Annotated in this window: 41 protein-coding genes; 17 read left to right on the plus strand and 24 right to left on the minus strand. The window is 50.3% G+C overall.

The features are described 5' to 3' along the window. Positions 1–398: 398 nt before the first annotated feature. The 4 genes from ybiO to glnH form a co-directional block, all read right to left on the minus strand. A complete protein-coding gene (ybiO, locus tag GEAM_RS04535) occupies positions 399–2558 on the minus strand; it encodes a mechanosensitive channel protein (RefSeq protein ID WP_051899408.1) in 2160 nt (719 codons plus the stop codon). Between the two features lie 246 nt (positions 2559–2804). Continuing rightward, positions 2805–3527, minus strand: coding sequence for a glutamine ABC transporter ATP-binding protein GlnQ (gene glnQ / locus GEAM_RS04540; protein WP_034788842.1), 723 nt, complete (start codon positions 3525–3527; stop codon positions 2805–2807). Next, entirely contained in the window at positions 3524–4183 is a 660-nt protein-coding gene (gene glnP / locus GEAM_RS04545; RefSeq protein ID WP_034788844.1) for a glutamine ABC transporter permease GlnP, read from the minus strand. The genes glnQ and glnP overlap by 4 nt, the downstream gene beginning before the upstream one ends. A gap of 113 nt (positions 4184–4296) precedes the next feature. Next, the gene (gene glnH / locus GEAM_RS04550) at positions 4297–5040 is read right to left on the minus strand and encodes a glutamine ABC transporter substrate-binding protein GlnH (protein WP_034788847.1); all 744 of its coding nucleotides are present in this window, start codon (positions 5038–5040) and stop codon (positions 4297–4299) included. A gap of 918 nt (positions 5041–5958) precedes the next feature. Here glnH and GEAM_RS04555 point away from each other — a divergent pair. The 5 genes from GEAM_RS04555 (at position 5959) to GEAM_RS04575 (ending at position 13237) form a co-directional block, all read left to right on the plus strand. Further along, complete coding sequence (locus GEAM_RS04555) at positions 5959–7119, plus strand: capsule biosynthesis protein (protein ID WP_034788850.1); 1161 nt, start codon at positions 5959–5961, stop codon at positions 7117–7119. Between the two features lie 63 nt (positions 7120–7182). Continuing rightward, on the plus strand, positions 7183–8859 hold the full coding sequence (locus GEAM_RS04560; protein ID WP_034788853.1) for a polysaccharide biosynthesis/export family protein: 1677 nt from the start codon (positions 7183–7185) through the stop codon (positions 8857–8859). Then, a complete protein-coding gene (locus GEAM_RS04565; RefSeq protein ID WP_034788855.1) occupies positions 8859–10895 on the plus strand; it encodes a capsular polysaccharide biosynthesis protein in 2037 nt (678 codons plus the stop codon). Before GEAM_RS04560 ends, GEAM_RS04565 begins: the two co-directional genes overlap by 1 nt. A gap of 39 nt (positions 10896–10934) precedes the next feature. Beyond that, complete coding sequence (locus tag GEAM_RS04570; RefSeq protein WP_084674050.1) at positions 10935–12191, plus strand: capsule biosynthesis protein; 1257 nt, start codon at positions 10935–10937, stop codon at positions 12189–12191. A 62-nt stretch (positions 12192–12253) separates the two neighbouring features. Continuing rightward, entirely contained in the window at positions 12254–13237 is a 984-nt protein-coding gene (locus GEAM_RS04575) for a right-handed parallel beta-helix repeat-containing protein (protein ID WP_034788857.1), read from the plus strand. Between the two features lie 87 nt (positions 13238–13324). Here the strand turns inward: GEAM_RS04575 and GEAM_RS22545 are convergent, their stop codons facing one another. From GEAM_RS22545 to GEAM_RS04640, 13 genes are all read right to left on the minus strand, one after another. Beyond that, the gene (locus tag GEAM_RS22545) at positions 13325–14056 is read right to left on the minus strand and encodes an acyltransferase (protein ID WP_072009863.1); all 732 of its coding nucleotides are present in this window, start codon (positions 14054–14056) and stop codon (positions 13325–13327) included. Between the two features lie 42 nt (positions 14057–14098). Beyond that, positions 14099–15745: a hypothetical protein gene (locus GEAM_RS22350; RefSeq protein WP_051899410.1), complete on the minus strand. Its 1647-nt coding sequence runs from the start codon at positions 15743–15745 to the stop codon at positions 14099–14101. Between the two features lie 24 nt (positions 15746–15769). Continuing rightward, complete coding sequence (locus tag GEAM_RS04590; protein ID WP_051899411.1) at positions 15770–19570, minus strand: CDP-glycerol glycerophosphotransferase family protein; 3801 nt, start codon at positions 19568–19570, stop codon at positions 15770–15772. A gap of 1 nt (position 19571) precedes the next feature. Further along, positions 19572–20669: a stealth family protein gene (locus GEAM_RS04595; protein ID WP_034788860.1), complete on the minus strand. Its 1098-nt coding sequence runs from the start codon at positions 20667–20669 to the stop codon at positions 19572–19574. A gap of 69 nt (positions 20670–20738) precedes the next feature. Beyond that, a complete protein-coding gene (locus GEAM_RS04600; protein ID WP_034788861.1) occupies positions 20739–21404 on the minus strand; it encodes an ABC transporter ATP-binding protein in 666 nt (221 codons plus the stop codon). Continuing rightward, complete coding sequence (locus GEAM_RS04605) at positions 21401–22177, minus strand: ABC transporter permease (protein WP_034788863.1); 777 nt, start codon at positions 22175–22177, stop codon at positions 21401–21403. The genes GEAM_RS04600 and GEAM_RS04605 overlap by 4 nt, the downstream gene beginning before the upstream one ends. A 662-nt stretch (positions 22178–22839) precedes the next feature. Then, positions 22840–23106 (minus strand): DksA/TraR family C4-type zinc finger protein, encoded by a 267-nt coding sequence (locus GEAM_RS04610; RefSeq protein ID WP_034788865.1) that lies wholly within the window; start codon positions 23104–23106, stop codon positions 22840–22842. A gap of 102 nt (positions 23107–23208) precedes the next feature. Next, entirely contained in the window at positions 23209–23712 is a 504-nt protein-coding gene (gene dps, locus GEAM_RS04615; protein WP_034788867.1) for a DNA starvation/stationary phase protection protein Dps, read from the minus strand. A gap of 559 nt (positions 23713–24271) precedes the next feature. Beyond that, entirely contained in the window at positions 24272–25054 is a 783-nt protein-coding gene (tam, locus tag GEAM_RS04620; protein WP_034788870.1) for a trans-aconitate 2-methyltransferase, read from the minus strand. 156 nt (positions 25055–25210) lie between these two features. Continuing rightward, the gene (locus GEAM_RS04625) at positions 25211–25903 is read right to left on the minus strand and encodes an anti-sigma factor (RefSeq protein ID WP_034788873.1); all 693 of its coding nucleotides are present in this window, start codon (positions 25901–25903) and stop codon (positions 25211–25213) included. After that, the gene (locus GEAM_RS04630) at positions 25900–26481 is read right to left on the minus strand and encodes an RNA polymerase sigma factor (RefSeq protein ID WP_034788876.1); all 582 of its coding nucleotides are present in this window, start codon (positions 26479–26481) and stop codon (positions 25900–25902) included. The genes GEAM_RS04625 and GEAM_RS04630 overlap by 4 nt, the downstream gene beginning before the upstream one ends. Before the next feature lie 65 nt (positions 26482–26546). Continuing rightward, positions 26547–27107, minus strand: a complete 561-nt coding sequence (locus tag GEAM_RS04635; RefSeq protein ID WP_034788878.1) for a fasciclin domain-containing protein — start codon at positions 27105–27107, stop codon at positions 26547–26549. 197 nt (positions 27108–27304) lie between these two features. Continuing rightward, positions 27305–28393, minus strand: coding sequence for a linear amide C-N hydrolase (locus GEAM_RS04640; RefSeq protein ID WP_034788881.1), 1089 nt, complete (start codon positions 28391–28393; stop codon positions 27305–27307). Positions 28394–28543: 150 nt separating this feature from the next. Between GEAM_RS04640 and GEAM_RS04645 the strand changes: the two genes are divergently transcribed. Next, positions 28544–29416: a LysR family transcriptional regulator gene (locus tag GEAM_RS04645; RefSeq protein WP_034788883.1), complete on the plus strand. Its 873-nt coding sequence runs from the start codon at positions 28544–28546 to the stop codon at positions 29414–29416. A gap of 16 nt (positions 29417–29432) precedes the next feature. Here the strand turns inward: GEAM_RS04645 and rhtA are convergent, their stop codons facing one another. Beyond that, on the minus strand, positions 29433–30419 hold the full coding sequence (rhtA, locus tag GEAM_RS04650; protein ID WP_034788885.1) for a threonine/homoserine exporter RhtA: 987 nt from the start codon (positions 30417–30419) through the stop codon (positions 29433–29435). Positions 30420–30821: 402 nt separating this feature from the next. Here rhtA and ompX point away from each other — a divergent pair, with 402 nt between their 5' ends. After that, on the plus strand, positions 30822–31349 hold the full coding sequence (gene ompX, locus GEAM_RS04655; protein WP_034788888.1) for an outer membrane protein OmpX: 528 nt from the start codon (positions 30822–30824) through the stop codon (positions 31347–31349). 112 nt (positions 31350–31461) lie between these two features. On the opposite strand, the gene GEAM_RS04660 is transcribed toward ompX, so the two are convergent. The 3 genes from GEAM_RS04660 to GEAM_RS04670 all read right to left on the minus strand — a co-directional run bounded on the left by GEAM_RS04660 (position 31462) and on the right by GEAM_RS04670 (position 33642). Further along, positions 31462–32226, minus strand: a complete 765-nt coding sequence (locus GEAM_RS04660; protein ID WP_034788891.1) for a molybdopterin-dependent oxidoreductase — start codon at positions 32224–32226, stop codon at positions 31462–31464. After that, the gene (locus tag GEAM_RS04665) at positions 32219–32884 is read right to left on the minus strand and encodes a cytochrome b/b6 domain-containing protein (RefSeq protein ID WP_419471217.1); all 666 of its coding nucleotides are present in this window, start codon (positions 32882–32884) and stop codon (positions 32219–32221) included. Before GEAM_RS04665 ends, GEAM_RS04660 begins: the two co-directional genes overlap by 8 nt. Before the next feature lie 143 nt (positions 32885–33027). Further along, positions 33028–33642 carry a hypothetical protein gene (locus GEAM_RS04670; RefSeq protein ID WP_034788893.1) on the minus strand — a complete coding sequence of 205 codons (615 nt, stop codon included), beginning with the start codon at positions 33640–33642 and terminating at the stop codon, positions 33028–33030. 188 nt (positions 33643–33830) lie between these two features. Here GEAM_RS04670 and GEAM_RS04675 point away from each other — a divergent pair, with 188 nt between their 5' ends. From GEAM_RS04675 to GEAM_RS04695, 5 genes are all read left to right on the plus strand, one after another. Next, the gene (locus tag GEAM_RS04675) at positions 33831–34502 is read left to right on the plus strand and encodes a heavy metal response regulator transcription factor (protein ID WP_034788895.1); all 672 of its coding nucleotides are present in this window, start codon (positions 33831–33833) and stop codon (positions 34500–34502) included. Further along, positions 34499–35947, plus strand: a complete 1449-nt coding sequence (locus tag GEAM_RS04680; RefSeq protein ID WP_034788897.1) for a heavy metal sensor histidine kinase — start codon at positions 34499–34501, stop codon at positions 35945–35947. Before GEAM_RS04675 ends, GEAM_RS04680 begins: the two co-directional genes overlap by 4 nt. Before the next feature lie 241 nt (positions 35948–36188). Then, entirely contained in the window at positions 36189–37856 is a 1668-nt protein-coding gene (gene eptB, locus GEAM_RS04685) for a kdo(2)-lipid A phosphoethanolamine 7''-transferase (protein ID WP_034788898.1), read from the plus strand. 6 nt (positions 37857–37862) lie between these two features. Then, entirely contained in the window at positions 37863–38990 is a 1128-nt protein-coding gene (locus tag GEAM_RS04690) for an endonuclease/exonuclease/phosphatase family protein (protein WP_051899412.1), read from the plus strand. After that, complete coding sequence (locus GEAM_RS04695) at positions 38987–39901, plus strand: LysR substrate-binding domain-containing protein (protein ID WP_034788900.1); 915 nt, start codon at positions 38987–38989, stop codon at positions 39899–39901. The genes GEAM_RS04690 and GEAM_RS04695 overlap by 4 nt, the downstream gene beginning before the upstream one ends. A gap of 78 nt (positions 39902–39979) precedes the next feature. Here the strand turns inward: GEAM_RS04695 and leuD are convergent, their stop codons facing one another. Then, the gene (leuD, locus tag GEAM_RS04700) at positions 39980–40588 is read right to left on the minus strand and encodes a 3-isopropylmalate dehydratase small subunit (protein ID WP_034788902.1); all 609 of its coding nucleotides are present in this window, start codon (positions 40586–40588) and stop codon (positions 39980–39982) included. 10 nt (positions 40589–40598) lie between these two features. After that, the gene (gene leuC / locus GEAM_RS04705; protein ID WP_034788905.1) at positions 40599–42008 is read right to left on the minus strand and encodes a 3-isopropylmalate dehydratase large subunit; all 1410 of its coding nucleotides are present in this window, start codon (positions 42006–42008) and stop codon (positions 40599–40601) included. 169 nt (positions 42009–42177) lie between these two features. Between leuC and GEAM_RS04710 the strand changes: the two genes are divergently transcribed. Next, the gene (locus GEAM_RS04710; protein ID WP_034788910.1) at positions 42178–43056 is read left to right on the plus strand and encodes an alpha/beta fold hydrolase; all 879 of its coding nucleotides are present in this window, start codon (positions 42178–42180) and stop codon (positions 43054–43056) included. Positions 43057–43133: 77 nt separating this feature from the next. On the opposite strand, the gene GEAM_RS04715 is transcribed toward GEAM_RS04710, so the two are convergent. Continuing rightward, positions 43134–45191: a choline transporter gene (locus tag GEAM_RS04715; protein ID WP_034788913.1), complete on the minus strand. Its 2058-nt coding sequence runs from the start codon at positions 45189–45191 to the stop codon at positions 43134–43136. Between the two features lie 236 nt (positions 45192–45427). On the opposite strand from GEAM_RS04715, the gene betI reads away from it, so the two are divergent. From betI to GEAM_RS04735, 4 genes are all read left to right on the plus strand, one after another. After that, positions 45428–46027, plus strand: coding sequence for a transcriptional regulator BetI (gene betI, locus GEAM_RS04720; protein ID WP_034788916.1), 600 nt, complete (start codon positions 45428–45430; stop codon positions 46025–46027). A 32-nt stretch (positions 46028–46059) separates the two neighbouring features. After that, positions 46060–47532, plus strand: coding sequence for a betaine-aldehyde dehydrogenase (gene betB, locus GEAM_RS04725; RefSeq protein WP_034788918.1), 1473 nt, complete (start codon positions 46060–46062; stop codon positions 47530–47532). Positions 47533–47556: 24 nt separating this feature from the next. Continuing rightward, positions 47557–49242 (plus strand): choline dehydrogenase, encoded by a 1686-nt coding sequence (betA, locus tag GEAM_RS04730; RefSeq protein WP_034788921.1) that lies wholly within the window; start codon positions 47557–47559, stop codon positions 49240–49242. A 104-nt stretch (positions 49243–49346) separates the two neighbouring features. After that, entirely contained in the window at positions 49347–49829 is a 483-nt protein-coding gene (locus GEAM_RS04735; protein WP_034788923.1) for a GNAT family N-acetyltransferase, read from the plus strand. Positions 49830–50028 lie beyond the last annotated feature (199 nt).

The following is a 50028-nucleotide window of genomic DNA, read 5'->3' on the forward strand; positions in this document are numbered from 1 at the left end:
CCCAAATCATGAGCATGACAAACATCACTGAAACGGCACGGTCTAAATGCCTCAAAACCGCAGTCAAAAATGGCGCTGAGCGAATGGTTCGAGACCAAAGGCTCGAAGCCTGAAGCGAAGGCACCGCCTAAGCGGCGACATTTTGCGGTGGATAACGGAAGCCCCTGAAACACGTCCACCCAACGAGCGATAGCGCGCAGTATAGAGCCGGGGATTCTCAAGGGGCGCGGCGATAGGCGCCCCTTGAGGCCGGTGTGGCGGCAGCGCACGGTTTTGACCTAGACCTTAAAGGCCAGTTTGCGTGGCAACGCAAGGTTTTGACGGTGTGGCGGCAGCGCACGGTTTTGACCTTGAGGGTCAGTTTGCGCGGCAACGCAAAGTTTTGACCTTAAAAGTTTCTATGGCTTTTCAAAGCCATCCCCCACAGCTTTAGGAGGCTCCTCCGTAAACACCCGCATTGCCTGCTTCGGCATACTTATTCCCGCCTTCTGGAAGTGGATCTTCACCAGACGGTCCAGCGCATACTGCACGTTCCACTGCTCCAGCGCTTTGGTGCGGATCAGCACGCGGACGCTGAAGGACTGGTCGCCTAGCTCGACTACACCCTGATAGATTGGCTCGCCGAGCAGTGAGCCTTTGACACTCTCATCCTGCTTCAGGGCTTCCACGGCCTCGGCCAGCACGGCGTTGACCTGATCGATATCCTCGTCACGGCCTACGCGATAGCTGGCGCGGTAAACGCCGAACTCGCGCTCGTAGTTCGACAGCGTGGTTATCGAAGAGTAAGGAACGATGTGATACACGCCGTAAATGTCGCGCAGGCCGATGGAACGAATGGTCATGCGTTCTACCGTGCCGCTAATACCCATCACTGTGACGTATTCCCCGGTATTCATCCCATTCTCGAACTGAATGAATACGCCGGTGATCACGTCTTTTACCAGTGTCTGGGCACCGAAGCTGATGGCTAAGCCGAGAGCACCGGCACCGGCTAACAGCGGCGCGATGTTTAAGCCAATTTGCGACAGCATGATCATGATGGTGATGGTGCAAATCACGATGGCCAGCACATTACGGAATAGTGTCAGCAGGGTGCGTTCGCGGGCGCTGGGGCGGGTGCCGTTACTCAGCTCCAGCGCCAGACGGTGCTCGATAATACTGGCGAGTAGGGTCCATGAGACGATGGCGAAGAACAGAATAAACAGAATATGCGTCACGCCGCCGACCACTTGCTGCCCGGCCTCGGTGGTCAGCCATTGGTGCAGATTGAAAATCTGCCACGCGTCGAGCAGAGAGAGCGTGACGGACAGCACTACCAGAACGCGAAGGATTTTCAGCCCGCCTGGAATGTAAGAGTTAATGCGTTTTTGCAGCATCGGGTAGCGGCGGTTGATGTCGTCGGGCAGGGTGATGCGTTTCAAAATCCAGCGCGACAGCAGGCCGGAAATTAAGGCGCCCAGCGCGATGATCACCAGACTCTTCAGCGTGGCGCCCATCATAAAGGTCAGGCTGCCGGCGAAGTCGAACTGCGACAGGAAGAACAGCACGATGAAGTAGCTGACGGCCAAAATATGCCAAATATGGCCCAGCGTGCGCAGGATCACGCTGAAAAAGGCCATTGAGCGTTCTGCTAACAGATTGAATTCCTGATGAATGCTCTTGCGGTTATGCAGAATCAGCCAACTGGCGTAGAGAGTCAGAGCCAGCATCACCACAAAGTTCACCACGGCGGCGGCCGGGTAGTTAATCTGCGTGGCAACAATCGGCACGGCCACCATCAGCGCGTAACCAATCAGGCCGCTGACCCACGCCAGTCGGGTGTTCCAGTAGCTGGCGGTCTTGTCGCGCAGCGGGAAGGGGCGCAGATAGTCGAAGTTGGGCGCAAAGATTAAACGCAGCACCGCCTTGAAGAATTCAATCACCGCAAAGGCACTGAGGAACAGCGCCTGCTGGCGAGCAATCAACGCACTGCCGCCGTTCACATACTGGGTGAACAGGTTTCCGGCGGCGACGGTGAGCAGCAAAATGGCGATATCTATCGCGAAGGCGCTGAGAATACTGGCAGGCAGCTGATACCAGTGCGCCTCTTTCAGGCGAGCATGATGGCCCCAGCGGCCTAGCCTTTTATACAGCGGGCTGACCAGAAAACGGATCAGATGGAACAGGGCGAAGGTCACCGCCACGGTGATCAGAAAATAGGTCAAAGCATGGAAAAAGCGCTCGGGATTAAATACCCGCTTCGGCCCGGAATCTATGGTTTCCTTGAGCTGCTCGACGCGCTGCATCACCTGAGAGGCGTAGCGTTGGCTGGTATCCACCAGTCCATCAACCAGCGACACTTGCTCGGTTTTTGGCTCGGCGGCGGGCTGTTGCTGCTCGCCAGACTGCGGCTTGGCGGCGTCGCGCAGGTGAGCAATCAGCTCGGCGCGGGATTTATCGTCTTGCAGAATATCGGCCAGCGCAGCATAGGAGGCTTTCTGTTTATCGGCATCCGCGTTGGCGGCAGGCTGCGGGGCGGCGGCTTGTGTGACGCTGCTGAACAGCATCAACATCAGCATTAAGAAGGGCAAGACAAGCAATAAAGGGTTTTTATGTCTCTCGGATAATGGTCGTTGCGATAACGCGTTCCAGTCGTTATTCGGCATTGTTCCTCACTTTTAAAGCTGCGATTTATCGATGGATCTCATACAAGGAGTCGTTGGTGTTACAACAGTGTAGGGAATTTATGTCGAAGTGGGGTAGAAATGGGGGCAAAAAAAACGGATATCCGAGGATATCCGTTTATTCATTGAGCTTTGGTTGAATCAGGAAACGTGTTGCAGGAACTCGCGCAGACGTTCGCTTGGCGGGTTATTCACCAAGTCAGCAGGTTTGCCATCTTCAGCAATGCGGCCTTTATCGATGAAGATCAGGCGCGATGCCACTTTCTCGGCAAAGCCCACTTCGTGGGTCACGATAACCATGGTCATGCCTTCTTCCGCCAGCTGCTTCATGACGGTCAAAACTTCATGACGCAGCTCCGGGTCCAGCGCCGAGGTTGGCTCATCAAACAGCATCAGCTTAGGTTTAACTGCCAGCGCACGGGCGATAGCCACGCGCTGCTGCTGTCCACCGGAAAGCTCTGACGGGTAGTGGTGAGCACGCTCGGACAAGCCAACCTTCGCCAACAGCTCTTTCGCCAACTTGTTAGCTTCTTCCTTCTTCGCGCCACGCACGCGGATCGGGCCAAAGGCCACGTTTTCCAGCGCGGTCATGTGCGGGAACAGGTAGAACTGTTGGAATACCATGCCCGCTTCTTGGCGGATCAGGCGCTCGTCGACTTTCGGATCATTGACTTTCAGGCCGTCGACAATCAGGTCGCCGGACGTTATCTCTTCCAGCTTGTTGATGCAGCGCAGCAGGGTGGATTTCCCGGAGCCAGACGGCCCGATGATCACGACCACTTCACCCTGAGAAATCTGTAGATCGATGTCGTGGAGCACCTGGGTCTTACCAAAGTGTTTTGAGACGTTCTTAAATTCAATCATATAATTTTCAGTTTGCGTTCGAGGCGGCGCAGAACAAAGCTCAGAGCCAGCGTGATAATCAGATAAATAATGGCAACCGCACTCCAGATTTCCATCGCGCGGAAGTTACCGGCAATGATCTCCTGGCCTTGACGGGTCAGCTCGGCCACGCCGATAACGATGAACAGCGAGGTATCCTTGATGCTGACGATCCACTGGTTGCCCAGCGGTGGCAGCATGCGGCGCAGCGCCAGAGGCATGATGATGTAACGCAGCGTGTCACGACGCGACAGACCCAGCGCCAGACCTGCTTCACGAAAGCCATTGTGAATCGACAACACGGCGCCACGAGTAATTTCAGCGATGTACGCACCGGAGTTGATGATGATAGTCACCACGGCGGCGGTAAAAGGATCGATACGTAAATCAGGAACCATCATTGGCAGGGCGAAGTAAATAAACATTACTTGCACGACAATCGGGGTACCGCGAATAAGCTCAATAAATACCAGTGCTACGTGGCTGCTGAACCAGCCGCCGAACGCGCGAGCGAAGCCCGCAATCACACCGATAATCAGACCGCCAACCAGACCGAGGACCGAAATCCACAGCGTCATCTTGGCGCCTTCGAGCAGGATTGGCAGAGCGGGCCAAATAACGCTCCAATCAAACTGCATGTAATCTCTCCAGATAAACCTATTACTTTTAACGCCTGCTCAGCGGGGTGCGCTGGCAGGCGTTAACTTCTCACTCACTGACGCACAACGTCAGTATCTACGCGGGGTAGATATTATTTTGGCTCGGTATCAAACCATTTTTTGTAGATCTTGGCGTAAGTGCCGTTCTCTTTGATGGTTTTCAGCGCGGCGTTGGCTTTTTCACGCAGGTCGCTGCCCTGTGGGAAAGCGATACCGTACTGTTGGCCAGCCAGCGAGTCGCCAACGGCTTTGAACTGGCCGTTGCCAGCAGTTTTGATGAAGTACAGGATGTTTGGCGTGTCGTGCATTACCGCGTCAGCGCGGCCAGTGCCGAGTTCCATATAGGCGCTGTCGATGTTAGGGAACTGACGCAGATCTTTGGTCTGTACGTTGGCTTTCATGTAGTCAACGGAGCTGGTGCCGCTCTTCACTGCAACCGTTTTGCCTTTCAGGTCAGCAACGCTTTTGATGCTGTCGTTGTCTTTCTTAACCATCACCATCAGGCCGCTGTTGTAGTAACCGTCAGAGAAGTCGATGGCTTTTTTACGTTCTGGAGTGATGGTGATACCCGCCAGCGCCAGATCGATGTTGTGAGTTTGCAGGGCAGGAATGATACCGCCAAAGTCCATTGGTTTGAGTTCGTAGGAGACTTTCATCTCTTTGGCGACGGCGTCCCACAGATCAATATCGAAACCGACATACTTATCGCCTTGTTTGAATTCAAAAGGAACGAATGCGGTGTCAGTAGCAACGATTAATTTTTTGTCTGCGGCGTGGGAGCTAACGGCAAAGGCCAGCGTCATCGCGGCCAGGGAAACTTTCAACAGTGACTTCATCAGTTAATTTCCTTTATACATATTATGGGAACGGCATTTGTTGCGTCGATTTAATGCAATTAGCGTGCCACAGAGCAAGTCGTTTAAAATTCAGTGATTTAAAAGCGTGCTGAACCGTTAAGGCTTGCTAAATAACGCAAATCGCACTTTTTTGGTGCGATGTTACAAATTGACATGGATCGTTATGGTGCAACGGCTCATCATTAACCAATTGGTGGCTGTTAAACAATCGCTAATTAACAGTTACGCTGCGTTATTGCTATCAAACTCTAACTTTTACAACTAAGTTCTGAAACAGTTGCCTAATAATGAAGCAATCGGTTGCTTGTTGGGAGCAAAATTTGCCATAGAGCGGGGAAGTGGTGAACCATTTTGGTGCAACAAAACGTTGAGGATAATTTTGAACTGCTAATTGTTCAAGATTGCTATCGTTTTGGAGAAATTTGACTTTAAAAAATTCAGGCGCAGTAAGGCTTGCAGGCCGTTTTTGTAACAATTCCCGAAATGATTGGTTACAATCTGTTCGTTTGTAAAGTGGCGTTAGTGTGGGAGAAGGCTGATAGCAAAGGAAAATATCCGTAGGATTTTTCTTAAAGAATTTGTGTTATTTTATTTCATATGTTAAAAAACGTATCCATTCAATGAATGAATATTTGCTAGCAATTGAACGCTGTTATGGTTCATAAGCGTTATTATTTGTGTGGCAACTATCACCTATCCTTCAAAGCATCTATTAAAGCTATTTATGTGCGCCAAACTGGTGCGCACGGCTATTGCTTGGGGTAAGTGGTCAAGGGATTGGCTCGGGTAATGCTTTTAATTTCGTCATGAGAATGGCGCTTGGATTAAGCAGGGAATGTTCCGTAACAGCATAAAAATGGTGTGCTGACCCGCCATATAAATAGCAAATAATTAAATATGTTTATTCAAAAAATGAAGTCGGCGCATTTTTACAATGCGCTGAATACGCTGCGTATTTCCTATATTAACCTGCAAAGCGTACAGCGTAATTTGGGTAAGTTGCTGATTCTTATCCCAATGATGGTTTTAATTGCCTATCTGGTTATTTTTAGCCACCCGCGTTATCTCAGCGAATCAAAAGTCGCCATTAAGCGATCCAGTGATATTGACGGCGGCAGCCTCAATGTCGGCTTGCTGCTGGGCGCGGCAAATCCAAGCTCGGCAGAAGATGCGCTTTATCTGAAGGAATATATTAATTCCCCGGATATGCTCGACACGCTCGATAAACAGCTCGATTTTCATAAAGCCTTTGGCGATAGCGGCTGGGACTTTTTCTATCATTTACCAGCCAATGCGACTCGCGAGCAATTCCTTAACTATTACCGCGACCGTATTGCCGTGGCTTATGACGATAAAACCGGCTTGCTGACTATTGGTACGCAGGGTTTTTCGCCTGAATTCGCTCAGCGCTTTAACCAGGCCGTGTTGAAAGAGTCCGAGCGTTTCATTAATGAACTCTCACACCGTATTGCTCGCGACCAGTTGCAGTTCGCCGAAAATGAAATGCAATCTGCCCGCACCCGCCTAAATGCCAGTAAAACAGAGATGCTGGCCTATCAGAACAGCAACAACGTGCTTGACCCTCAAGAGCAGGCCATGGCCGCGACCTCGCTGGTTAACACGCTGGTAGGACAAAAGATTCAGATGGAAGCCGAACTGCGTAATTTGCTGACCTATCTGCGTGAAGATGCTCCGCAGGTAGTGAGTGCGCAAAATGCGCTGAAATCGCTCTCTACTCAGATTGATAACGAAAAAAGCAAAATCACTGCGCCTGATGGACACAAGTTGAACCGCATGGCGATCGACTTCGAAGAGATCAAAGCCAAGGTGCAGTTCGATACCGATATTTACAAGCTGACTTTGACCTCTATTGAGAAAACCCGTGTTGAAGCGGCGAGAAAACTCAAAGTCTTGTCAGTGATCAGTTCTCCACAGCTGCCGCAGGAATCTCGCTTCCCGAGCACGCTGTACCTGATCGCCAGCTGGCTATTGGTCTGCTGTTTACTCTTCGGTACCGTCAAATTATTACTGGCCGTGATCGACGACCATAAAGACTGACGTGCTATTAACGCTATTTTTTGCCTGTTGGCGTTAACCTTCAGGCGTTTCACAGAGTATGTTATGAAACTTATTAAATCTGCCGTTTTGCTGGTTGCCCTTCAGGCTCTACAGGTTCATGCCGTGGGGCTGAATGCCGATCCGAATCTGACCGGAGCCGCGCCGCTGCCTTCGATTCTTACCGGAGAGAAGCAGGAAACTTACACTGACAGTCAATTCGACGATTCGCCGCGTCCTGCCACACCGTCCATTATGAGCCGGATGTTTGGCGCGCAGCTGTTTACCTCAGTTTCGGCATCAGATAGCGGCTCTAGCATTGGCTTCAACCCGAACTACGTGGTCAGTCTGGGCGACCAAATTCAGGTGCGCCTGTGGGGAGCTTTCAATTTCGAAGGTTCACTCAGCGTTGACCCGAAAGGCAACATCTTCTTGCCGAACGTGGGTCCGCTGAAGGTTGCAGGAATTGCCAATAGTCAGATTAATAGCGTGGTGACCGCCAAGGTCAAACAGGTTTATCAGTCTAACGTCAATGTTTACGCCTCCCTGTTGCAGGCTCAGCCGGTAAAAGTGTTTGTCACGGGCTATGTCACCAATCCGGGGTTATACGGCGGGGTGGCTTCTGACTCTCTGCTCTCTTATTTGAGCAAGGCAGGCGGGGTGGACACCGAGCGCGGCAGCTATGTGGATATCACAGTAAAACGCGGCAACCGCGTGCGTTCGCAGATCAACCTTTATGATTTCTTGCTCAACGGCAACTTGAGCCTTTCCCAGTTCTCCGATGGCGACACCATCGTGGTTGGCCCGCGTCAGCATACCTTCAGCGTCGAAGGTGAAGTGTTCAACAGCTACGATTTCGAATTCCGTAACAGCACTATCCCGGTTAGCGAAGCTTTGAGCTGGGCGCGTCCTAAGCCGGGTGCAACGCACATGACCATCATTCGCCAGCAGGGCACCATGAAGCGCAGCGAGTACTATCCGCTGAGTTCTGCGCCGGGTCGCTCCTTGCAGGATGGCGATAAACTGATTGTCAGCGCCGACCGCTATGCTGGCACCATTCAGGTGCGCATCGAAGGAGCGCACTCCGGCGAGCATGCCGTGGTACTGCCTTATGGCTCAACTATGAAGCAGGTATTGCAGCAGATCCGCACTAACAGCATGTCGCAGCTGAACGCGATTCAGCTTTATCGCCGCTCGGTGGCTCTGCGCCAAAAAGAGATGCTGGACCTCTCCTTGCAAAAACTGGAGGAAGCTTCGCTTTCTGCGCAATCTTCTACCTCTGAAGAGGCACGCCTGCGCATGCAGGAAGCCCAGCTGATCAGCCGTTTCGTGGCTAAAGCTCGCAACGTGGTGCCTAAAGGCGAAGTGGTGCTTAACGAAAGCAATCTTGATGAAGTGATCCTCGAAGATGGCGACGTGATCAATATTCCAGAGAAGACCTCGCTGGTGATGATCCACGGTGAAGTGCTGTTCCCGAACGCGGTGAGCTGGCAGAAGGGCCTCAGCCCGGATGACTACATTACTAAGGTTGGCGGCTACACCCAGAAAGCCAGTAACACCAAGGTCATTCTGGTGAAACAAAATGGTGAAGCACTGAATGCCGAAGATATCAAAACGCTGCAACCGGGCGATGAGCTGATGGTACTGCCGAAGTTTGAGTCGAAGAACATCGAAGTGACGCGCGGCATCTCAACCATTCTGTATCAACTGGCAGTTGCGGCCAAAGTGGTGTTGACCATCTGATGATTGGCATTTTTTCCGCAGGTATTCATCGTATCGCACATCTGGAAAGCTTTCTGGATGCGCCGTACCGCAAGCTTTCGCTGCTGCGCCCACTGCCTCCCGAAGTGACTTCGGTGGCGGTTTGGGGGCATCGGCCGACGGGCAAGAAAGCGGTGAAACTGGCTCAGACCGCGGGGCTGCCGGTGATCCGTCTGGAAGACGGCTTTATCCGTTCGCTGGGTCTTGGCGTAACGGGTAGCCCGCCGCTGTCGATGGTGGTCGATACCCAAGGTATCTATTACGACGCTAGCCAGCCGAGTACCTTGGAAAGCTTAATTTGCGACCGCACGGGTAATCAGGCGCTGTATGCCGATGCGCGCAGGGCCATGACTTTAATCGTCGATGCTGATTTGTCGAAATACAATTTGGCTCCGGCCTATAGCGGCCAGCCAGCGCAGGGCGAAGCTGTATTGGTGGTCGACCAGACCTATGGCGACATGGCGGTTAAATACGGCAATGCCGATACGGCAAGTTTCGAAGCCATGCTCAACGCCGCGTTGGCCGACAACCCGCAGGCTGACGTCTGGGTCAAGATCCACCCTGACGTGCTGTCGGGCAAAAAGAAAGGTTATTTCAGTCAGTCTTTAGCCTGGATGACAATGCATCCGCGCATCAGGCTGTTAGCTGACAATGCCAGCCCGCACTCGCTCCTTCGCCATGTCCAGCGGGTTTACGCCGTGACGTCGCAATATGGCTTTGAAGCTTTGATGGCGGGAAAAAAAGTCACGGTATTTGGTCAGCCTTGGTACGCCGGTTGGGGGCTGACGGATGACCGTCACCCCGAGTCGCAGGTTCTGGCACAGCGGCGTGGCAGCGCCAGCCTGCTGGATCTGTTCAGCGCCGCCTATCTGCGCTACAGCCGCTATATCAATCCGGGCAGCGGCGAACCGGGCACTCTGTTTGATGTGGTTTATGGCGTCCTGATGCAAAAAAATCATCAGTTACAACGTGCTGGTAATCTTTGGGCGCCGGGCCTGACGCTATGGAAACGCAGTATTTTGCAGCCTTTTTTAAAAGCCTCTGGCAACAAAGTTAATTTCAGCGAGCGGGGTGCAGACCACTCCGCCTGTGTTGTTTGGGGTATTAAAGGGGAACAGTGCTGGCAGCAGCGGGCATTGGCCCAGAGCTTGCCAATCTGGCGTATGGAAGACGGTTTTTTGCGTTCCTCTGGACTCGGTTCCGATCTCCATCCGCCGTTGTCACTGGTGCTGGATAAAAGCGGCATTTACTACGACGCCACTCGTCCAAGCGACCTTGAGACAATGCTCAACAACAGCAGCTTGACCGATTTAGAGCGAGCACGCGCATCAAGCCTGCGCCAGCGATTAGTCAGCAGTAAACTCAGCAAATATAACCTTGGGGCGGCTTTCAGCCTGCCGCCAGAGGCCGTGGGGAAACGCGTCTTGTTGGTACCGGGGCAAGTTGAAGATGATGCGTCGATCCTGACCGGCACGCTGAGCCTGCGCAACAATGGAGATTTGCTGCGCACCGTTCGTGAACGTAATCCCGAGGCTTACATCATTTATAAGCCGCATCCGGATGTGCTGGTGGGTAACCGCAAAGGCACTATCCCCGCCGAGGATGTGGCGCGCTGGGCCGACAGTCAGGCACTAGACGCAGATATTATTCAATGCATTCAGGCCGCCGATGAGCTGCATACGCTGACCTCGCTCTCCGGGTTCGAAGCCTTGATGCACGGTAAAAAAGTTTTTTGTTACGGCATGCCATTTTATGCCGGTTGGGGTGTAACAGAGGACGAGCACGTATCGCCACGCCGCCAGAGAGCTTTAATGCTCGATGACTTGGTATATCAGGCGCTTATTGCCTATCCCACTTACGTTGACCCATTAACCCGCGAAGCGATCACCGTCGAACGCGCGTTGGATGTACTGGCCGCCATGCCGCGAGCCGAGATGAGATTTACCAAAAGAAAAGCGGGAAGAATACTCCGTTATTACAGAAAGTTTCTCATGCTGATAAAAGTCAAAATAGGCTAATAAATCAGCGCGTTATTTGATGATGATATGTTGGTGTAAATGGACAGTCACGCCCTAAAAATTCTGCTTTCTGGTAAAAAATATCTGCTGCTGCAAGGCCCAATGGGGACTTTCTTCAGCGATACCGCCAAGTGGCTTGAGTCACTCGGCCGCCAGGCGGTCAATGTGGTGTTTAACGGTGGGGATAAATTCTACTGCCGCGACCGCGACTACCTGCAATTTACTGAAACGCCGAATGAATTTCCAACCTGGTTGAAACAGACTTGGCAGGAGTACGATTTCGACACCATCCTGTGCTTTGGTGATTGCCGCCCTTTGCATCAGGTGGCGAAACGCTGGGCGCAGGCCAAGGGCGTGCGTTTTCTGGCGTTTGAAGAGGGCTACCTGCGACCGCACTTCATTACTGTCGAAGAGGGCGGGGTGAATGCGTTTTCAGCATTGCCGCGTAACCCTGAGTTCTATCGACAGCTGCCTGATATTGATGCGCCGCAGATCAATAAACTCAAACCCTATTTCAATCTGCGGGTAGCCAGCTGCATCTCTTACTATATTGCTGGCTGGCGCTATCGCAGCGAGTTTCCCAAGTATCGTCACCACAAATCCTTCTCGCCGACCTATGAAGCGCGGTGTTGGATCAGGGCGGCATGGCGCAAGCAATGGTACCGATTCCTTCAGCGCAAGGTTTTGCCACAGTTACAGACCGAGCTGGACCAGCGTTACCATTTGGCGATTTTGCAGGTCTATAACGACAGCCAGATCCGCAATCATAGCCCCTACGCAGATGTGCGCGACTACATTAATGATGTGATGTACTCGTTTTCGAAGAAGGCGGCGGCGGATCAGCATCTGGTTATCAAGCATCACCCGATGGATCGTGGACATCGCCTGTACGCGCCGCTGATTCGCAAACTGGGCAAGCAGTACAACATTAGCGATCGCGTTAAGTATGTCCATGACCTGCCGATGCCTGAACTGCTAAATCACGCCAAGGCGGTGATCACGATTAATAGCACCGCGGGCATTTCAGCGCTGATCCACAATAAGCCGTTGAAAGTGATGGGTAACGCGATGTATGACATGAAAGGGCTGACTTTCCAGGGGCATCTGAATCAGTTCTGGCAGTCAGACTTCAAGCCGGACAGCAAACTGTTTAAAAAATATCGCCTCCATTTATTAACCACCACCCAGATTAACGCGGTGTACTACGGTTATAAAAAGGAAGCCAATGTGCAGGCGATGACCACCACCGAGGCGGGAAAAGAGTTCAAACCGACCTATTTCCACACGCCGGTTTAATCAATAGAAAGGGCGCTTAGTGTTGATACTAAGCGCCCTTAATTTTAATGGATGATGCTGCCATGTTATTGACTCATCGTACTTTTTCTCGCCTGTTGTTACCGCTAATACTGAGTTCTGCCTCCTCTTGTGCCCTTGAGCCGACAGCCAATCAGCCCAGCTGCCATGTCCCCGACGCGGCCAATCTGCAAGGTAATGTTCGCCTACAGGCCCACTGTGTCTACCCGCAGTCTCTGGTGATTTCGCACAGCAATACACATCTTGATTGTCAGGGCGCGACGCTAGATGGCGATAATCGCCGTGCTTTTGGCATCGTGGTTAATAGCAAAGGACAGCCGGTGGAGAATGTCAGCGTTGAGAATTGCAAAATCCGCGATTTCACCCATAGCGGCATAAGAATTACGTCAGATATTCCCGCTAACCAGCTCAGCGCTGATCATCAAGAGAATTACCGCCGAACGCCAACTAAGGTGCTTATTGATCATGTCAACGTGCAGGGCAGTGGCAGGGTAGGAATTTATTTTGATGATTACGTGACGACGTCGACGCTCAGTAACTCCACTGTTAGTCATTCGTATATGTCCGGTATATATCTTGAGCATTCGTCGCGTAATAACCATATTCTCAATAATCAGATCGTAAACAACGGTCATGAGAGCTTAGGCAAAGGCAAACGAGAAGGGCTAGCGGTAGATTCTTCCGCCAATAATGTGATTGAAGGTAATACATTCGCGTTGAACGGCGCGGGCGGGGTTTTTCTTTATAAGAATTGCGGCGAGCATTTCAGCAGCGGAAAATCCGTGATCCGCTGGCAGCACAGTGACCATAATATTATCCGCAATAATCACTTCATTGATGAGCCGGTAGCTATCTGGCTGGCCTCCCGCCAAACTCGCGATCTCTCCGGCTTCGACTGCGGCGATAAGCCCAAGGATAATTCAGGTAAGTATTTCGCCGACTATGCCGATAATAATGTGGTGGAAGGGAACCGGTTTGAGGGAAGTGGGATTAAGGTTAGGGATGAGGGGCGGGGGAATTTAACATAGAAAACTCTCTAAGTGGTATTAATTAAACTGCCACTTAGAGATTATTTAATAAAGAAACTTGCAGGTGTTATTGTTTTAATTTAAAAACTATTTTTTCTTTTTGCACAAAAAGGCAAATATTTTTTTAAAAATGTTGTTGTTTTTTGTTATTACTATTTCCTCTGTCATTTTCCAATATTTTGTTTTAGTAATGCAAGAGGAATCAGGCTTTAAGAAAGGCTTGGATAATGTTAAGTGCGGTCTTTCCCAAGCAATATTTTTCTTGATTATTTTGGCAGGAGTCCCAACAGCTATACTATTGTTAGGTATAGTGCCTTTAACTATACTGCCTAAGCCAATCACGCTACCTTCACCAATTGTAGAACCGCTTAAAATTATTGAACGGGCTGCCAACCAAACATGGTCACTAATAAGAATTGAACGAGACTTATTTATCCTCTCTCCCGTAGCTATATCAAATATGGGGTGACCATCATCAGATCTTATCTCATTGCCTGATGCAATCATGCAATCATTACCGATTGTTATACTAGTATTCTCAGCAGTGGATATATAACAACCACCAGTGCAAGTTACATCATTTCCTATTGAGACAGTACAGCCTTGACCTATCCGAATAAGTCCTGAAAAGAAATTCCTACCTATATGGCAAATACCATCGTCACAATCAAATCGAATTGTTGTTCCGGTTATTTTAGCTTCAGGATGGACAAAAAGTTTATTGTTTTTACCAAAAAAAAGAACCTTTGTTTTCTCATCAGTAATACCTGTGTAATCAATTGCATTACTCGAGTTATCACTATAGGATTTTAAGTGCATATTTACCCCCCAAAGCATTATTTTTAAGGTTTTTTAAACTTATCAATTTACTAGGAAGTTAACTTCACCATTTTTCTTTTCAATAATATCATTTGTATCCTCTTCAAATGTCATTCCTTTTTTATTTAAAATTATTTTAACTTTATATTCGCCGTCGATAAGTCTTGACATGTCAACTCCATTGCTACCAATACTGCAAAAATATGCTTTTTGATAGTTTCCATAGTGATCTGGAAAAACGGTCTTCAGCTCGTCTTTATTTGATAACCCTATTTTCTCAAGATAACTTGCATCGTTAGAAATTAAATATAAATAATAAGTGGCATCTCCCCAATCTTTAATATCCACACCTTTAAGCGCAAATATCCCTTCATAATGTAATTTATTATCTTTAATCCATTTGTTTTTAATTTCAAAAATTTTATGAAGTATAGGTCTATTTAAGGAATTTATGCTTAAATATATTTTATCTGACAAGTTATATATGCTTGCTATTTTATCTTGGAAATTGCTCTGAGTATTAATTTCTTTTTTAGATGTCATGTCTTTAATTAGAGAAATTCCAGCGCATGCAATTTCACACTTAATAATATAGTCGCCATCTTCCATCAGTGAAATGTCAATACCCCTTTGACCAATGGATGTTATCCTAGCAGCGCTATAATCACAAAAAGTTGTCTCAAAAAACTGATAGGAAAGATCACTATTTAAATTTTTACCTAAATTAAATTCATAGCTTTTATTTTTCTTCACAAAAAGTATTTTGTGTTTTATTTGGCTGTAGTCCTTACATTCAGCTCCTTTAATTAAACCTACCCCGTCGGGGTGAAGCATAGATCCTTCTAACTTTATTTTATTTATATGTGCTATTGCTTGGTGTTGATGTCTAATTTTATTTAAAATATTTTCCCTTTCCGTTGTGCTCAAAGGAGCAATACCATTGCTCGCATATCCAAAATTAGGGAATATACCTTCCCCATGAGCATATAGGATAGACAATATAATAGGAATATTATATTTGGTTACCTTATTATGTTGCCATGCAAGACTTGAGTTAGTAACGATTAAATTAAAATTCTTACATTTAATAAAATCTAATAAGAAAGGCTCGACCTGTTCAGAAAATTGTTCATCGTTCTTTGATGTGATGAAGTAAATATTCTTATGAGTAATATCTTTTCTAGCTAGAAGATCTTGTATCAGATGGTCTATTTCAACAATGTCATTGTCATTATAATCTTTACCCAAAATATGTTTTGCTTGATGTGGCCAGTTATATTTAATATATGTACCAATTTTAATTTGTGGGCATGATGACAGGATGTTTCTGAAGTCATACTTTAAGCCAAAGTACAAGGCGGCACTGCCGCCTTTAGAGAAACCAACAAGAGTACAATTTTCTTTGGTTAAAGACAATTGATGTAAAATATGGGCTATTAAATCATAAACTGCATTTTCAATGATGAAGTCTTTATTTACACATATATAGTAGGCATTGTCACCATGAAAAAAATCTTTAATCCATAATATGTTTGCTCTGCAACTTTCAGCAGTAGTCCCAACAAAATCATAATCTACCGCAAATCCTGAGAAAATTACAATCAGATGTTGTCTGTCTTGTTTGGCAGGGGAAAACATATATTGGACAGATTGATTATTAAAGTAATGCGTTTTTTCAATTCTTGACATATCTCTCTCATCTAATTGATTTACTCAAGGAGTGTTTTCTGCCATAGCATTTGTGATTTTAGACATGCAGTCCAACATCTTATTATTATTCAACCGTTCCCAACAGTACGCTGGAGCAGTTTCTGAGTAATATCGAAGGATTGATTCCCAACAATAGTTAGCCTCATCCCATCTTTTTGATAATTCTGCAAGTTCAGCCCTAAGGATCCACTCATCTAACGTTTCGGGCGATTTTAATCCAGGTTTAATTAGTAAACTTAACCCTTCCTCAACCATACCCAGTCTTCTATAGATAAACGCAAGTTTGTAATTTGCAATTTCGTTTTTATCAATTATTTTTATCCAATATTCAGCTGAGGTATGCCAGTTTTTTTGCGCTAAATTTATTTCGGCAATTTCGAAAATAAAATCACTTTTTTCTACAGTTTCTAATGATAATTTCTTAACAGTGTCTTCAGCTTCTTTTAATTTATTAGAAAATCGCAAAGACTTAAGGTATATTAATGCAAGATTTTCTGGTAGTTTATCGGTGGCAATATTTATTAGTGATAGCTGGGATATTACTTTACCCCATTGCTTCCTATCAAATGCGAGTTTTGCAATTTGATAACGAAGTAATATATTACCCCTATCGTGTAGTTCATGGCGTTCAAGATAAGCATTTGCTGTATCGTAATCACCTAATTCTTGGTGAGCTCTCGCTAAAATCAAAAGTGGTTTATACTCGACAAGTTCCTCATTATTAAATAGGTGGATATTCTCCTCCAAGAAATTACAAAGCAATGACCATTGCTTATAACATATAAATCGCCACGAATTACAAACCACTGAATAAGTGCCATCCATGCCTAATTTAATTTGCTCAAATGTATTTTCAAAATCATCTGCTTGACTCAATTCCGCAAAGCATTGCAAAATAATTAATTTTTCCTTATTAGAAATTTTTTTTATTTTGTTGATATTAGAAAGAGATTGAGACCAATTATGCGTTAGTAGATTTATTTTACCATTTTGAATATGGTTGGAGTCAGTCCACTCAAATGAGTCATCAAGAGATAAGTCTTCTAAAAATTCACTTGCTTTCTCTATTTTATCTTGGTTAATTAATATATCTACTATTCTTGTTTTTGCTTCTGAAATATAAGGGTTGTATTTAAATTCATTCTTTAACAGGATATTCCACCTTTCAAGGGCTAAATCCCAATTCTTGTTATTGGTTGCCATTATTGCATATTCATAATAAATATCGACAGATTTATCATTTTCATGAGGTTTCATTAACTTAACTATTTCATGATAAGACCTCTCGCAATTATTTTTATCTATAAAAGAGAATACATCCTGAGAAGGCTTAAATGAATCTTTTGTGCTTTCATTGAACGTATTTACAAGCGAGTTTACAATTTGGTCATGGTCATATGTGACTGGACCAAATCCATCTGTATGATAATTATAATATCCACGAGAATAAGTATGTAAACCAGAAAATACCTGTTCCTCATCAAATTGATAATAAATTATTTTCCCACCAGATAAAGCAACATCGAATGCCACTGATGAATAATCTGTTATTAATACATCTGTATCCGAAAATATTTCTTGAAGTTGCCTTTCCTGACAGTTAACAACTTCTATATAATCTGGAATCTCAAACTCATCCATGTATTGAATTAGGTTTGGATGAGGTGTAAAGATCACTCTTTTGCCGAATTCTACATGTATTTCTTGTAGTTTTTTTGATTTGATTACCTCTTGCCATTTTGAGAAGTATTCAGATTCTTTAAATTCTTTATTATAGCTTCTAGTTGAAGTGTTTTTTAATGTTTTTCCTGCTAATTCTTTTCGCCACGTAGGCATGATAAGGATTGCTGATTTATTTAATGATTCACTCGGTAACGATAAGTTATCGTATCTTGGCATGCCTGTCAGTAAAACATTTCTGGTATCGAAATTATACAATGAGTCTTTATTTGAAAAAGAAAAATATTCTTTATATGTTGAAGTCAGTATCCCATCTATTCTGCAGGTGTTGTTTAACCATTGAGATATGTTGTCTTTGGTAACGCCGTGTTGTAGAAATATAAACTTCTTATTTGCTAGGGAATACTTCCCATTGTACGATGTGAAACAACGGTCGATATGTGAGCTTAATAAAACAGCTGCTCTATCATATATTATGTCGAATTTATCACTTTCAAAATCGACTAGATTGAAGCCCTCTGACCTTAATCTCTCCCAGTCTTTGGAATTTTTTCTAAGGGCAAAAAAAGCATTTATTTGCGGTTGTTGATTTTTAACATAGCGATAAAGATGTTCTGCGTTATCATCCGCACGAGTATCGGAGTCCATAAAAAGCCATGTGTTGACATCTTCATCTCTAGTTGGTGATTTATTGAGGAAGATATTATTAATTTCACCAATAGATACATCTTTCTTAAAGCTTTTTCCGATAATTGAAATTTCAGTATTTTCATGCAGCTTAACGGACATAATATCTTTTAAGTCATCATATTTCACCCACAGCAAACGTTCGTAGAAAATCCTTCCAAGAAAATCATGTTTCATTGTTTGAATATGAATCGGGACTACATTTTTATTATTTATCCTTATTTCTTCTAAAGAATATTCGTTACAGAAATATGATATTTGAACTTCTTTTTTATATGCATCATGATTTTTCACATAAGCAATCTGAAAGTTATAGCCTTCACCTGATTTAAATAAAGCTTGCATTCCTATTTTATGGAAAAACCAAGCTCCTAATAAATTAAATTTCAATATTTCTTTATCATCTATATAAAAGAATATATCATCTAAATTCTTCAGAAACTTCTCTTTTTCATGTGTGTCGAGAAATCCAATACTTTGTGGGTTATTTAGTATCCTATTAAAGTATTGAATGAGAAAGTATAAAGCAGTGCGTTGAGCAAATCTTGGTACTTTCCCTTTTTGCTCAAGGTGATAGTTCTGCAACATTGCTAGTAGACCGTATTCTAAAACATTGCTATATTTTTCTTTTTTCTCCCATTGTGTATTAGTGGTTGAGCTTCCGTCCCCGCGGACTCGATAATAATAGTTAGGCTTGTTCAGAAATGTTATTTTCCCTGAGCAATGCATCATGTAATCAATTACAAATTTCCCATCTTCGAAATTTGGTTTTATTTCATGATTAAATAAAATATTGTTGGATTTTATTATCTTAGTTTTAAATAGAGCTGAACTGGCTGAAAGTTGAATCAGGTCATCTAAATCTTTACAATCACGAATTGTTTCATCTTTTTCAAAACAAAAACGTAGTGGCTGTGTGTCGCCAAAGGATTGAGAATCTTCTTTATAAACAACCATTTTACATGAAATTATATCTGCAATATTGTTGCCATCGATATATTTACTGATAGTGAAAAAGTATTCTTTGTTAACAAAATCATCTGGATCTATAAAGCTAACCCATTCAGTATCAACTTTTTCTAATCCTAAGTTTCTTGCGCTAGCTTGGCCACCATTTTCTTTATAAATATAACTTATATTATCAGGGTACTTTTCCATCCAGTATTTTATTTTTGTTTCAGAGTTATCAGACGAACCATCATTTACTAGAATGATTTTTATATGTTTTTTGAAATTTAAGGTTTGTTTGGTTAATGATAAAAAGAAATCATCTAAGTATTTTTCAGAGTTATAAACTGCTGCAACAATACTATATTTATATCCAAAATCAAATTCAATTTTTTTTATTGATTTGGCTTTTTTTTGATTTTTTTTGATCATATCAGATATAAACAATTTAGGATCACGAACTAATTTTTTAAGTTTTCTTTTAAGCATTTTATTTCTCAGATTCAAAGTGATATTTAAGTGCTGTACTTAAGAGGGATTGATAGTTTTCCAGAGGTGCGTTCAGGGTATTAAAATCATTGGCACAGAAGGAGTGGGGGAGTACACCTTCTTTCTTAGCGAGCTTTAGTGCTTTAAAGCTACTTCTCGCTGCTGTGGACCTGATATTAAAGTAGTAGCAGATATCCCTGACGGGCACGGCTTCACCTTTTATATAAGATAACCAAGGTACAAAAAAAGTTGCCAAATTTATGTCATAATTTGTTCTGAATTTATTAGGCAAAAACTCCCTTATTTCATTTGCGTATAATTCCCATGCTTTCTCATAGAGGCTTTTTCTCAGTGGCACATAGGTATGGACCAGCGGAGTATCGATAGCAATTTGGAAGTCTCGGTCAAAGATAGTAACGGATTGCTTAGACGCTGAAAGTGTCGGCGTATTGGTACCTCTAGCCTGCATCGCAGCTAAGCTCTTCTGCGACAAGAACAATGAAGCAATGCCATTACTTTTGAAGAAATGCCCAGCTGGAAGGGGGCGAGCAACAAAAACATCATCATTAAAGTAAATAAAGTGCTCGGCCAGATCAGGTATCTTATGCAAGTGTGCTTCGATTACATGAGAGTTAAATGTCGGCAGATATTTTTCTTCGATGATCTCACTATGATCGATAACTTTAATTCGCGTGTTTTCTTTAAGCCAAACAGGAGATTGTCTGTCAGTAACGATATAAATATGCCTTACCCAAGGCAAATAACGCTCTACGCTTCTTATTGAGTAACGTAATTCATCATGATTACTAAAACGTGCTTCATCCGTTGCATGCTGGCCAACAGTGTTTGTATTAGTAACCGCTTTATGTTGTTGATAGCGTTGTTGCCATTCCAAATCTGAGTCATCTACCCAAGTAAAAACAACATCTATTGGGAAGTCGATATTAATGAGTTTTTCCATTGCAAGATCGTGACGAATAAGAATGCTCTCTTCTAACTCTGGGCATTTAATTTCATTACGAATAATAGGGTGTTTTTTATTGAGATAATCACGGAAGAATATGCCTGGACTTTTAAAAAACTTCTTAATCTTTTTCATTTTATAAAAATTCCAACCTGCATCTTTATTAAGGATTTAGCTTAATACTTTATATATCAAGGTTATTGATTAAATCCCTTCATCCACCTTATAAACCTCAATCGCCTCATCCACTGAATCGAAATACTGCACTTTATTATCTCGACCAATGAACAGTGCCACGTCACAGAACTCTTTTAGTGAGCCGAGACTGTGCGAGACCATTAAAAAACTGGCTTCTTTATGGCGGGCTTTGAACAAGTCGGCGCACTTCTGTTTGAAGCGCGCGTCTCCCACGGCGGTGACTTCGTCGACCAGATAGTAGTCGAACTTAAAAGCCATACTCAGGCCGAAGCCGAGGCGGGATTTCATGCCCGAGGAGTAGGTCTTGATGGGCATGTCGAAGTATTTGCCCAACTCGGCGAACTCTTCAACAAAGGCCACTTTGTCGCGTAACTCACTCTGCGTGGCATAAAGGCGGGCGACGAACTTGACGTTTTCACGCCCGGTCAGGCTGCCCTGAAAACCTCCGGCCAGACCGACGGGCCATGAGATGGTTTTATCGGTCGAGATTTTGCCGCTGTCCGGTCGGTCAATGCCGCCAATCACCCGCAGCAATGTTGATTTACCGGCGCCATTTCGGCCAATCAGCGCAACACTCTTATCTGAAGGCAGCTCGACGTTGAGGTCTTTAAACACATAGTGACGGCCAGCCGGGGTGCGATAGGACTTGGTGAGATTTTCGATTCTGATCATGAGGTCAACATCGCCTCTTCGCGGTTACGATAAAGCGCCAGCCCGACGAACAGGGCGACCAGTGCGCAAAATGCCAGATAGTTTAGGCTTACGCCTTCGCTGATATACCCCGGCACCACGGCTTCTCTACAGAGTTCGACCACGTGAACAATCGGGTTCCACAGTAAATAGGGCCAATAGTCCTTGGGGATGTTATGCAGCGAAAACATGATGCAGGAGATGAAATAGAGCGGTTTGATCAGAATAGGCAGAAACTTCTCGGTCTCGGGGAAGGTCTTCCCGACCACCATAAAGATAAGGCCAATGCCACAGGAAAGAATAACCAGTAGCACCCACACTAGCACCAGCGTGACCATCTTAGTCACTTCAAACTCTTCGCCGGCTAGGCCAACAATCACCATCAGCAGCACGTAAACCACGGCATAAATCATCGCTTCAAGAATGGCGCGGGCGATAATGGTGTCGATAGGTTTGACTGGACGATAGTTGAATAACCCCTGATTTGCCTCAATCGCCCCAATCGAGCGATTAGTAATATTGCTAAAGACAAAGAAGGGAACGATTCCATTGATTAAGAAAACAGGGAAAGAAATATCCGGCATAGTGCGATGCATAATAAAGCCGAATATCGCCAACATAATCAGCATATGTGCCATGGGTTCCAGCGCTGCCCATAGGTAGCCGAGGCGGAACTTGCCAAAGCGGGTTTTAATCTCTCTTAAAAACAAAGCCTTAATCGCGGCTTTTTGCACTTCGAAACCACTGCGTGCCATCTATTGAATTCCAGATTTTGTCGAAAATTTCCACGCTACCGCCCCTGGTTTACAGCAACCAATACGCTGAGAAACGGTGACTCATTTTTTTAAAACAGCAGCAAAAGCAGGCCGCAGGCGAGATAAAAATCACCTGTAAGAATATTTGTAGCGTCGTTAATTGAGTCGAAGGACGGGGCAAAACTGAACATGAGCTAGCCAGGCCAAAAAATAATTTTTAGCCTTTAAAGCGGTGGACGCGGGGTATCTAAACCGCCGAAGCGGGTCAAAACGTGTCGAGTATGATCAGAGCCTTAACAAATATTTCAGCACGTTACAGGTGTAAGCCGAAGTCTGTAAAATTGCTTTAGGCTATTAATTTGTCTTTAATTATTTACCTAGGCTATCGATTAGGATTTTTCTTATCGTGAGATTTAAAATTAATAAATAACAACAGGTTATGATTAGTCCGACTCTGAGATTTTCAATGAAATTAGTTATGATTGAGAACTGTAACCTTACTTGATTATTTCAAATTGCATTGAAATATCAAATTTCGATCTATTTCTGCTTGTTTCAGACTGTTTATTGCTAGCAGGGGTGCCGTGCCAAAAAGCGGGCAGGGTATAGCGGAATAGGGAAGGAAGATTGTCCGCCGGAGAAAAAGGTTGGTTGTTCGCTGACTAACGCAACTGACTATCTTTACTCCCACGACGATTATAACCCGAGTTTGCCTGATGCTTTTTGTCGAGTGCTGTCTGACAGGCAATGCAGTATTGCACACCGGGCAGGGCTTTGCGGCGCGCCTCGGGAATAGGTTCGCCACATTCATGACAGAATTCAGCACTTTCGCCGTGGCCCAGTGCTTGACGCGCGCGGTTGACGGCGTCTTCGACGGTAGAGTCAATTTGATCTTGAACGGCACCGTCTTGTGCCCATCCACTTGCCATAAATCCTCCAAATCAATAGAAAACGGGCCAATGATTTTCACCATTGGCCCGTTACATTCTAAAAGGCTAGAAGTTGTTTAAGACGAAATGTGGACTCTGGTGTTATTCAATATTGGATTCAATGAACCAGAGGAACTTGTCCAGATCTCGTGATGCCGCAGTCAGAATATCCGCAGTATCTTCATCTTCTACTTTGGTTGCCGCTTTACGTGTGTCGTTGGCAACTTGCCCATAACGGTCGGCCAAGGCTTTCAGGTGCTCTTGAACGGTATGAATGTTGGTTGGGTAGCTTTTCAGCGGAGTTTTGTCGTTTACAACCTGCACTGTACCCAGCGCTACGCCACCTAACTGCACCACACGTTCAGCGATGTTGTCCTGATGCTCAGTGATGGCAGTACGGAAGCCGTCCAGCATTTCGTGAACCGCGATGAAGTTCGCGCCACGCATGTTCCAGTGGGCTTGCTTAGTGATCAACGACAGGTCGATGTATTCTGCAACCAAAGGGTTCAACACTTTGATGGTGTCCAGCTTGACGCCTTCTTCAACATCATTACGTGTGTAGAGAAGTTCAGAAGATTTCGTTTTTACCAATTTAGCGGTACTCATAATAGATATCCTCTTTAGTTATCTTTAGTTTAAGCGTTATACGAATTCGATATGGGAATAAGTATAGCAACCTTTTAAAATTCTGCCTTAAATCGTCGGCTATCAATGAAATCGTTAAAAACGAATGGCGATAGCCAGCGTTTTAATAATTCTTCTTCTGCAAATTTGGTCATGCTTTTACATGACGCGTTCTATAAAAGTATGCAGAAGGATATTTAACGTCACATTGTCTTGGTGCTGTTAAATACACTAGGGTCGGGCAGGGTTGATTTCAACCCTAAATTTTAAGATAAATTGCAACTAACTGAATTATAGCTATTTTATTTGGATTTATTTTGGTTTTTATAAATTGATAATATTTATCATTTACATTTTCATTGCGGTTTTATGAAGGTTTTTAAGAGCTATCTTAATTTTAGCTTCAGTTTTTCTTATCAGTGATAATAACCTTGGGTGACTAGGTGTTATTAAGCGGCGAGCAGTCTAAAGGGAATTGGTAATATTTTGTTTCACGGCAGAGTGAATATATTGTCTGCCGTGAAATAGCAGGTGCTGAAAATTAATGGCGCGCGCTTTTGCGGGCAATTAAAAACAGCCGAGGGAAGGCCAGAAGCACGCTGCGGTCGGCACGCGGCAGGTAGACCTGCTCCAGCTCTTGCAGATAGCTGGCGAGGAAGGCTTCCTGCTGGGTTTCATCCAGCGGGGCCAAAAACGGTCGCAGCCCGGTGGAGCTCAGCCAGTCAACAATCGCTTTGGCCGAAGGCATCACGTGATAATAGGTGGTGCGCCAGATATCCACCATCGCACCTTGGCTTGCCAGCAAATCATAATATTGCTCGGTGGTGAGCAGCTGCTTGCGCGAGTTATCTACCCCAGCAATCACATCCTTCCACTCCGGCTGGTCGGCGACCTTTTGCATTAACTGGTGCGATGGTTGCGACAGGTTGTCCGGCATCTGCACGGCAAACACGCCTTCTGGCGCGAGCTGCTGCATCAGGTGCGGGATCAGCTCTTCGTGCCCGGTCACCCACTGGAGCGAGGCATTGCCGTAGATAATGTCCTGCGGCTGGGTCGGCTTCCATTCGCGGATATCCACTTTCTCAAAGCGGCAGGAAGGCAAGCGTTCGCGCGCCTTTTCCAGCATGGCTTGAGAAGTGTCGAGGCCAGTCAGCAGGGCCTCGGGATAGGCGTGTTGCAGCAGTTCGGTGCTATTACCCGGCCCACAGCCTAGATCTGTGATGAATTTGGCATTGGGATGCAGCACACGGGCGAGAAGTTCAGCGGCGGGGCGGGTGCGTTCGGCTTCGAACTGGCGATAGAGATCAGGATTCCAGTCTTTCATGGCGGTTCCTTACAGCGGAGTCGGGGTATTGCCCATAATCCTAGACCGAGTTGATGACGCTGGCGAGTCAGAGTGCAAAGATAAAAAAACGCCGGGTCAGAGAGCTGCCCGGCGAAATAATCAGGAATACTTCTTTTCATAGCTAAAGGGTAATGATTAAAGCGCAATCGCACCGCTGTAGAGTACAGCGCCGGTCGGTTGCCCGGTTGGGGAGCCGCCCTGTGGTTCAAGGCTGATAGCCAGCGTCGAGCCGGGGTCAGGCATCCTGGTCGCCAGTGACAGCTGGGTTGGCGACGCCACATTTAGCAGTCCGAGCGAGCGCGGTTTGCCGCCCGCCGGAATGGTCCACAATTCCAAACTTCGGTCTTTGGCTATCTCCTGCAAATGCAGCGGAGTGAGGGTCAGCTGGTTGGCGTCTTTATCGACGCTCACCACCCATTGCCCGCCGCCAGCGCTGCTATTAGCCAAAATGGCCACCGGCGTGATAGCCGAAGGTTGTACCAGCAGCTTCGGTACCAAGAGTAAAGCAGCCAGTCCTGCCGCCAACGCCCAGCCAAGATAACCACGCCACGGCATTTTGCTTGGTGTTGCAGCGTTGTCGGTTGGCGCAGCTGCCTGCGGCACCGGCCCGAGTTGCAACTGAATGCGTTTCCACACTGACGCGGGTGGCGTGACCGGCGTCAGCTGATTGTCGAGTTGGGTAAAAGCTTCCTGCCAGCGAGCGACTTCGGCCTGCAGCGCCGGGTCGTTTTGCATTGCAATCTCAAACTGGCGACGTGCTGCACCGCGTAAGGTCCCCAGCGCATATTCCGCCGACAGAGCGGCATGGTATTCCCGTCTGTTTTTCATAGGCCCACGCAGCTCTTTAAGTGCTCAAGGGCGCGACGGATCCAGCTTTTAATCGTGCCAAGAGGTTGTTGTAAATGGTCTGAGACTTCGCCGTGCGAAAGCCCCTGATAGTACGCCAGCACCAGACTCTGCCGCTGTTCGCTGGGCAGATGCGCCATGCAGTCGGCCAGCACTTTGGCTTCGGCGTTGTGCTGCAAGTTGCGCAGCGGCTCATCGCTGCCCACCGACAGGCTCTGCTCGAGGCCGTCGTCCAGCTCATCAAGCTGGTTATCACTGCCGCGCATCCAGTCAATAGCGCGGTTGCGCACGATGTGGGTCAGCCAGGTCATCGGCGAACTCAGCGCGCCATTATAAGAAGCGGCCCGGTTCCACGCGGTGATAAAGCTGTCATGCAGTACCTCTTCGGCCCACGCGTGGCGGCGCAGCATGCGCAACGCAACGGCGAACAGGCGCGGCGAAGTCAAACGGTACAATTTTTCGAAGGCCTGACGATCCCCACCAGCCATGGCGTGCATCAGGTCACGTAAGGGATCCTCGGAAGGATCCGGCGTGTTTTTTATTGTTAAATTCTCATGCATTCGCCAGCCCCGAAACCGAAAGTGTGCAGTGGGATTTTTCGCCACTGCACCCAGTATAGACGGTTTTATTTCGGCATCAGCACGGTATCAATCACATCGATCACGCCATTTTTCTGTTGCACATCATAGGTGCTGATGTTGGCAACATCGCCTTTGGCATCTTTCAACTGAATGTTGTGCGGGCCATTGCCAATCAGCCACAGCGCCTGACCATTCACGGTTTTCAGTTCGGCTTTACCACCACCTTTTTTAATCAGCTTTTCCAGATCTTTCATCTCATATTTCCCGGCCACCACGTGGTAGGTCAGGATGCTGGTCAGCGTGGCCTTGTTTTCAGGTTTTACCAGATTAGCCACAGTACCTGCTGGAAGCTTGTTGAAGGCGGCATCGGTGGGTGCGAAGACGGTGAACGGCCCTTTGCTTTGCAGAGTATCTACCAGACCTGCGGCTTTAACTGCCGCCACCAGTGTGGTGTGATCTTTAGAGTTCACGGCGTTCTCGACGATATTTTTCGACGGGTACATTGCCGCGCCGCCCACCATGGTGGTGTCGGACATCATTGCTGCCATTGACGCGGTGCTGAAAAGAATCGAAGCACAGATTGCGGTACGAATAAGCGTTTTCATGATGTGGTCCTTTAAGGGTAAGTAGACAAGGTCTTGTCTCACATCTGTACATACGAACCAGAGCGCGATTTGGATGCAGGAAAATCAAAATAAAATGCAGATATTTTTAACTCGCTGAATTTACGCATAAAAGAACCACGCACGGCGGCGTGGTTTGGCGTGGTTTGGCGTGGTTTGGCGTGGGATCGGGGCGAAAGCTATTTTACCGGCTGGGCCTGCGCCAGCACATTGCCTTCCCAACCCTTTTCCGCATAGTCATTGAGATGCTGGATCTTGCGCACCGGCTGGTCGGCGGCGAAGTTAATGTCACCCAGTTTCACCCATACCTGAGAAGGCGCGAAGGTCGATTTGAAATGATATTCGCCGTGGCTGAGGTCCGACAGGGTGGTCCAGTAAGTGCCGATGCCTTTGTTAAACTGCGGATTTTTGCTGTATTTGGCATAGGCGTCGATCACTGGTTTTTCGTGCGGGCCGGTCGGCGTACCTATTGGGTATTCAATATTGTGCATCACGGATAATAGGAAGCCCTGCGCCTGATTTTTAGTATCGGCTTTTGGCAGATTTTTCAGGTCAAAGGTGGCGCGAACTAAACGCTGATCGGCGTCCAGCCCCAGAGGGATTTGGTCCCGCGTCGCGTGGCTGTATTTGGCCAAATTCTTCAACTGCTGGTCATAAGAGGGCGGGTTAGTCATCACCTGATACTGCTTGCCGTGGTAAATATTCACCTTACCGTTATCGATTTCGATAATTGCCGAGTCGCCGCTGGCGTCCTCAATGGCGATGTGTTTGGTGTCAGACGCGTAATCGATCGGCATCTTTTTGGCGACCAGACGCACGTCGTGCTGGATGGCATTCACAGCGTCATTGACCGTCGCAAAGTTATCGAGGATGTAGCTTAGCCACGCGCGGCTTTCGATAACCGGCTTGTCCTGATTGGACTGCTGCTCTTGGCTGCCATTGGTGTAGAACAGCGTGTGGCCCGCCAAGCCTTTCTCATTCATGCCGTCCATCGGGAAGGCGTCATCGGCATAAATCACCACGCTGCCATACTGAGTTTTCCAGTGTGCGGCGTGGGCATCGTCACCGCCATTGTGCGATACGCCACGCGGCGTGATCACCAGCGCAGGGTCTACCGGGCCGAAGAAGTCCAGATTGCGCGCGCTGATAATATTGCCGGGATCAGTATTCAAAAATGCGCGGGTACAGGCCTCTGCGCTGCTGACCATCGCGCCGCCGAGGGCTAAGCCGATAAGGGTGGCGGATAAGGTGCGGGAAAGGGTTTTCATAATAGGACTCCATGTGCGATTGCCCATCGGGGCGTCAGTTGATGGAGTAGAGAGTACGAGGCAAAAGAGATTGCGTTAAATCACTGTGCGGGGGAAATTCCCCCGGTAGAATGTCGATAAAGATGAAAATAGACGCACTAAGGAGCAAGGATGGCCGCCCTGAGATTTTCACTGGCGCAAATTGAAGCTTTTACCAGCGTGGCGGAAGAGGGCAATTTGACCCGCGCTGCCAAGAAGCTCGGCAAAGATCGCACCACTCTCAGCCAACTGTTGGAATATCTGGAGCTGGATTTAGGCTACAGCCTGTTTGACCGCAGCACGCGCCCCTTGGCCCTAACTGACGAAGGTGTGCGGCTGTATCGCCAAGCGAGGCTGTTCCTGCTAGAGGCGCAGGCCTTTAATCGCACGGCGGAGAACATTCCGCAGCAAATCACCCAGCGGCTAGTCATCGCCTATGACAACTTTATGCCTCGGGGCACGCTCGTCAAACTGACGGCCAAACTGGCGCAGCACCACATTCTGGTTGATTTACTCTGCCAGCCTCGCGAGCAGTGCGAAGCCGCATTAGAGCGCGGCGAGGTGAATATCGGGCTGTATCAGGCGATGAACCGGGCGATCAGCGATCGCTTCAAATGGCGGGCTACCGGCTCGGTGGAGCTGGCGGCCTATGCGGCTCGCGGCGTGTTTACCAGCCAGACGGCGGTGTCGATGCTGACGCTGGCTTCCACTCGCCAACTGATGCCGTTCATTGATTTGCCGACCAGCATGGCGCAGCGCCTGCAAGTGGCGGACAGCATCTGTCGAGTGAATGACTTGGCGCTGCTCCAGCCGCTGCTCAGTGCCGGGGCCTGCTGGGCGCTGTTGCCTTTGCACTTTGGCGCAGACCATTGGCCGGATATCGAAAGGTTGGATACGGAGCTGGGCAATGCCGGACTGACCCACCCGCTGGTGGCGCTGTGGCTGCCCGGTAGCCCGGCGCAGCCCGCGATTGACCAGTTATTGCGGCTGATTGGCGAATGCTAACTGGCCGCGTATAGCCTTATTGATTAGACGGCGGCGGCGGAGAAACCGGCACCGATTCCAACTTGGTTTTGCGCTGAATGGTCAGCGTGGAGCCTGCTGACGCGGCAATAATCGCCGCCAGCGCCAGCCATTGGGTGCCAGTTAGGAACTCGCCGAGGAAGATAATCCCCGACAGCGCGGCCATCGCTGGCTCCATGCTCATTAAGGTGCCGAAGGTTTTGGCGGGAAGCTTGGTCATGGCGACCATTTCCAGCGAATAGGGCACGGCGGAGGTCAGCAGGGCAATCAACAGGCCCAGCGGCAGAATGGACAGCGAAAAGATGGAGCTGTGAGCCTGAAACGCGCCAATGGGGAAGAAGATCAGCGCGCCAATCAAAGAACCCAGCGCCGCCGTGCCGGGGCCATAGCTGCTGCCTGCACGCTGGCCCGCCAGAATGTAGATAGCCCAGCAGGTGCCGGCAAACAGCGCCAGACAGGCACCTTTCAGGTCGATGCTGTCCGTGGACTGCCCGAGGGGCAGCAGGAACCACAGGCCAACCACCGCCAAAATCACCCAGACGAAATCCACCGGGCGGCGAGACGAGAACATCGCCACCGCCAGCGGCCCGGTGAACTCCAGCGCCACGCCGACGCCCAGCGGAATAGTTTGGATAGCCAGATAGAAGCTGTAGTTCATGCTGCCGAGCGCCAGCCCGTAAATCAGCAGGGCTTTCAGGTTGCCGCCGCGCATTTTAATCCGCCACGGTCTGAACCACGCCAACAAGATAAGAGAACCAATGCCTAGACGCAGCGCGGTCACCCCCTGCGGGCCAACCACCGGGAACAGGGTTTTTGCCAGCGACGCGCCGCCCTGCAAAGAGAGCATGGCGATTAATAGCAGCAGCACGGCAATAAGAGGAGAGGCTGACTTGGCAATCGCGGGGAGGGCAGGTGCCGGGTCCGCAGAAATATTATGAGATGTGGTGTTTCCGTCTGCGGGTGAATTTTTGTCTGACTCGGTCATCCTTCGCGCCTTAAATGTGATCCCGATTCCGCGGAATTCTTGTTTTATCACTAAAAACTGTGAGCGATGTGTTGTTGAGGGTTCAGTGTAGAGGGAAAAGAGGGGCGAAAAAATCCAAAAAAATTATTTTTTAGGTTCAGCTTTCGGAAAAACCTGCACTTTTTTGATTGAAAAGTGCGCAAAACTTTAGGAATTTTCTGCTAATCGTAAAAAGTTCAATAAGTTTCACTTATACTTTTTCGACGAAAAAATCATTAATAATCATTAAGATATGTTGTGTTGGAAACTTCTTGTTACACCATATGATGCTTTGGACATCTTATATCAGGCAGAGTTTCACACTGCTTTTTGTTATATTTTCGTGGTGAAGGTTACTTTTGTTTCCCATTTGAGGTGGTTGTTATGAAAAAAATTGCATGTCTTTCCGCATTAGCTTGCGTAGTAGCACTGGGCGCTTCTAGCGCATTCGCAGACACCAGCACCGTAACTGCAGGTTACGCTCAGGGTGATATGCAAGGCGTTGCTAACAAAGCAAACGGCTTCAACCTGAAATACCGTTTCGAGCAAGACAGCAACCCACTGGGCGTTATCGGCTCTTTCACTTACATCGAGAAAAACAGCTACCCAAGCGCTGACAACTATAACAAAGGTCAGTACTACGGTGTGACTGCTGGTCCAGCTTACCGTCTGAACGACTGGGCTTCCATCTACGGTGTTGTGGGTGTGGGTTACGGTAAATTCGAAGGCACCAACGGTGTTAGCACTGTTGACCGTCAGAAATCTGACACTAGCGACTACGGCTTCTCTTACGGCGCTGGTCTGCAGTTCAACCCAATCGAAAACGTTGCTCTGGACGTTTCTTACGAACAGTCTCGTATCCGCAGTGTTGACGTTGGCACTTGGATCGCTGGCGTGGGTTACCGCTTCTAATTATTCGAAAAAGTTAGCGTTCAATCGCTACACGGTTTCGAAAATAAAAACCGCCTCTCGGGGCGGTTTTTTTATGCCTGCTATTTCGTCATTTTATCTCGTCATTTCCGCGTCAAATCCCGCTGTACCAGTTGTAACCCTGATCTTCCCAGTAGCCGCCCGGATATTCATTGGTCACGAAGATAGCGCCAATGTGCTTAGCGTTCTTGAATCCCAGCTTGGTCGGCATGCGTAGACGCAGCGGGTAGCCAAAGTCAGGGGGCAGGGGCTTGCCGCCAAAATCCAGCGCCAGAATGGTCTGCGGGTGCAGCGCCGTCGCCATGTCGATGCTCGAGTAGTAACGGTCGTCGCACTTGAAGCCGACATATTTGGCCGTCAGATCCGCGCCGACGTGCTGCAAGAAGGTTTTCAGCGGCACGCCGCTCCACTGGCCGATAGCGCTCCAGCCTTCAATACAGATAAGCCGGGTGATTTGGCTCTCCTGCGGCAGGCGCTGAAGCTGCTCCAGCGTCCATGGCGCTTTCTTCTGCACTAAGCCCGACACTTCCAGCCGATAGTTAGGAATATCGATTTCGGGGACGTTGTATTCGGGATAATAGGCATTGAAGCGAAACGGCGTAGTGATCTGGTCGGCGCGATAAGTCTGCGCCAGTTTCTGCCCGCCGAACAGCCAACCCTGCACGCGGTCATTCCAGCGCGACATGGCCCACAGCACTTTGTCCACATTGTCGCCATCCTGCAAATTGCAGCCGGTGAGCATCGACACCGCGCCAAGGGTCAGGCCCGAGCGTAACAGCAGGCGACGCTGGATATTCACCAGTTGTTTGCGCTGATCCGGTTCGAGGATAATTTTCGGCTTATCTGCTTTGTCACTCATCGGCGTGCTCCTTTAAGGCCGTTTTCTTGCCGCCGGTGACCATGGCGACAAAGGTTTTAGGCACCAGAAGCACCATCAAAACGTGGATAACCACAAACAGCATCACGCCGCTCATGGCGAAGAAATGCACATAGCGAGCAATGTCGAAGCCGCCAAACAGCCAGACCAGCGCGCTGAACTGCACCGGCTTCCAAATAGACAGCCCTGAGAGCACCAGCAGCGCGCCGAGCAGCAGCACCCCGACATACATTACTTTTTGCACCGCATTGTATTCACCCAGCTTATGAGGCAGCTTGAAGGTGATGGCTTTGACTATGTCTCGCCAAATGGACGCTGGTGTAAAAGGGAAAAAGTCGCGCTTGAAGTGGCCGCTCAAAGCGCCCCACAGCAGGTAAATCAGCGCGTTAGCAGCCAGCAGCCACATTACCGCCAGATGCCAGGCAATATTGCCGCCCAGCCAGCCTCCCAGCGTAGTTATTTGCGGGAAGGTGAGAAATTCGAACAGCGGGTCGGCGTTGTAGATACCCCAGCCGCTCATCACCATGCCAATCATCGCCAGCAGGTTAATCCAGTGGCACAGCCGCACAGGCCAAGGATGGATTTTTCGTGGCTTACGCCGGGCTGGCGAGAGAGGTTTCACCGAAGGTTGATGGCTCACAAGAAGGCTCCTGTGCTATCAAGCAGAGTCGAAAAGAGCGAAGCCAAACGGCGCGAAAAGAGGGGGTTCCGCAGCGTTTGGCCTCTTATTACGGCAACATCGTCAGTAAAATGTTAGACACAGGAGACTGACGAAGACGCCGTTTACATTGGTGGTGCGACGCCGTCTTTGCCAGCGGCGATACCACGAGCAACCAAGTTGCCTTTATCGTCTTTGGCGGCGAACAGCACGATTTTCACGCCCGGTTTCAGCAAGCTGCGGTCGCCCGGCGCTAACAGAACTACTGGCACATCATCAGGCACGACCACGGTTTTCTGCGCGTCATGGTATTTCACGGTCAGGGTGCGGCCATTGCTGTTAACTAGCTTGCCCACGGTGCCGTTGGTCATGGTGTTGATTTTGCCATCGGCGGATTCAAACGGGTTGAAGCCTTCACCGCTGCCGCGCAGGCTTGGTGCGAAGACGTGAACTTCCAGCGCTTTCAGCGTGCCGTCTGCTTGTGGTACGGCGGCGGTGCCGATAAAGCTGTCAGCTTTAATGTCTGAGATCTGGCCTTTAGAAACGCTGTTAACCTTGGTCTGATCGTTGATTTTCACATCCAGCTTGTCACCTTGACGGGTGGTGATTTGCATCGATGAATCATTCACTGAGTCGATAGTTCCGCGCGTCGGTTTAATCACGTTATCTGCTGCGATTGCGCCGGTACACATCAGAAGCGAGCTGAGGACTAAGCCCGCCAGGCGTGTTGAAGTCGTCATGTTAACTCTCCATATTTTTGCAGGTTGATCAAAGTGATAGTGTTTTTGCTATAGGGTATAGCTTAGTTAAGAGTGGACGATAAACCCGAACAGTGAGATGACAACTTGATGACAAAATTGTCATCAAAAATGACAAACAAAACTGCTAAAGTATTTGCCCAATAGTCTCTCATTGATAGGTAGCCTGCATGCGTATACTGGTAATTGAAGATGACGTCAGCACCGGCGACTACCTGAAAAAGGGGCTGGGCGAGGCGGGTTATCGCGTCGATTTAGCTCGCAACGGGGCCGACGGCCTGTTTTTGGCGCTGGAAGAAGAGTATGACGCGGTGATCCTCGACGTGATGCTGCCGGGGCTAAATGGCTGGCAGGTGATGGAAGTGCTGCGCAAAAAAAGCGACGTGCCGGTGCTGTTCCTGACCGCCCGTGACGAAGTACAAGACCGCATTCACGGCCTCGAGCTGGGTGCCGACGACTACCTGATCAAACCTTTCTCTTTTACCGAGCTGGTGCTGCGCATTCGCACCTTGCTGCGCCGCCCGTCGGCCCGCGAGGCGGACACCTATTCGTTGGCGGATTTGCACCTCGACGTGCTGCGCCGCCGGGTGACTCGCCAAGAGCAGATCATCCCTCTGACCAATAAAGAGTTCATGCTGCTGCATTTGCTGATGCGCCGCGAAGGCGAAGTGCTGTCGCGCAGCATGATCGCCTCGCAGGTGTGGGATATGAATTTCGACAGCGACACCAACGTGGTCGACGTGGCGGTAAAACGGCTGCGGGCCAAGATTGATCGCACCTTTGACCTCAAACTGATCCACACCGTGCGCGGCATTGGCTATGTGTGCGAAGTGCGCCCATGAATGTGAAAACCCACGCCAAAAGGGCGAAACGCCCGACTTCCCTGACTCTGCGCGCCACTCTGCTGTTTGGCCTGATTGCCGCGCTGGTGGTCAGCGCGGTGGGGTTCTACCTCTATTATTCGATTGAAAAAGAGCTGATCCGCCGCGCGGATTACCAAGTCAGCGGCCGGGTGCAGTATTTCCGCCAACTGCTGGCGACGGACTTCCCGCTGACTCAGCTCAGCCATAGCCCGCAGCTGTTTGAAAACATGCTCGGCAATGAGCAGGACGTGCTGCAATTTCGCCTGCAAAACAGCGCGCCGATCATCAACGTCAATCCGTCTCATTTGGCACTGCCCGACACGCCACCGGTGGCGGATGGCACAGAGCTAACACTGGCTGATATTCAGCGGCTGACCGCGGCCGATGGCACGCCGGTGCGCTATATTTCTGCGGCGGTGCGCATGCAGGACGGCAGCACGGTGGTTATCTCAGCAGCGCATTTTATGAATGCCGAATCGCAGATGCTGGCGGCGTTTCGCCTCGAAATCATGGGGGCAGTGCTGCTGGCTTATGTCCTGATTGCCGCGCTGGGTTACAGCGTCATTCGCCGTGGCTTGCGGCCGCTGCGCAAAATGGCGCTGGAAGCGGCCAGTATTCACCCGACCAGCCTCAGCACCCGTCTGAGCAGTGAAGATGCCCCGCAGGAGCTTCAGCCGCTGATCCTGTCGTTTAACGCCATGCTGGATCGTCTGGCTGATGGCTATGAGCGCCTGACACAGTTCTCTGCCGACTTGGCTCATGAAATTCGCACTCCGGTGGGGGCGGTGATGGGCCATTGTCAGGTGGCGCTCTACCAGCCGCGCAGCACCGAAGAGTATGAAACGCTGCTGGCCAATAACATGGAGGAACTGGAGCGCATCTCGCGCATGGTGGAAAACATTCTGTTTTTGGCCCGCGCTTCTCATGCTCATTCGGTCCTTAACATTACCCCTCTAGCGCTCTCCTCCGAGACGGAGCGCGTGGCGGATTATTTCGAAGGCTTGGCCGAAGAGCGTGACATGCGTCTGGTGTGTAAGGGGAGCGGCACGCTGCACGCCGATGCGATCTTATTCCAGCGCGCCTTAAGCAATCTGGTGGCGAATGCCATTCGCTACGGCGATGAAGGCACGGAAATCAGCGTGCAGGTGGAGCAGGTGGCGGGCAATACCTTGATTCACGTCGATAGCCAAGGGGAGCCGATCCCGGCCGAAAAACGCAGTAAGCTTTTCGACCGCTTCTACCGCGCCGATGCCTCGCGCAGCGAAGGAGGAAGCTCGAACGGTTTAGGGCTGTCTATCGTGCAAGCTATCATGGCGCTGCATCAGGGGAGTGTGTCAGTGAGCAGCCTTGCGCAGGGCAAAACGCGCTTCACGCTGCAATTCCCGACCACTTATCAGGAGAAAAAAGCCGCGCTTCCTCAATAATTCTTCAATAAGATGAAAAAAAAGCAAAATAAATGTGTTTTCATCTTATTGAAATATATAGATTTCATGAATATTGTTACGTTATCACATTTACTGAAATGATTGAATGTGAACTAAAAGCATTTTTTGCCGGTCAGATTAAGTTATCGAAGTGCACTCTAACGCGTCATTTTTACCTTTCACTTCGGCACGCGCGGGCAGCATAACGCATTTGATTATCTTAAAAGAGCTTCACTGACTGATGCATAAATTACGTTCTCTATCGCAACAGAAAATTTCACTGTTTATTGCGCTCTATCTGGGGATCCTGCTTAACCTACCTATTTTCTTCCGACGCTATGGCCAACTGCATTATAACAATGTGCTATCGATTGCCGTCGAAATGCTGGCCTGTTTCGCGCTGGTTTACTTCCTGACTCTGCTGCTCTCCTTCACCGGTAAAACCGTATTCCGCGTGCTGCTCAGCGTGATTGTGGTGTCGTCCGTTGCCGCCAGCTATTACATGATCCTGTTCAATGTCGACATTGGATACGGCATTTTAGCGGCTGCGCTGGCGTCGGACTCCATCGACCTGTCGAAAGAGTCGATTGGTACTCACTTCGCGGGCTGGGTGGTGCTATTCAGCCTGCTGCCGCTGGTGCTGCTGTGGGCCAGTAAGATGCCGGGGGCGGCACTTAAAGAAACGCGCCCTAAAGGCCTGCTGAAGAAAGTCGTGCTGCTGATTGCCGCCGGTTTAGTCTGCTATCTGCCGCTGCGCCTAATGGGCAAAGTGCAGGACAAGCATGACGTGGTGAATAACCGCATGATGGCAAGCTATGGCGGCGTCGTGGCCGGGACTTACTCGCCGTCAAACTGGCTGTCGGCGTTTGGCCTGTTTGTTTACAGCTCTTACAGCCAAGCCGAAGACACCAAAAACCTGTTCGACCCCGCTAAACACTTCACCTACACGCCGCCAAAAGATGTCAAAGACCTCTACGTGGTGTTTGTGATTGGTGAGAGTGCGCGTCGCGACCACATGGGCGTTTATGGCTATGACCGCGACAACACGCCGAATCTGAGCAAAGAGAAGAACCTCGCCGTGCTTCAGGGCTACTCTTGCGATACCGCCACCAAGCTTTCGCTGCGCTGCATGTTTGTGCGTGAGGGCGGGGCATCCGAAGCGCCACAGCGTACCTTGAAAGAGGCTAACGTCTTCTCCGTGCTGAAGAGCAACGGCTGGAGCTCTGAGCTTTACTCCATGCAGAGTGAGGCGTGGTTCTATAACAAGACCCGCGTGAATGACTACTCGCTGCGTGAAAACATCGCTTCCGAAAAGCGTAACGCCGGTAAGCCGGTGGATGACATGCTGCTGGTGGATGAGATGAAGGACTCGATGGACCACTATCCTAAGGGCCAGCATCTGATCATTTTGCACACCAAAGGCTCGCATTACCTCTATTCCGACCGCTATCCGCGCTCTTTCGCCAAGTATCAGCCTGAGTGTATGGGCATCGACGACTCCTGCTCGACGCAAGAGATGATCAACGCCTACGATAACTCGCTGTTGTATACCGACTACTTCCTTGAGCAGGTGTTCAATCAACTGCGCGACAAGAACGCCATCGTGTTTTATGCTTCTGACCACGGCGAATCTATTTCCAAAAGCATGCATTTCCACGGGACACCGCGTGACCACGCGCCAATCGAGCAGCGTACCGTGCCGATTATGGTGTGGGCTTCTGACAAGTTCTTGTCTGATGACCATAACCGTGCCGGTTTCGATCAGCTGCAAAAGTTGGCTGCGGATAAAACGCCGGTGTTCCATGAAAAGCTGTTTGATTCGATTTTAGGCTGTATCGGCTATACCTCGCCAAATGGCGGGATTGTCGAGCAGCGCAACTGGTGTCATGTGGCAGACGGGAAGGGCTAAGCATCAATGGATTCACTGCGAATTATCGTCAGCGTGCTGACCGTTATTATGGCGCTGCTGACGTTATTGCCGTTGTCGAAGAATCAACGCTGGTGGGTGAGAGTTTGGGACTTCCCGCGACTGCAAATGGCCACGCTGTCATTGCTGTTTTTACTCACCGAACTGTGGGTCTTGCCGTTTGGCGGCCCACTCGCCACGCTTATTATCCTGCTGTCGCTGGCCTGTATGCTCTATCAGGCATGGTGGATCTTGCCCTATACCCGGCTCTATCCGGTGCAGGTGAAGAAAACCGTGCCGAACGGCCATCCGCACATCAAAATCATCAACTGTAATGTGTTGATGACCAACCGCAACAGCGCCAAGCTGTTGGAAATTGTCGAGAAAAACCGCCCGGATATTCTGGTGCTATTGGAAACCGACCTGTGGTGGGAGCAGCAGATGTCGCCGCTGGAAGGCGACTATCCGCACAGCATCAAATGCCCGCTGGATAACCTCTACGGCATGCACGTCTATTCTCGCTTGCCGCTGTTCGACGCGAAAATTCAGTACTTAGTGGCTGAAGGCATCCCTTCAATGCATTTCCGCGCTGAATTAACCTCTGGTCATCAGGTAGTGCTGCACTGCCTGCACCCGATGCCGCCAAGCCCGACGGAAGATGATGAATCCACCAATCGCGATGCCGAACTGGTGGCGGTGGGGCACACGGCTTCACGCGCCAGCTACCCGACCATTGTGACTGGCGACCTCAACGACGTGGCGTGGTCGCGCACTACGCGGCTGTTTATGAAGGTTAGCGGCCTGCTTGACCCTCGTCGCGGGCGCGGTATGTGCAACACTTTCCACGCCAGCTATCCCTTCCTGCGCTGGCCGCTGGACCACGTTTTCCACAGTAAAGAGTTCACCCTGATTGACCTTCAGCGCCTCGAGCCTATGGGCTCCGATCACTTCCCGATTATGGTGGAACTGGCGTTAACGCCGGAGCAGGGGAAAGATCAGAAGAAGCTGCAAATCGACAGCGGTGATATTCAAGAAGCACGCGAAAAAATGGATAACGCCGGGGTCAAAAGCCGCGACGTTCACCACGCCGAGCACGATAGCGCGCAGTTGCGGACTGACTTTGGGCTGCCCTCATGACCAGCGAACGCGACAGATTGCCCTTAGCGGAAGACCTGCGGGTGTTCCTGGCGGTGGTGAATAAGCAGAGTTTTGCCGCTGCCGCCACCGAGCTAGGCCAGTCTCCGGCCTACGTCAGCAAGCGCATTCAGATTCTCGAAGAGGCGCTGAGTGCGCGACTACTGCACCGATCCACGCGCGGCATTCGCCTGACCGAGGAAGGAGAGCGCGCCCAGCGCTGGGCGCTGCGAATTCTGGATAACTTCGACCAGTTTATCGGCGACCTGTCAGATTCCCGCACCGAGCCGCGTGGCAATGTGCATATTTGCAGTTCGTTCGGCTTTGGCCGTTGCCACGTTGCGCCCGCCGTGGCGGAACTGGCGGAACGCTATCCGCAGCTTAGTCTGCGCCTCGACCTGTACGATCGGGTGATTGATCTGGTGGCCGAAGGCGTAGATCTGGAAATTCTGGTGGGGGATGACATCCCCGAGCAGCACATTGGCAAAAAGTTAGCCCAGCATCAGCGCATCCTTTGCGCCTCGCCGGACTATCTCAAGGCGCACGGCGTGCCGGAGTCGCTGGAGGCGTTAACCCAACACCAGTGTCTGGTGCTTAAAGAGCGCGATAACCCTTTTGGCATCTGGTCAGTGACGGCTGAGGGCGAAGAGCAGCGCATTCGCGTCAAAGGGGCGCTGTCGTCGAACAGTGGCGAAGTGGTGCTGCAATGGGCGCTAAAGCACCATGGCATTATTCTGCGCTCACAGTGGGACGTCCAGCCCTATCTCGACAGCGGCGAGCTGGTGCAGGTTTTAGCGGCTTACTCGCAGCCTGCCAGCGTGTGGGCGGTCTATCCGACGCGTTTGGCGGAGTCCGCCAAGCTGCGGGTCTGTGTCGAGTTCTTCCAGCAAAGATTCAGTCAGCTGCTCGGCTAGCGCCGTGATGACCACGGCGCTGATTGCCTGCCCTCTCAAAAACCCACTTTTCAAAACTTAAAGCTCAACGAAACTGCTTCACGCCAACCACGGGTTGTTTTGCAAATGCGTCTGCTGGAACTGGCGAATATCGTCGCTGTAGCGCAGTGTATTGCCGATAGCGTCCAGACCGTTGAGCAGTGACAGCTTGCTCAGTTCATCGATATTGAAATCAATCTGTTCACCGTCATGCAGGCTGATTGTCTGCTCAGGCAGGTCGAGGGTGATCTCATTGTTCTGCGGCTGTGCGACCTGTTCCGCGACTTTGGACCACTGCTCGGGCGAAAGCTGCACCGTCAGCACGCCATTACGCTGGCAGTTGTCGAAGAAGATCCCAGCGAAGGTAGTGCCAATCAATGCCCTGATACCCAGTTGTTTCAGCCCCCACACCGCGTGCTCGCGGCTCGAGCCACAGCCAAAGTTCGGCCCGACCACCAGAAACTTGGCCGACTTCCACTCAGGTTGGTTGAGAATAAACTCCGGGTCCGGCGAGCCGTCGGTCAAAAAGCGTAAATCAAAGAACACGCCTTTATCTAAGCCATTGCGGTCAATGCCTTTCAGGAATTGCTTTGGCATGATCACGTCGGTATCGACGTTGGCCGCAGTCAGCGGGGCGGCAACGGCGGTTAATACGTTAAAAGCTTGCATGGTTCTCTCCTCACACTTCGCGAACGTCGGTCAGATGGCCGCGAATGGCGGCGGCGGCGACCATCGCCGGGCTCATAAGATGGGTACGGGCTCCGGCACCTTGACGGCCTTCAAAGTTACGGTTGGTGCTCGACGCGCAGCGATCGCCCGGTGAAAGCACGTCGTCGTTCATCGCCAGACACATTGAGCAGCCTGACTGACGCCACTCGAAACCGGCCTGAATAAAGATCTCGGCCAAGCCTTCTTCTTCGGCCTGTGCCCGCACTTGGCTGGAGCCGGGGACAATCATCGCCCGCACCGTCGATGCCACACTTTTGCCGCGAACCACCTCGGCCGCTGCACGCAAATCTTCAATACGCGCATTGGTGCAGGAGCCAATAAATGCGTGGCTGATATTGATGCTATTCAGCGGCTGACCGGCGCGCAGGCCCATGTAGTTCAGGGCGCGCTGCAAATCTTTACGGCGAGAAGCATCCGGCTCGGCTGACGGGTCCGGCACTTGGCCGTTAATGGCCAGCGCTTGATCCGGGCTGGTTCCCCAGCTGACCATCGGGGCAATCTCCTCGGCGCTGAGTTCCACTTCGCGGTCAAACACGGCGTCGGCGTCGCTGTGTAACTCTCTTTTCCACACGGCAACGGCGTCGAGCCACTGCTGGCCTTTCGGCGCGCGCGGTTTGTCTTTCAAATACTCGAATACCTTTTCGTCCGGTGCCATAAATGCGCCACGCGCACCAGCCTCGACCGCCATATTGCAGATGGTCATTCGGCCTTCAACGCTCAGCATGTCGATGCCTTGGCCGCAGAACTCAATGGCGTAGCCGGTTGCACCCGCCGCGCCGATTTTCGCCACCAGCGCCATCACCACGTCCTTGGCGGTAATACCGTTTGCCAGCTTACCGTTGACCGTCACGCGCATTGTTTTCAGCTTTTTGTACACCAAGGTTTGGGTCGCCAGCAGGTGTTCAATTTCTGAAGTGCCGATGCCGAAACCAAACGCGCCCAGCGCGCCATAGGTAGTGGTGTGACTGTCTCCGGCGGCGATCACCATGCCCGGCAAGATAAAGCCTTGTTCAGGGGCCACCACGTGCTCAATACCCTGACGTTTGTCTAAAATATCAAACAGCTCAATGCCGAACTCTTGGCAGTTTTCCGCCAAATAGGAGACCTGCCGCGCTCCGCCCGCGTCTGGCATTTGGCGAGTACGCACTGGCGCGGTTGGGTTAACGTGGTCAACCACCGCGAGAGAAGTCTCAGGCCGCCACACGCGGCGTCCGGCGTCGCGCAGGCCGCTAAACGCCTGCGGACTGGTGTACTCGTTAATCACCTGACGGTCGATGTAAAGCAGCACGTGGCCCTTGTCATCCAGCGTGCGGGCGCTGTGACTGTCGATATGCTTTTCATATAGCGTTCTGGGTTTCATTTTATTGCCCTGAGAAACTAAGTGGATAACCCAGCGTCGCAACTTCCAGGTTTCCGAGCAATGGCCTGAGTGTGGTGCTTCAAAACACGATCCGTGAATAGCCGATCTCCAGTTATGACCTTGTTGCCAACAGGGCAATGGCTAAGATGGGTAAAAAAGGAGAAAACCCATGCTCGAACATTTTACCCAAGGTCGGATTGCCATTAACGGCACTGACATTGCCTACCGGATAGCGGGCCAAGGCGAACCCTTGCTATTGCTACACGGACACCCACAAACGCAGGCGATTTGGCATAAAGTCGCGCCTTACCTGACTTCACAATACACCGTGGTACTAGCCGATTTACGCGGCTATGGCGACAGTGGCAAGCCGGAGCCAGACGCCGAACACTACCTCTATAGCAAGCGCGAAATGGCGCAGGACCAGTACGAGCTGATGCTGGCATTGGGCTTCAAGCAATTTAGCGTGATTGCCCATGACCGTGGCGCTCGCGTGGCGCACCGTCTGGCCCTCGACCACCCGCAGGCTATAAAGCGCATGGTGCTGATGGATATCGCGCCTACGCTCTCGATGTACCAGCAAACCAACGAAGAATTTGCTCGCGCCTACTGGCACTGGTTCTTCCTAATTCGCCCCGCGCCACTCCCTGAAGCCTTAATCTCTCATGATGCTGACCTGTACCTGCGCAGCGTAATGGGCAGCCGCAGCGCCGGTATGCAGCCCTTCACCGACGAAGCATACGCAGATTATTTGCGCTGTCTGCAACTTGATGGCACGGCGCGCGGAATTTGCGAGGACTATCGAGCTTCGGCGTCGATTGACCTGCAACACGACCAGATTGATCTCGAGGCGTCTCGCAAAGTGCAATGCCCGCTGTTGATCCTGTGGGGCGAGCAGGGCACTGTCGGCAAATGCTTTAAGCCGCTGGAGGAATGGGCGAAGGTGGCTGAACAGGTAACAGGCGAGGCGCTACCTTGCGGACACTACATCGCAGAAGAACAGCCGGAGCTTCTGCTGGAGAAGGTGTTGCCTTTCTTGCGCCAATAAACGGAGCAGGTTTTTGAATAGCCAACAAAAAACCCGCCGAGGCGGGTTTTTTATCGTGCTAACTGAGCGGTTGAGGATTATATCGTCTGCTCAGGGAAGGTCAGGGTGTTACCCGGCGCTTCACGGTTGATGTGCAGGAAGTTCAGATGACGTTCGTACTGGTCGAGAATGTCATTGATCACCTGATGCTTGGTGAAGTCCATCAGGTCATTGCCCTGCGTACCTTCTAACAAGAAGGTTTCAAGACGGTAGTAGTGCGATTTACCGGCACGAGCGCGATAGGTAAACGCAGGAACGGCGTAGCGCACAGGCCAGATCTGGTAGACAAAGTTCTGCTCCTCGCCCAGCGCCACGATAAGCTCGAGGTGGTTGATTTTCTCATCCTCCTCCGGCTCGTGCTCACTGAACTCGACCTTGGCACCGCGCAGCTCCAGCTCTTGCGCCACGTCCAACATCGCCGGGCGGCACACGGTATCCATCATTTTCTGCGTATGGGTGGTACCCGGATAGTTCATCACGCGGGATAAACGCTGTTTCCAGTTAAGCACCGCGTCGCCGCCGCTGACCGCAATCGGGGCCAGAGACTGCTGGGTACTGGCACGGCGATAATCTTCTAGCCGCAGCGATTTATACAAACCGGCCATGATGAAGAAGATAACGAAGCTAAACGGCAAGCCCATGATAACCGTGGCGTTTTGCAGCGCAGAGACGCCGTCGGTCATCAGCATACCCAGCGTTAACACGCCGATGGTGACTGACCAGAAAATGCGTAACCAGTTCGGAGCATCGTTATTGATGTCCGCCAGTTTCGAGGTGAAGTTACCCAGCACCAGTGAGCCGGAATCCGCCGACGTCACGTAGAACAGCAGGCCAGTGATGGTGGCGACGGAAGCACTCAGGGTAAAGCCCGGATACTGCGCCAGTAGGCTGTAAACGCCGCGCTCAGGGTGGGCGATCACTTCGTTGGCGAAGCTTAGATTACCGTGAATGATCTGGTACAGCGCGCTGTTACCGAAAATCGACAACCACAGCAGGGTAAACACAAATGGAATGATCAAGGTACCCAGCACGAACTCACGGATGGTACGGCCACGTGAGATACGCGCCAAGAACAGACCAACAAACGGCGACCAGGCAACCCACCACGCCCAGAAGAACAGCGTCCAGCTATTCATCCACTGGGTAGGGCGGTCAAAGGCAAAGGTGTTGAGGGTCATGCCCATAAAGCGGTTGATGTAATCGCCAATGTTGAGCACCAGCGCGTTCAGCAAGAACTCGGTATTACCGAAGAAAAGCAGGAACAGGATCAGGCCCAGCGCCAGCAGCACGTTCAGCTCGGACAGAATACGGATACCTTTGTTAACGCCAGAGGTCACCGACACTGTTGCCATAATCACCGACAGCAGGATAAGCGATGCCTGCACCGTGAGGTTTTCCGGTATTTTGAACAGGACGTTGAGGCCGTAGTTCAGCTGCACCACGCCGATACCCAGCGTGGTGGCGATACCAAAGATGGTGCCGACCACCGCCGCGATATCCACGCTGTGGCCAATCGGGCCATTAATGCGCTTGCCGAAGATGGGGTATAGAGCCGAACGAATGGTCAGCGGCAGGTTGTAGCGATAGCTAAAGTAAGCCAGCGCGATACCCATCAGCGCGTACATTGACCAGCCGGTCAGGCCGTAGTGGAACAGCGTCCAGGTCATCGCCTGACGCGCAGCTTCCAGCGTCTGACCCTGACCTTCCGGCGGCAACATATATTGCGTTACCGGCTCGGCCACGGAGAAGAACATCAGGTCGATGCCTATCCCGGCGGCGAACAACATCGCAGCCCAACTCATCATGCTGAATTCGGGTTTGGATTGTTCAGGGCCGAGTTTGATCGAGCCGAAGCGCGAACAGGCAATGAACACTACAAACACGATGTACAGCGTAGCAGCCAACATGTAATACCAGCCGAAAGTTGCTGATACCCAATTCAATGCACTACTGAGCCATTTTCCCGACAGTTCGGTGTAAAAAATAGACATCAGCGTGAAGGCTAAAATTAAACCGGCGGACGTGAAAAACACCACGCCGTTCAATTTATCCCGTGGTTTCTCGGACAGTTTATCCGTCGTATCGACAGCAGCCATCGTTTCCCCTGTTAGGTTATTAATTAACTTATTTTCAGATAGTTAGCAGGTTACTTCATCCATTTATAATGCATTTCTCATACAAATTACTAACGTATTGGTAATAAAATATATGCATTTTTGATTGAACGTTCAATCAAAAAAAAGTTAAATAGAGTCAGCAACAAGGTTAAGAACGTCCGAAATCATGGTTAAAAAATAGATTTCGGAAGACCGATTTTTCAGGAGTTGTACCCATGCCCAAAGTAGGAATGCAGCCAATTAGACGGCAGCAATTGATTGAGGCAACGCTGGCAGCAGTGAACGAAGTCGGGATGCATGAAGCATCGATTTCGCAAATTGCCCGCCGCGCTGGAGTGTCCAACGGCATCATCAGTCACTATTTCCGTGACAAGAATGGTTTGTTGGAAGCCACCATGCGTTATTTGCTCAGTCACTTGGGGGAAGGGGTGCAGGCGCGACTGGCGCAGCTGGATGACGATGCACCAACAGCACGTTTGCACGCGATTGCTCAGGCCAACTTCGACGATAGCCAGACTAATGGCGCGGCAATGAAGACCTGGCTGGCTTTTTGGGCCAGCAGCATGCATCACCCGCAGTTGCACCGTTTACAGCAAGTGAACAGTCGCCGACTCTATTCAAATTTATGTTCTGAGTTTAGGCGATTTCTACCGAAAGACGCGGCGCGCGTTGCCGCAAAAGGTATGGCCGGATTGATCGACGGCCTGTGGTTGCGGTCCGCCCTGAGCGGCAAGCCGTTTAACCGCGAAGAAGCTTTACAGATAACCTATCGCTTCATTGAGTCACAAATTTCGGCCGCCGCGCCGAACGCCTAATTCAGACCGCACTGACCGAGGAGAAGTTAATTATGTCCCGCTACGGCACACAAAAACTGTATATCGATGGACGCTATCAGGAAAGCACCGGCAACGAGACGTTTGACGCCATCAACCCGGCCAATGGCGAAGTCATTGCCACCTTGCCAAACGCCACCGCCGAAGACGTTGATCTGGCGGTTAACGCGGCGATTAAAGGCCAGAAAGAGTGGGCGGCAATGACCGCGATGCAGCGTTCGCGCATTTTACGCCGCGCAGTAGATATTCTGCGCGACCGTAACGACGAGCTGGCAGCTATCGAAACCGCAGACACCGGTAAGCCGCTGTCTGAAACCACCGCCGTGGATATCGTCACCGGCGCTGACGTGCTGGAGTACTACGCCGGGCTTATCCCTGCGCTCGAAGGCCAGCAGATCCCACTGCGCGACTCTTCCTTCGTCTACACCCGCCGCGAGCCGCTGGGCGTAGTGGCAGGTATTGGCGCGTGGAACTATCCGATTCAGATCGCGCTGTGGAAGTCCGCTCCTGCGCTGGCTGCAGGGAACGCGATGATTTTCAAACCGAGCGAAGTGACTTCGCTGACCGCGCTGAAACTGGCTGAGATCTTCACCGAAGCTGGCGTGCCGAATGGCGTGTTTAACGTGGTAACCGGCAGCGGCGCGAGCGTCGGCCAAGCCCTGACCGACCATCCGCACATCGCTAAAGTCTCCTTCACCGGCGGCGTAGCAACCGGCAAGAAAGTGATGGCTAGCGCATCGGCCTCCACGCTGAAAGAGGTCACTATGGAGCTGGGCGGTAAATCTCCGCTGATCATCTTCCCAGACGCCGATCTCGATAAAGCCGCAGATATCGCCATGATGGCGAACTTCTACAGCTCCGGTCAGGTTTGCACCAACGGCACCCGCGTATTTGTGCCAGCAGCCCGTAAAGCAGAGTTTGAAGCCAAAATTCTGGAGCGCGTTCAGCGCATCCGTCTCGGTGACCCGACTGACGAAAACGTCAACTTCGGCCCACTGGTCAGCTTCGCGCACATGGAATCCGTGCTGCGTTACATTGAAAGCGGCAAAAGCGAAGGCGCACGCCTGCTAGCCGGTGGCGAGCGCATCATCATCGGCGATTACGCCAAGGGCGCCTATGTCGCACCGACGGTGTTCACCGACTGTAAAGACGACATGAAAATCGTCCGCGAAGAGATCTTCGGGCCGGTCATGAGCATCCTGTCTTACGAGAGCGAAGAAGAAGTGGTGCGCCGCGCCAACGACACCGAATACGGTCTGGCAGCGGGCTTGGTGACTCAGGACTTGAACACCGCACACCGCGTTATCCACCAGTTGGAAGCCGGTATTTGCTGGATCAACACCTGGGGCGAGTCTGACGCCGCCATGCCAGTTGGGGGCTACAAGCACTCTGGCGTAGGCCGCGAGAACGGCGTGAGCACCCTCGAGCATTATACTCAGATTAAATCCGTGCAGGTTGAGCTGGGCGAATACAGTTCGGTCTTTTAATCCGCCACCGCATAGGAGAATTGAATGGATTACGATTACATCATCATTGGTGCCGGTTCAGCCGGCAACGTATTAGCGACCCGTTTAACCGAAGACAGCAATGTCAACGTCCTGCTGCTGGAAGCGGGTGGCCCGGATTACCGTTTAGATTTCCGCACGCAGATGCCTGCGGCGCTGGCTTTCCCTCTTCAGGGCAAGCGCTACAACTGGGCTTATGAAACTGACCCAGAGCCATTTATGAACAACCGCCGCATGGAGTGTGGTCGTGGTAAAGGGCTGGGCGGCTCGTCGCTGATTAACGGTATGTGTTACATCCGTGGTAACGCGATGGACTTCGACAACTGGGCGAAAGCACCGGGTCTGGAAGACTGGAGCTACCTCGACTGCTTGCCGTATTTCCGCAAAGCAGAAACTCGTGACATCGGGCCGAACGATTTCCACGGCGGCGATGGTCCGGTGAGCGTTGCGACGCCGAAGAATGGCAATAACCCGCTGTTCCACGCCATGATTGAAGCAGGCGTGCAGGCCGGTTATCCGCGCACTGACGACTTGAACGGTCACCAACAGGAAGGCTTCGGCCCGATGGACCGTACCGTGACACCAAAAGGCCGCCGCGCCAGTACCGCGCGGGGTTACTTGGATCAGGCCAAGCCTCGTGCCAACCTGACCATTGTCACTCATGCGATGACTGACAAAATTCTGTTTGAAGGCAAGCGCGCGGTTGGCGTCAGTTACTTCAAAGGCGACGAGTACAACGCGAAAACGGCGAAAGCGAAACGCGAAGTGCTGCTGTGCGGCGGGGCGATTGCTTCTCCACAGATTCTGCAACGCTCAGGCGTCGGCCCGTCCGAACTGCTAAACAGCTTGGATATTCCCGTGGTGCATGACTTGCCGGGCGTTGGCGAGAACTTGCAGGACCATCTGGAAATGTACTTGCAGTACAGCTGTACTCAGCCTGTGTCGCTCTATCCGGCGCTGCAATGGTTCAACCAGCCGAAAATCGGTGCCGAGTGGCTGTTCAACGGCACTGGCGTAGGTGCCAGCAACCAGTTCGAGGCCGGTGGTTTTATCCGCAGCCGCGAAGAGTTTGAGTGGCCGAACATTCAGTACCACTTCCTGCCGGTGGCCATTAACTACAACGGCAGTAACGCGGTGAATGAGCACGGTTTCCAGGCTCACGTCGGTTCTATGCGTTCGCCAAGCCGCGGTCGTGTGCAGGTGAAGTCAAAAGACCCGCGCCAGCACCCGAGCATCTTGTTCAACTACATGTCGAGCGAACAGGACTGGCACGAGTTCCGCGATGCGATTCGTATCACCCGTGAGATTATGGCCCAGCCAGCGCTGGACCCGTACCGTGGCCGTGAAATCAGCCCCGGCGTAGATGTCCAGACCGACGAGCAGCTCGACGCCTTTATCCGTGAACATGCCGAGACGGCGTTCCACCCGTCTTGCTCATGCAAAATGGGTAGCGACGAGATGGCCGTAGTCGACGGGCAGGGCCGCGTACACGGTATGCAAGGTCTGCGCGTGGTGGATGCGTCAATAATGCCGCAAATCATCACCGGTAACCTGAACGCGACCACCATCATGATCGCCGAGAAAATCGCCGATAAGATCCGTGGGCGCGAAGCCTTGCCGAAAAGCACGGCGGATTATTATCAGGCCAACGGCGCACCGGTCAGAAAAGAAGCGGCTAAACCATCACTCTGATAAATAGCTAGAATGTCTTTATCGTCTGGAAATGATAAAAGAGATAACCTTCGGGTTATCTCTTTTTTTTGGCTACGGCACAGCTTGGCAGGAGCGAGAACTTTATGACTGATTCAAACAAGGACATTCTTTGGCAGGATATACACCACAGTAAACTCAATGTCGCCCAGCTTTACGCCATTCTGGCCCTGCGCAGCGAAGTGTTTGTGGTCGAGCAAAATTGCCCCTATCAGGATATTGATGGCCGTGATTTAGTCGGCGAAAACCGCCACATCATCGGCTGGCAACATGGCCTGCCAGTGGCTTACCTGCGAATCCTCGATTTGGACGGAGAAGTAGCCATCGGCCGCGTGATCATCGCCCCCGCCGCCCGAGGCCTGAAGCTCGGTTATCAGCTAATGGAAAGGGCGCTGCAATCCTGTAAGAAGCACTGGCCCGACGCCGACGTTATCCTCTCCGCTCAGGCACACTTGCAGAAATTCTACGGCAGTTTCGGGTTTGTGGCTTATACGGATATTTATGATGAAGACGGGATCCCGCATATAAGTATGAAGTTAGGGGCGGGTGGCCAGAACGGTGAACTTTAAGGTCAAGGTCAAAACCGTGGGCTCGCCGCCCACACTGGCCCAAAGGGTTTTAAACGAAACCCTTTGGAATCCTGCGTTTTTTGCTGCGGGAAGATCGAGGCTGCGCAGAGTTGGAATGGACATGTTTCAGCAGCCATCGTGTTCGTCGCGAAGTGCCGCCGCTTAGGCGGTTCCCTCGCTGCGGGATTCCAACCCGCGT

Origin of the sequence: Ewingella americana ATCC 33852, assembly GCF_000735345.1 — a bacterium.
GTDB lineage: Bacteria > Pseudomonadota > Gammaproteobacteria > Enterobacterales > Enterobacteriaceae > Ewingella > Ewingella americana.

Excerpts from the sequence above, each read along its gene's own strand:
- GEAM_RS04555 (WP_034788850.1), top strand. The coding sequence starts at position 5,959 with ATGTTTATTCAAAAAATGAAGTCGGCGCATTTTTACAATGCGCTGAAT.
- betB (WP_034788918.1), top strand. The coding sequence starts at position 46,060 with ATGTCCCGCTACGGCACACAAAAACTGTATATCGATGGACGCTATCAG.
- GEAM_RS04610 (WP_034788865.1), bottom strand. The coding sequence starts at position 23,106 with ATGGCAAGTGGATGGGCACAAGACGGTGCCGTTCAAGATCAAATTGAC.
- GEAM_RS04590 (WP_051899411.1), bottom strand. The coding sequence starts at position 19,570 with ATGCTTAAAAGAAAACTTAAAAAATTAGTTCGTGATCCTAAATTGTTT.
- glnQ (WP_034788842.1), bottom strand. The coding sequence starts at position 3,527 with ATGATTGAATTTAAGAACGTCTCAAAACACTTTGGTAAGACCCAGGTG.
- GEAM_RS04630 (WP_034788876.1), bottom strand. The coding sequence starts at position 26,481 with ATGCATGAGAATTTAACAATAAAAAACACGCCGGATCCTTCCGAGGAT.
- GEAM_RS04660 (WP_034788891.1), bottom strand. The coding sequence starts at position 32,226 with ATGAGTGACAAAGCAGATAAGCCGAAAATTATCCTCGAACCGGATCAG.
- GEAM_RS04570 (WP_084674050.1), top strand. The coding sequence starts at position 10,935 with ATGGACAGTCACGCCCTAAAAATTCTGCTTTCTGGTAAAAAATATCTG.
- GEAM_RS04635 (WP_034788878.1), bottom strand. The coding sequence starts at position 27,107 with ATGAAAACGCTTATTCGTACCGCAATCTGTGCTTCGATTCTTTTCAGC.
- GEAM_RS04600 (WP_034788861.1), bottom strand. The coding sequence starts at position 21,404 with ATGATCAGAATCGAAAATCTCACCAAGTCCTATCGCACCCCGGCTGGC.
- GEAM_RS04625 (WP_034788873.1), bottom strand. The coding sequence starts at position 25,903 with ATGAAAAACAGACGGGAATACCATGCCGCTCTGTCGGCGGAATATGCG.
- leuC (WP_034788905.1), bottom strand. The coding sequence starts at position 42,008 with ATGAAACCCAGAACGCTATATGAAAAGCATATCGACAGTCACAGCGCC.
- ybiO (WP_051899408.1), bottom strand. The coding sequence starts at position 2,558 with ATGCTGATGTTGATGCTGTTCAGCAGCGTCACACAAGCCGCCGCCCCG.
- betI (WP_034788916.1), top strand. The coding sequence starts at position 45,428 with ATGCCCAAAGTAGGAATGCAGCCAATTAGACGGCAGCAATTGATTGAG.
- GEAM_RS04670 (WP_034788893.1), bottom strand. The coding sequence starts at position 33,642 with ATGACGACTTCAACACGCCTGGCGGGCTTAGTCCTCAGCTCGCTTCTG.
- rhtA (WP_034788885.1), bottom strand. The coding sequence starts at position 30,419 with ATGACCGAGTCAGACAAAAATTCACCCGCAGACGGAAACACCACATCT.
- eptB (WP_034788898.1), top strand. The coding sequence starts at position 36,189 with ATGCATAAATTACGTTCTCTATCGCAACAGAAAATTTCACTGTTTATT.
- GEAM_RS04575 (WP_034788857.1), top strand. The coding sequence starts at position 12,254 with ATGTTATTGACTCATCGTACTTTTTCTCGCCTGTTGTTACCGCTAATA.
- GEAM_RS04565 (WP_034788855.1), top strand. The coding sequence starts at position 8,859 with ATGATTGGCATTTTTTCCGCAGGTATTCATCGTATCGCACATCTGGAA.
- glnP (WP_034788844.1), bottom strand. The coding sequence starts at position 4,183 with ATGCAGTTTGATTGGAGCGTTATTTGGCCCGCTCTGCCAATCCTGCTC.
- GEAM_RS22545 (WP_072009863.1), bottom strand. The coding sequence starts at position 14,056 with ATGCACTTAAAATCCTATAGTGATAACTCGAGTAATGCAATTGATTAC.
- betA (WP_034788921.1), top strand. The coding sequence starts at position 47,557 with ATGGATTACGATTACATCATCATTGGTGCCGGTTCAGCCGGCAACGTA.
- ompX (WP_034788888.1), top strand. The coding sequence starts at position 30,822 with ATGAAAAAAATTGCATGTCTTTCCGCATTAGCTTGCGTAGTAGCACTG.
- GEAM_RS04710 (WP_034788910.1), top strand. The coding sequence starts at position 42,178 with ATGCTCGAACATTTTACCCAAGGTCGGATTGCCATTAACGGCACTGAC.
- leuD (WP_034788902.1), bottom strand. The coding sequence starts at position 40,588 with ATGCAAGCTTTTAACGTATTAACCGCCGTTGCCGCCCCGCTGACTGCG.
- GEAM_RS04640 (WP_034788881.1), bottom strand. The coding sequence starts at position 28,393 with ATGAAAACCCTTTCCCGCACCTTATCCGCCACCCTTATCGGCTTAGCC.
- GEAM_RS04605 (WP_034788863.1), bottom strand. The coding sequence starts at position 22,177 with ATGGCACGCAGTGGTTTCGAAGTGCAAAAAGCCGCGATTAAGGCTTTG.
- dps (WP_034788867.1), bottom strand. The coding sequence starts at position 23,712 with ATGAGTACCGCTAAATTGGTAAAAACGAAATCTTCTGAACTTCTCTAC.
- GEAM_RS04595 (WP_034788860.1), bottom strand. The coding sequence starts at position 20,669 with ATGAAAAAGATTAAGAAGTTTTTTAAAAGTCCAGGCATATTCTTCCGT.
- GEAM_RS04735 (WP_034788923.1), top strand. The coding sequence starts at position 49,347 with ATGACTGATTCAAACAAGGACATTCTTTGGCAGGATATACACCACAGT.
- GEAM_RS04695 (WP_034788900.1), top strand. The coding sequence starts at position 38,987 with ATGACCAGCGAACGCGACAGATTGCCCTTAGCGGAAGACCTGCGGGTG.
- GEAM_RS04690 (WP_051899412.1), top strand. The coding sequence starts at position 37,863 with ATGGATTCACTGCGAATTATCGTCAGCGTGCTGACCGTTATTATGGCG.
- GEAM_RS04715 (WP_034788913.1), bottom strand. The coding sequence starts at position 45,191 with ATGGCTGCTGTCGATACGACGGATAAACTGTCCGAGAAACCACGGGAT.
- GEAM_RS04645 (WP_034788883.1), top strand. The coding sequence starts at position 28,544 with ATGGCCGCCCTGAGATTTTCACTGGCGCAAATTGAAGCTTTTACCAGC.
- GEAM_RS04560 (WP_034788853.1), top strand. The coding sequence starts at position 7,183 with ATGAAACTTATTAAATCTGCCGTTTTGCTGGTTGCCCTTCAGGCTCTA.
- tam (WP_034788870.1), bottom strand. The coding sequence starts at position 25,054 with ATGAAAGACTGGAATCCTGATCTCTATCGCCAGTTCGAAGCCGAACGC.
- GEAM_RS22350 (WP_051899410.1), bottom strand. The coding sequence starts at position 15,745 with ATGTCAAGAATTGAAAAAACGCATTACTTTAATAATCAATCTGTCCAA.
- GEAM_RS04680 (WP_034788897.1), top strand. The coding sequence starts at position 34,499 with ATGAATGTGAAAACCCACGCCAAAAGGGCGAAACGCCCGACTTCCCTG.
- GEAM_RS04675 (WP_034788895.1), top strand. The coding sequence starts at position 33,831 with ATGCGTATACTGGTAATTGAAGATGACGTCAGCACCGGCGACTACCTG.
- glnH (WP_034788847.1), bottom strand. The coding sequence starts at position 5,040 with ATGAAGTCACTGTTGAAAGTTTCCCTGGCCGCGATGACGCTGGCCTTT.